The 57,671-nt window shown below is 56.6% G+C and carries 45 protein-coding genes (1 of these 45 only partly in view); 22 read left to right on the forward strand and 23 right to left on the reverse strand.

The genetic code is table 11. The features are described 5' to 3' along the window. Window positions 1-55: 55 nt before the first annotated feature. Window positions 56-268: a hypervirulence associated TUDOR domain-containing protein gene (locus HWX89_RS25910; protein ID WP_138791624.1), complete on the forward strand. Its 213-nt coding sequence runs from the start codon at window positions 56-58 to the stop codon at window positions 266-268. Window positions 269-1,054: 786 nt separating this feature from the next. On the opposite strand, the gene HWX89_RS25915 is transcribed toward HWX89_RS25910, so the two are convergent. Both HWX89_RS25915 and HWX89_RS25920 read right to left on the reverse strand, forming a co-directional pair. Continuing rightward, window positions 1,055-1,717: a ZinT family metal-binding protein gene (locus HWX89_RS25915; RefSeq protein ID WP_138791625.1), complete on the reverse strand. Its 663-nt coding sequence runs from the start codon at window positions 1,715-1,717 to the stop codon at window positions 1,055-1,057. Window positions 1,718-2,039: 322 nt separating this feature from the next. Beyond that, entirely contained in the window at window positions 2,040-2,381 is a 342-nt protein-coding gene (locus HWX89_RS25920) for a hypothetical protein (protein ID WP_138791626.1), read from the reverse strand. A gap of 479 nt (window positions 2,382-2,860) precedes the next feature. Here HWX89_RS25920 and HWX89_RS25925 point away from each other — a divergent pair, with 479 nt between their 5' ends. From HWX89_RS25925 to HWX89_RS25940, 4 genes are read left to right on the forward strand one after another with little or no spacing between them, the layout of a single operon-like run. Continuing rightward, the gene (locus HWX89_RS25925; protein ID WP_138791679.1) at window positions 2,861-4,456 is read left to right on the forward strand and encodes a peptide ABC transporter substrate-binding protein; all 1,596 of its coding nucleotides are present in this window, start codon (window positions 2,861-2,863) and stop codon (window positions 4,454-4,456) included. A gap of 55 nt (window positions 4,457-4,511) precedes the next feature. Then, the gene (gene oppB / locus HWX89_RS25930; RefSeq protein ID WP_138791627.1) at window positions 4,512-5,435 is read left to right on the forward strand and encodes an oligopeptide ABC transporter permease OppB; all 924 of its coding nucleotides are present in this window, start codon (window positions 4,512-4,514) and stop codon (window positions 5,433-5,435) included. Next, the gene (locus HWX89_RS25935; RefSeq protein WP_138791628.1) at window positions 5,428-6,558 is read left to right on the forward strand and encodes an ABC transporter permease; all 1,131 of its coding nucleotides are present in this window, start codon (window positions 5,428-5,430) and stop codon (window positions 6,556-6,558) included. Before oppB ends, HWX89_RS25935 begins: the two co-directional genes overlap by 8 nt. A gap of 1 nt (window position 6,559) precedes the next feature. Then, window positions 6,560-8,170, forward strand: a complete 1,611-nt coding sequence (locus HWX89_RS25940; protein WP_178340938.1) for an ABC transporter ATP-binding protein — start codon at window positions 6,560-6,562, stop codon at window positions 8,168-8,170. A gap of 55 nt (window positions 8,171-8,225) precedes the next feature. On the opposite strand, the gene HWX89_RS25945 is transcribed toward HWX89_RS25940, so the two are convergent. Further along, window positions 8,226-8,615, reverse strand: a complete 390-nt coding sequence (locus HWX89_RS25945; RefSeq protein WP_138791629.1) for a cupin domain-containing protein — start codon at window positions 8,613-8,615, stop codon at window positions 8,226-8,228. A gap of 285 nt (window positions 8,616-8,900) precedes the next feature. On the opposite strand from HWX89_RS25945, the gene HWX89_RS25950 reads away from it, so the two are divergent. From HWX89_RS25950 to HWX89_RS25975, 6 genes are all read left to right on the forward strand, one after another. Next, entirely contained in the window at window positions 8,901-10,079 is a 1,179-nt protein-coding gene (locus HWX89_RS25950; RefSeq protein ID WP_246705315.1) for a glucoamylase family protein, read from the forward strand. Window positions 10,080-10,705: 626 nt separating this feature from the next. Then, on the forward strand, window positions 10,706-12,529 hold the full coding sequence (locus HWX89_RS25955) for an ABC transporter ATP-binding protein (protein WP_138791630.1): 1,824 nt from the start codon (window positions 10,706-10,708) through the stop codon (window positions 12,527-12,529). A gap of 42 nt (window positions 12,530-12,571) precedes the next feature. Continuing rightward, on the forward strand, window positions 12,572-14,107 hold the full coding sequence (locus HWX89_RS25960; protein ID WP_138791631.1) for an ABC transporter substrate-binding protein: 1,536 nt from the start codon (window positions 12,572-12,574) through the stop codon (window positions 14,105-14,107). A gap of 75 nt (window positions 14,108-14,182) precedes the next feature. Continuing rightward, complete coding sequence (locus HWX89_RS25965) at window positions 14,183-15,106, forward strand: ABC transporter permease (protein ID WP_178340942.1); 924 nt, start codon at window positions 14,183-14,185, stop codon at window positions 15,104-15,106. A 6-nt stretch (window positions 15,107-15,112) separates the two neighbouring features. After that, entirely contained in the window at window positions 15,113-15,961 is an 849-nt protein-coding gene (locus tag HWX89_RS25970; protein ID WP_138791632.1) for an ABC transporter permease, read from the forward strand. A gap of 5 nt (window positions 15,962-15,966) precedes the next feature. Next, the gene (locus tag HWX89_RS25975) at window positions 15,967-17,700 is read left to right on the forward strand and encodes a M14 family metallopeptidase (protein ID WP_138791633.1); all 1,734 of its coding nucleotides are present in this window, start codon (window positions 15,967-15,969) and stop codon (window positions 17,698-17,700) included. A 133-nt stretch (window positions 17,701-17,833) separates the two neighbouring features. Here the strand turns inward: HWX89_RS25975 and HWX89_RS25980 are convergent, their stop codons facing one another. Further along, window positions 17,834-18,715: an MBL fold metallo-hydrolase gene (locus HWX89_RS25980; protein ID WP_138791634.1), complete on the reverse strand. Its 882-nt coding sequence runs from the start codon at window positions 18,713-18,715 to the stop codon at window positions 17,834-17,836. 323 nt (window positions 18,716-19,038) lie between these two features. On the opposite strand from HWX89_RS25980, the gene HWX89_RS25985 reads away from it, so the two are divergent. Beyond that, window positions 19,039-19,824, forward strand: a complete 786-nt coding sequence (locus HWX89_RS25985; RefSeq protein ID WP_138791635.1) for a phosphodiester glycosidase family protein — start codon at window positions 19,039-19,041, stop codon at window positions 19,822-19,824. A 107-nt stretch (window positions 19,825-19,931) separates the two neighbouring features. On the opposite strand, the gene fhuB (HWX89_RS25990) is transcribed toward HWX89_RS25985, so the two are convergent. The 15 genes from fhuB (HWX89_RS25990) to HWX89_RS26060 all read right to left on the reverse strand — a co-directional run bounded on the left by fhuB (HWX89_RS25990) (window position 19,932) and on the right by HWX89_RS26060 (window position 39,880). Beyond that, window positions 19,932-21,899, reverse strand: a complete 1,968-nt coding sequence (gene fhuB, locus HWX89_RS25990) for a Fe(3+)-hydroxamate ABC transporter permease FhuB (RefSeq protein ID WP_138791636.1) — start codon at window positions 21,897-21,899, stop codon at window positions 19,932-19,934. Then, on the reverse strand, window positions 21,896-22,777 hold the full coding sequence (locus tag HWX89_RS25995; protein ID WP_138791637.1) for an iron-siderophore ABC transporter substrate-binding protein: 882 nt from the start codon (window positions 22,775-22,777) through the stop codon (window positions 21,896-21,898). The genes fhuB (HWX89_RS25990) and HWX89_RS25995 overlap by 4 nt, the downstream gene beginning before the upstream one ends. Before the next feature lie 13 nt (window positions 22,778-22,790). Continuing rightward, the gene (locus HWX89_RS26000) at window positions 22,791-23,528 is read right to left on the reverse strand and encodes an ABC transporter ATP-binding protein (protein WP_502707623.1); all 738 of its coding nucleotides are present in this window, start codon (window positions 23,526-23,528) and stop codon (window positions 22,791-22,793) included. Window positions 23,529-23,630: 102 nt separating this feature from the next. Beyond that, on the reverse strand, window positions 23,631-24,521 hold the full coding sequence (locus HWX89_RS26005) for an alpha/beta hydrolase (protein ID WP_246705316.1): 891 nt from the start codon (window positions 24,519-24,521) through the stop codon (window positions 23,631-23,633). Window positions 24,522-24,566: 45 nt separating this feature from the next. Further along, window positions 24,567-26,624 carry a TonB-dependent siderophore receptor gene (locus tag HWX89_RS26010; protein WP_178340939.1) on the reverse strand — a complete coding sequence of 686 codons (2,058 nt, stop codon included), beginning with the start codon at window positions 26,622-26,624 and terminating at the stop codon, window positions 24,567-24,569. 538 nt (window positions 26,625-27,162) lie between these two features. Then, window positions 27,163-28,158, reverse strand: coding sequence for a Csu type fimbrial protein (locus HWX89_RS26015; protein WP_138791684.1), 996 nt, complete (start codon window positions 28,156-28,158; stop codon window positions 27,163-27,165). A 2-nt stretch (window positions 28,159-28,160) separates the two neighbouring features. Further along, entirely contained in the window at window positions 28,161-30,593 is a 2,433-nt protein-coding gene (locus HWX89_RS26020) for a fimbria/pilus outer membrane usher protein (RefSeq protein ID WP_138791640.1), read from the reverse strand. Continuing rightward, a complete protein-coding gene (locus HWX89_RS26025) occupies window positions 30,565-31,281 on the reverse strand; it encodes a fimbrial biogenesis chaperone (RefSeq protein ID WP_138791641.1) in 717 nt (238 codons plus the stop codon). The genes HWX89_RS26020 and HWX89_RS26025 overlap by 29 nt, the downstream gene beginning before the upstream one ends. Before the next feature lie 21 nt (window positions 31,282-31,302). Then, entirely contained in the window at window positions 31,303-31,803 is a 501-nt protein-coding gene (locus HWX89_RS26030) for a Csu type fimbrial protein (RefSeq protein WP_138791642.1), read from the reverse strand. Window positions 31,804-32,038: 235 nt separating this feature from the next. Beyond that, window positions 32,039-34,018: a Fe(3+)-hydroxamate ABC transporter permease FhuB gene (gene fhuB / locus HWX89_RS26035; RefSeq protein ID WP_138791643.1), complete on the reverse strand. Its 1,980-nt coding sequence runs from the start codon at window positions 34,016-34,018 to the stop codon at window positions 32,039-32,041. After that, entirely contained in the window at window positions 34,015-34,926 is a 912-nt protein-coding gene (locus tag HWX89_RS26040; RefSeq protein ID WP_246705318.1) for an ABC transporter substrate-binding protein, read from the reverse strand. Before HWX89_RS26040 ends, fhuB (HWX89_RS26035) begins: the two co-directional genes overlap by 4 nt. After that, window positions 34,901-37,369: a TonB-dependent siderophore receptor gene (locus tag HWX89_RS26045; protein WP_353505735.1), complete on the reverse strand. Its 2,469-nt coding sequence runs from the start codon at window positions 37,367-37,369 to the stop codon at window positions 34,901-34,903. The genes HWX89_RS26040 and HWX89_RS26045 overlap by 26 nt, the downstream gene beginning before the upstream one ends. 98 nt (window positions 37,370-37,467) lie before the next feature. Then, complete coding sequence (locus HWX89_RS26050; RefSeq protein WP_138791644.1) at window positions 37,468-38,409, reverse strand: FecR family protein; 942 nt, start codon at window positions 38,407-38,409, stop codon at window positions 37,468-37,470. Window positions 38,410-38,446: 37 nt separating this feature from the next. Then, on the reverse strand, window positions 38,447-38,959 hold the full coding sequence (locus tag HWX89_RS26055; protein WP_138791645.1) for an RNA polymerase sigma factor: 513 nt from the start codon (window positions 38,957-38,959) through the stop codon (window positions 38,447-38,449). Between the two features lie 90 nt (window positions 38,960-39,049). Continuing rightward, window positions 39,050-39,880, reverse strand: coding sequence for an oxidoreductase (locus tag HWX89_RS26060; protein WP_138791646.1), 831 nt, complete (start codon window positions 39,878-39,880; stop codon window positions 39,050-39,052). A 232-nt stretch (window positions 39,881-40,112) separates the two neighbouring features. Between HWX89_RS26060 and HWX89_RS26065 the strand changes: the two genes are divergently transcribed. Next, entirely contained in the window at window positions 40,113-41,012 is a 900-nt protein-coding gene (locus HWX89_RS26065) for an alpha/beta hydrolase (RefSeq protein WP_138791647.1), read from the forward strand. Between the two features lie 266 nt (window positions 41,013-41,278). Here HWX89_RS26065 and HWX89_RS26070 read toward each other — a convergent pair whose 3' ends face one another. Continuing rightward, window positions 41,279-41,482: a cold-shock protein gene (locus HWX89_RS26070; RefSeq protein WP_138791648.1), complete on the reverse strand. Its 204-nt coding sequence runs from the start codon at window positions 41,480-41,482 to the stop codon at window positions 41,279-41,281. A gap of 298 nt (window positions 41,483-41,780) precedes the next feature. Between HWX89_RS26070 and HWX89_RS26075 the strand changes: the two genes are divergently transcribed. Further along, window positions 41,781-42,026 carry a hypothetical protein gene (locus HWX89_RS26075; protein WP_138791649.1) on the forward strand — a complete coding sequence of 82 codons (246 nt, stop codon included), beginning with the start codon at window positions 41,781-41,783 and terminating at the stop codon, window positions 42,024-42,026. A 491-nt stretch (window positions 42,027-42,517) separates the two neighbouring features. On the opposite strand, the gene HWX89_RS26080 is transcribed toward HWX89_RS26075, so the two are convergent. Then, the gene (locus HWX89_RS26080; RefSeq protein WP_138791650.1) at window positions 42,518-43,555 is read right to left on the reverse strand and encodes an aldo/keto reductase; all 1,038 of its coding nucleotides are present in this window, start codon (window positions 43,553-43,555) and stop codon (window positions 42,518-42,520) included. A gap of 142 nt (window positions 43,556-43,697) precedes the next feature. Between HWX89_RS26080 and HWX89_RS26085 the strand changes: the two genes are divergently transcribed. Then, window positions 43,698-44,603: a LysR family transcriptional regulator gene (locus HWX89_RS26085; RefSeq protein ID WP_138791651.1), complete on the forward strand. Its 906-nt coding sequence runs from the start codon at window positions 43,698-43,700 to the stop codon at window positions 44,601-44,603. A gap of 36 nt (window positions 44,604-44,639) precedes the next feature. Here the strand turns inward: HWX89_RS26085 and rnk are convergent, their stop codons facing one another. After that, complete coding sequence (gene rnk, locus HWX89_RS26090) at window positions 44,640-45,041, reverse strand: nucleoside diphosphate kinase regulator (protein WP_353505736.1); 402 nt, start codon at window positions 45,039-45,041, stop codon at window positions 44,640-44,642. Between the two features lie 403 nt (window positions 45,042-45,444). Then, window positions 45,445-51,408, reverse strand: coding sequence for a beta strand repeat-containing protein (locus HWX89_RS26095; RefSeq protein ID WP_246705319.1), 5,964 nt, complete (start codon window positions 51,406-51,408; stop codon window positions 45,445-45,447). Between the two features lie 276 nt (window positions 51,409-51,684). Between HWX89_RS26095 and HWX89_RS26100 the strand changes: the two genes are divergently transcribed. The 7 genes from HWX89_RS26100 to HWX89_RS26130 form a co-directional block, all read left to right on the forward strand. Further along, complete coding sequence (locus HWX89_RS26100; RefSeq protein ID WP_138791653.1) at window positions 51,685-52,593, forward strand: alpha/beta fold hydrolase; 909 nt, start codon at window positions 51,685-51,687, stop codon at window positions 52,591-52,593. After that, the gene (locus HWX89_RS26105) at window positions 52,583-53,539 is read left to right on the forward strand and encodes a LysR family transcriptional regulator (protein WP_138791654.1); all 957 of its coding nucleotides are present in this window, start codon (window positions 52,583-52,585) and stop codon (window positions 53,537-53,539) included. The genes HWX89_RS26100 and HWX89_RS26105 overlap by 11 nt, the downstream gene beginning before the upstream one ends. A gap of 136 nt (window positions 53,540-53,675) precedes the next feature. Further along, complete coding sequence (locus HWX89_RS26110; RefSeq protein WP_138791655.1) at window positions 53,676-54,698, forward strand: ABC transporter substrate-binding protein; 1,023 nt, start codon at window positions 53,676-53,678, stop codon at window positions 54,696-54,698. 54 nt (window positions 54,699-54,752) lie between these two features. Further along, complete coding sequence (locus tag HWX89_RS26115) at window positions 54,753-55,520, forward strand: ABC transporter ATP-binding protein (RefSeq protein WP_138791656.1); 768 nt, start codon at window positions 54,753-54,755, stop codon at window positions 55,518-55,520. Beyond that, on the forward strand, window positions 55,513-56,367 hold the full coding sequence (locus HWX89_RS26120) for an ABC transporter permease (RefSeq protein ID WP_138791657.1): 855 nt from the start codon (window positions 55,513-55,515) through the stop codon (window positions 56,365-56,367). Before HWX89_RS26115 ends, HWX89_RS26120 begins: the two co-directional genes overlap by 8 nt. A gap of 40 nt (window positions 56,368-56,407) precedes the next feature. Then, on the forward strand, window positions 56,408-57,442 hold the full coding sequence (locus HWX89_RS26125) for a zinc-dependent alcohol dehydrogenase (RefSeq protein WP_138791658.1): 1,035 nt from the start codon (window positions 56,408-56,410) through the stop codon (window positions 57,440-57,442). After that, window positions 57,439-57,671: the start of a hypothetical protein gene (locus HWX89_RS26130; protein ID WP_138791659.1), read on the forward strand. 532 nt of this gene lie beyond the right edge of the window; the window shows 233 of its 765 coding nt (coding positions 1-233); the start codon lies at window positions 57,439-57,441; the stop codon falls past the right edge of the window. Before HWX89_RS26125 ends, HWX89_RS26130 begins: the two co-directional genes overlap by 4 nt.

The following is a 57,671-nucleotide window of genomic DNA, read 5'->3' on the forward strand; positions in this document are numbered from 1 at the left end:
GTTGCCGCCGAGCCCCTGATCGAGATGTATCCCGCCGTTTTTCTGGAGAAGGTTTATGCCAAAAGACCTCAGCAAGGGTGACAAGGTTGCCTGGAACACCAGTCAGGGTGAAACGACGGGCAAGGTCATCCGCAAGCAGACCTCTCCAACGAAAATCAAGGGACATGAGGTCAAGGCGACGAAGGATGAGCCGCAATACATTGTCGAAAGTGAAAAGTCGGGCAAACGCGCGGCCCATAAACCGGACCAGCTCAGAAAAACGCGATGATAGTGCCCGCTTTTGTAACGAGCCGGCCATTTGCCACAGTCTGTTACAATATTCGCCAGTCTCAACACATTGCAGCGACATAGCGCCAATATCACGCCTGCCGAACGTTATGCTTTAACACCGGAGGCGAATGCCATGCTCCATATGAGACGTATCCTCAACAGGTTTTGCTCAGAGAATGGGCTAAGGATCGAAGGCCAGGAAGCGATTCTGGCCGCTCGGTTTCTGATTGATCAGGATATTAAGGGAGTGGTGGATCACGTCACGCTTGAACGCGAACTTGACCAATGGTGGCACGATAAACGCAGGCATTGAGAACTTACGCTTTATGGCGGGCCACAAGATGGACTCCGGCAGGCCACTTTGGCCCAAGTTGAAACATATATAATCTGATGGGTCGATATTCGTTTACCGTAAACTGGAACGGCTGATTTCCTGCCGCCCAATTGTCATCTTTACGATTAGGTGTGCGCCGATAACAAGAAACGACGAGGTGACATGATGTCAATCAACTCGGGTCATGCCAGGCAATTCAAACGACCCAGACGAAATATTTCCAGTCCACTGGACCGAGCGATACTGCAACTCGATGATATGATCGACTCTCAAAGAAGGGACGCGTTCCCGGCTCCGTTTAATCTTTACAGAGCGAAACGGATTCTCGAGCGCTTCCGGTGCAATTACCGTTGAACAAAAAAAGCGGCCGCGCGAGCACTGCGCAGCAACTATGATCCGTCTCACCGTCTTTGTATAAGACGGTGAGACGAGCAAAGACTAGACGTTGCTTTAGTGAGCCAGCATCTCTCTTACGACCTGCTTGCCGTTCAACGCCCATGGGTAATAGGTGGGCCAGTTCGTGACTTCCTGAAGCAGCGCTTTGCGATCCTTGCCCCAGTAGAGGTGGAAATGGCCGGATTTTTCCGGAGTAATTCCGTGATCGCTGAATTGAACATATTCCGGTGCCGACGCATCGCCGTCTGCTTTTTTAAATATATACCGGACGCCTCGGTTACCTTTCGCGTAGGTCAGGATTTCAAACCCGTCGTTTAGATAGGTGCCGCGATAGGTCTTGTCTCCCTGGGTGAACGCCATGCTGTTGTCGGTAATTACAATCTTGGTCACATCAGTCTTGTAGCCGAGTTCATAATATTTCCGGTAATCTTCAAACGATTTCTCTCCCTGCTCAGCCTTGTGCTTGAATACGGGATCGAGGGTGCCGTCGAGGAGGTAGGGATAAACCGAATGCCATTTGCCAGCCCAGTCGGACAGTTCCCGTGTCTTGACTTGCTCAGTTTCGAAGTAACCCTGGTAGATTTTCGATTTGGCTTCATCTGAATGGACATGACTGTGCTTCGGCGCCGCTGAAGCTTTCCCCGGCGCATAAGCACAAAACGGTACGGCAAGAGAGCACAGCATCAGCAGTGTCGATATCTGAAAGCGTGTTTTCATAGCATTTCCTAAACGCGAAAGTAATTTTATGTTATATCATAACAAGCGCAGTAATAGCCTTTGAATTTTTGACGCGCAAGAGCCCAACATGGCGTTTATTCGCCGGAGGCTTATGCAACTCGAGTATCCGAGCGCGGTAGTTGTCTATGCAGAGTCGGAAAGACGTGAGTTGGCTTTGGCAGATGACCTAAACATCATTACATTTTGAGAGTTCTAGACACAGTGCCTACGTGCGGAAGGGAGGAGCACAATCCCCACCTCTGGAGACCATGCTCCCTCCGCAAGCCGCGTAAACGATATGACTATCTGCCAAATATCTTCGTCAGATTTCTGGGCAGCCACGTTCATTGGCGAAAGTAATGCGATCAGGCCCACGGCGGGTAAAGCCTTCGACGACGACGCGTCCAGGTGTGACGCGAACGACTTCTGGATCGCGCAGGCCTGCGTCGCGCGCTGCGGCGCGGGCTTCGCGCTCACTGCAGCCACGCATGGGCGGGCCACGGCGATCAATGTCCCTATCGCGGTCGCGGATGATCGGGCGTACGCCGTCTGGGCCGATCCTCAACTCCATGTCCTGCGCAGACGCTGGCATAGCGATGGAAGCCATGGCAACGAGCAGCGCCAAACCCGCAGTTCTGCCGGTGAATGTCTTAGAGTTAATCATTGTTCCTCCCTCAGCCGAAATCGGCAGAAGCTGTTTATCTCAAGAGGAAAAACGCGATCGCCAGACGTTGGTTCCTTTTTAACGCCGGATGCATGGGGCATATGCGACGTCCACATTTCCACCGGGTGATGGAACGATCCTAGGAATGATCATGTGGAGCAGCATGAGAACGCTTGTTGACGCGACAGGTTACGGATCTGAACAGTCTCAAAGGTAAAGCTGAAAGGGTGTGTTTGCCATCCACCGCGATCTGATGTTTCAACCGGGATAAGCCGGCCAGACAAGGGCTGGGCGTTACTCAAATGATTGCGCTAGCGGGCAATTCCACTCTGCTAAGCAGCAGATTTCCGACCTCTTCCGTGACATTGCCGTAGCCGGTAACGTCGCGGTTTCCGCATGAACTCACAATTTATTGTGGTTGCACTTTGCAGCAATATGTCCTTGTGTGCGTGCTCGCAATATTATGGGAACACAAAATGATGTCGATAAAAACAACAACGTGCGCCGCTCTGCTGGTAAGCTCGCTTCTAATTGGCGCCAGTTCTGCACTTGCAGAAACAGTCCTGCATCGCGGTAATTCGGGAGAGCCGCAGACACTCGACCAGGCACAGACCTCGATCAACATCGAAGCCTTCATCCTGAAGGACCTTTATGAAGGCCTCACCATCTACGATGCTGCCGGAAAAATCATTCCCGGTACGGCGGAAAGCTGGACGTTGTCTGAGGATGGCACCGTCTACACGTTCAAGCTGCGTGCGGATGCGAAGTGGTCGGATGGCACACCTGTTACGGCTGGGGATTTTGTTTTCTCCTACCAGCGCGTTGAAGATCCGAAGACCGCAGCGAAATACGCTAACATCCTTTATCCGATAAAGAATGCCGAAAAGATCAACAAGGGTGACGTGCCGGTTGATCAGCTCGGCGTGAAGGCCGTGGATGACAAGACGCTTGAGATCACGCTCGAGCGCGCGACACCGTTCTTCCTTGAGCTGCTTGCCCATCAGACGGCTCTGCCAATCTCGAAGGCCAGCTACGAAAAGAACGGCGCCGATTTCGTAAAACCCGGTGTCATGGTCTCGAACGGTGCCTTTCAGCTTCAGGCGCACGTTCCCAATGACAGCTTGACGGTGGTCAAGAACGCCAGTTTCTGGGACGCAGCCAATACCAAGATCGATAAGGTTATCTTCTACCCGATCGACGACCAGGCGGCATCCGTACGCCGTTTTGAAGCAAAGGAAATGGATCTCGCCTATAATTTCTCGGCAGACCAGATCGATCGACTGAAAAAGGCCTATGGCGAGCAGGTTCACGTTTCGCCGACGCTTGCGACCTATTATTACACCTTCGACACGCGCGAAGCGCCCTATAGCGATGTCCGTGTCCGTCAGGCTCTCTCAATGGCAGTCGACCGCGATTTTCTCGCCAAGGAAATCTATAGCGGCTCGCAGGTTCCGGCATATTCGATGGTCCCTCCGGGCATGGATTCCTACGGCGAACCGGCCAAGGCTGATTTCGCCACGCTGTCACAGCTGGATCGTGAAGATGAAGCTCTCAAGCTTATGAAGGAAGCTGGCTATGGTGACGGCGGCAAGCCGCTTTCCATCGAAATCCGCTATAACACCAACCCGAACCACGAACGCGTTGCAACGGCGATTGCCGATATGTGGAAGAACACATTCGGGGCAAATGTGTCGCTGGTGAACCTCGACGTCGCCTCGCATTATGGCTACTTGCAGGAAGGCGGCAAATACAACGTGGCGCGCGCCGGGTGGGTTGCCGACTATGCGGATGCCGAAAACTTCCTTGCGCTTTCGGTCTCCTCCAACAAGACCTTCAATTATTCCAAGTTCAACAACGCGGAATTTGATGCGCTGATGCAAAAGTCTTACGACGAGAAAGATCCTGCCGCACGCTCCAAGCTGCTTCATGAGGCAGAGACCATCCTGATGAAGGAACAGCCCGTTGCTCCGCTTCTGACGCAGGCCGATCTCTGGCTGGTGTCGAACCGCGTCAAGGGTTGGGTAGACAACGCTGCAAACGAACACCTCAGCCGCTTCCTGAGCGTTTCAGAATAAGCAGCACTGGCACGGTGGCTTAACACCACCGTGCCATGCCGGAGCCTGAAAAATCATGATTTCATTTGTTCTGCGCCGTTTGGCGAGCGCTGTGCCGACGCTCTTTATCGTCGTCACAATTTCGTTTTTCCTGATGCGGTTTGCACCGGGTGGTCCGTTCAATCTTGAACGCCCATTGCCGCCGCAGACGATGGAAAACCTGATGAGAACCTATCACCTGGATGAGCCATTGTGGCGCCAGTATCTCATCTATCTCGGCAATGCGGTCAGCGGTGACTTTGGTCCGAGTTATATCTACAAGGACAATACCGTCGCGCAGTTGATCGGCAAGGGGCTGCCCTATTCGCTTGAACTCGGTTGCTATGCGCTTTTGCTTGCGCTGGTGGGTGGCGTTCTGGCCGGCACGCTCGCGGCCCTCAGGCAAAACAGCGCGTTCGATTTTTCGATCATGTCCATTTCGACAGTTGGCGTCACCGTGCCGAACTTCGTTGTCGCACCTGTCCTCACGCTTGTGTTTGCCGTTTTGCTTGGGCTTCTGCCAGCAGGCAGCTGGGGCGATGGGTCGCTACGCTATCTGATCCTGCCGATGATCGCACTTGCACTGCCGCAGCTTGCGGTTATCGCGCGTCTTACACGCGGCGCCATGATCGAGGCTCTGCGCATGGACCATATCCGCACGGCCAAGGCTTATGGCCTTTCGGCGCGAAATGTCGTCGTGTTCCACGCGATGCGCGCGGCGATGCTGCCGGTGGTTTCCTATCTCGCTCCCTGTGCCGCCGCTCTCCTTACGGGCTCGGCGGTCATCGAGACGATCTTCACGATCCCAGGTGTGGGCCGCTATTTCGTCCTCGGCGCCATTAATCGTGACTATACACTCGTCATGGGAACTGTCGTTCTCGTCGCCATTTTCGTCATCGTGTTCAATCTCGTGGTCGATATTCTCTACGGCCTGCTCGATCCGAGGGTCAGACATGACTGATATCTCCGGCAATCTTGCCGCTCAATCGCTGGTGAAAAGCCGAAGCCTTTTCCAGCTCGCCGTCTTGCGTTTCAGACGAAACAAGGCCGCAATGGCCGGCTCCATCATGCTCGTGCTGATTACGCTCTTTTCATTTATCGGCCCGCATTTTCTGTCCCACACCTATGATCAGGTGTTTTCTTCCTACGTCTCGGTGGCGCCGAGCCTTGAGCCTCGCCCCGATGTGAACAACCTTCAGGGTGTGATGGAAGGGGTGGCCAGCAGGGCACGCGTGGAACTGAAGGAATTTGCGGTTGAGGGTCAGACCTTCACAGCAACTGTCACGTCCAGCGGCCAGATCGACCCGCGTACGACACGCTATTTCGACCGCGCCAACGAATTCGAGAACACGAAAATCGTTGCTACGGAAGATGACGGGAAAACCTTGAAGCTGGAAGGCGATGTCAACCGGGAATACTTTTTCTTCGGGACGGATTCGAACGGTCGCGACATGCTGGCGCGAGTCATGCTGGGCGGGCAAATCTCGATCGCCGTCGGTGTTCTGGCGAGTCTCGTTTCGCTGGGGATCGGCGTTGTCTACGGTGCGACAGCGGGCTACATCGGAGGGCGTGTCGACAATGTGATGATGCGTTTCGTCGAGATCCTCTATTCGCTTCCCTTCGTCTTCCTGGTCGTCGTTCTGGTGGTCTTCTTCGGGCGCAGTTTCATCCTGATCTTCCTTGTGATCGGCGCGGTGGAGTGGCTGGATATGGCGCGTATCGTGCGTGGCCAGACACTTGCCCTTAAGCGACGGGAATTTGTGGGGGCGGCTCAGGCTTTGGGTCTGACTGACTGGCAAATCATCCGCCGTCACATCATTCCAAATACGATCGGCCCGGTGGTCGTGTTCGTCACGGTTGTCGTACCCAAAGTCATCCTTCTGGAAAGCTTCCTCTCCTTCCTCGGCCTTGGTGTACAGGCGCCACTGACAAGTTGGGGTGCGCTGATCTCCGAAGGCGCCAACAACATCCAGTCGGCGCCATGGCTACTGATATTTCCGGCGATCTTCTTCGTGCTGACCCTGTTTTCGCTCAACTTCGTGGGCGACGGGTTGCGTGATGCACTCGATCCCAAGGATCGTTGACATGAATACACCATCTGAAACCATTCTCACCGTTCGTGATCTCAAAGTCGATTTTACCACGCCAGATGGCACGGTGAATGCCGTGAAAGGCATCGATCTTGACGTCAGAGCGGGTGAAACACTCGCCGTCGTCGGAGAATCGGGCTCAGGCAAAAGCCAGACGATGATGGGTATCATGGGTCTGCTTGCTTCGAACGGCGTCATCAAGGGGTCGGCAAAATACCGTGGACGTGAGCTCATCGGCCTGCCGGTCAATGAACTGAATGACATCCGCGGGGCGAAAATCACCATGATTTTCCAGGAGCCCATGACGTCGCTTGATCCTCTCTACAGGATCGGCGCTCAAATCGCCGAGCCTATCATTCACCATCGGGGCGGCAGCAAAAGAGAGGCGCGTGCACGCGTGCTCGAGCTCCTGAAGCTTGTGGGGATTCCCGAACCGGAGCGGCGTATCGACAGCTATCCGCACGAGCTTTCCGGTGGGCAGCGCCAGCGTGTGATGATTGCCATGGCGCTCGCCAACGAACCGGATATTCTGATCGCGGATGAGCCGACTACGGCACTCGACGTGACGATCCAGGCGCAAATCCTCGATCTTCTGAAGTCGTTGCAGCAACGTTTTGGCATGGCCGTGGTCTTGATCACACATGATCTTGGTGTGGTTCGCCATTTCGCCAACCGCGTCGCCGTGATGCGCCGCGGCGAGATCGTTGAAACCGGTACGACGGAAGATATCTTTGAACGGCCGGAGGCTGACTATACCAGGATGCTTCTCGATGCAGAGCCGAGCGGGCACAAAGCGGCGGTCGGTGAAGGCTCGCCCGTCGTTCTTTCCGGACAGAATGTGACGGTTGATTATGCAATCCCGGGCGGCTTCCTGTCGAAGGCAAGCGTTTTCCGGGCCGTGGACGGCGTCAATGTCAACCTTCGCCAGGGACAAACCATCGGCATCGTCGGTGAATCCGGATCGGGCAAGTCAACGCTCGGTCGCGCGCTTTTGCGTCTTGCGCCGGCAAAGGGCCGTATTTTCTTCGGCAAAACGGAAATCACTGGTCTTGAGAGAAAGGCGATGCGGCCGTTGCGGCGGCGGCTACAGCTCGTGTTCCAGGACCCCTATGGTTCTCTTTCACCAAGACAGACGGTCGGGGAGATTATCACCGAGGGTCTGTTTGTGCACGAGCAGCAGCTCAGCCGTGCTGAGCGGGACAAGCGGGCAGTTGAAGCATTGCAGGAAGTTGGTCTCGATCCTGCCGCCCGCAACCGCTACCCCCACGAGTTTTCAGGCGGGCAACGCCAACGTATCGCCATTGCCCGTGCGATCATCCTGAAACCGGATGTCGTCATTCTCGATGAGCCGACATCCGCCTTGGACAGGTCCGTGCAGGGGCAGGTGATCGACCTTTTGCGTGATTTGCAGAAGACACACAGCCTCTCCTATATCTTCATCAGCCATGACCTCTCCGTCATCAAGGCCATTTCGGACTATGTGATCGTCATGAGGAACGGCAAAATCGTGGAAGAGGGTGAAACGGACGCGATCTTTAACAGGCCCGCGGCTGAGTATACGAAAACGCTCATCAAATCCGCCTTTACCGCGGAGGTCGCATCATAGCGTAGGGCTCGGATGTGCCGGTCATGTCTATGGCGCTCAAAAAAATTAGCGTCATTTATTCAAGATCGGTCTGTATCCAGCGAGCTGAATGATGAATGTCGATCGTTTGCAGCCGCCCTGGACCGAGGTTCACAAACCGGTGCGGAATTCCCGCAGGCCCAAGAACAACCTCGCCCGCACCGGCTTCAAGCACTTGGTCGCCGACAAAGAACCGTGCTCGTCCGGCAACAATAACGAAGGTCTCATCATAGGGATGGACGTGAAGACGCGGCCCATCCCCTGGTGTATCGTTACCATATGCAAGGATAGTGGTTGATGCCCCTATTGTTTCTCCTGAAAGAGAGCCGCGCCAGGGCCCTTCATTTTCGATGGAGAACAGCTTGCCCTTGACCGGAGGACGCCCGTCCGGCCCGATTGTATCAGGATCAAAGTCCCTGCGTGCCATAGTCTTTCTCCTCCTCTATTTCTCCCCGTCCGAGTTTCACCAGTTTTGAATGCGTTACAATCATGATTCCGACATGATTGCGGAGATGCTGGAGCACTCCTGCCAATCGAGTCTTTCGGATCCACTTCCCCCGTGAATATTCAGTATAGGCCCAAAGTCAGCGGCGATGACCTTCATGTCCGGACGCCAGTCCCAGCGTCTTCCCGCCATTTCCCTGATGAACTGATTGCTCTTCAACGAAGCACGTTCGAGTATTTCTGGTCCGGGAGCCATCCAGAGAGCGGTTTGCCGAGGGATAGGCTGCAGTCTAATGGCGAGCCGGTCTTCGAGATTGCCTCTGTTGGCGGTGTCGGGTTCGCATTCCTCGCGCTTGTGGTCGGCGCGCACAATTCCTGGATCAACCGTCGTGAAGCGCTCGAACGGGCAAATCTGATGTTGGTCTCACTCGGGAGAGTGCGCCGTTTTCATGGGGCATTTCCGCACTTTGTGCATGCACAGACTGGCAAGGTCATCCCATTTGCGAAGTATGATGACGGCGGAGACCTAGTTGAGACCGCGTTGCTGATCCAGGGACTGATCTGCGCTCGCGAGTATTTCTCTGAGGCAACAGACGCCGAGTGCTTATTGCGTGCCGCCATCGATAAGATTGTCCAGGGCGTCGAATGGGACTGGTACACGAAGGGACAAAAAGGGCCATTGTGGTGGCACTGGAGTCCACGGCATGCGTGGACTGTGAACCTGCCGATCGTCGGGTGGAACGAGGCCCTGATCTGCTATGTGCTTGCCGCCGGTTCTGCAAAGCATGCCATTGATGTGGAAAGCTACCATTCTGGCTGGGCGCGTAACGGCGCAATCGCGAATGGCAATGAGTATATGGGGGTCAGACTGCCGCTCGGTGAACCCTTTGGCGGACCACTATTCCTGTCGCAATATTCCTTTTGCACGCTTGACCCACGAGGTCTCAGCGATTCCTATTGCGACGACTACAGGGAGCAGGTGCAGGCGCATACGTTGATCAACTACATGCATTGCCGCAAACATTACGCCGAGAAAGACGGATGGGGGCTTTCTGCATGTGATGGTACAAAAGGGTATTCAGTCAATTCCCCAACCAGCGACGGCGGTGTAATCGCCCCTACGGCCGCTTTGTCGAGCATGCCGTTCCTGCCAGTGCAGGCATCCGAGGCCGCCCGGCATTTCATGGCATGGAATGGCGGCGGGCTTGTTGGACGTTTTGGCCTGATGGACTCTTTCGAACCATCGAGTGGATGGGTTTCGAAAACACATCTTGCCATCGATCAGGGGCCGATCGTTGCCATGATGGAAAACCATCGCAGTGGTCTATTGTGGAAGCTGTTCATGAACGCGCCGGAAGTTCGCCTTGGGCTGAAGAGGCTCGGCTTTCAGACGGAAGCAGGCGACGCGCGCGCCGGGCACCCCATTTTTACGTCTGCTCTTGCCTGATCGCGATCGAGGCGTGACGAGTGCCGCGTCTGGCGTCGGTAACGGGGAATTAGTGATCGGAAAACGGACGCTTGCGGCTAGCGTCCGCCCCGCCTGACGCTCAGCGACCGAGTCTTGATCATATCCTTTGCTCGTGCCACAGGCGTAGAGGATAACAGCTCCCACGGCTCGCTCTTGGCTTTGACGGATATGCCCTTGTGCCGTGCATGTATGCATTTTCGTCTTCTAGAGTTCGCTCAGACTCTTTCCCTAAAGTCACCAAGGTTCAAACGATTAAAGCCCTGCTGGCGCTAAGTCATGGGTTTTGCTGAACTATTAAGCAATTGCCTTATTGTACGGCGATATTGAAATATTGTTCAACACTATGGACAGGATTGTTCTCGTTTGTTACTTGCAATAAAAAAACGGGGTGGATGTGTGAGCGAGATGAATAGCGACGGGTGTAGCAACAGACGCAATCAATATGGCGTTCTGGCTATGGATGTCTGTTTTGCTGTTTCCCGCATTGTGTGCCCCTCCAGTTCCAGCATGGGAACTCTGACCGGTAACGCTGCCCGCAGGCGTTTGACGGTGAGAAAATGTGGCGCCCCTCCAATGACCGAATATTTCAAGCCGGAGACACGAGCATGACCGAGACCGTCCACAGCACCCCGCTTCTTTCGGTCGAGGATTTGAGTGTAGAGTTCGGTGAAAGCCGCGTTGTTGATGGCCTGTCGTTTACGGTCGAGGCCGGCAAGACGACCGCGGTCGTCGGTGAGTCCGGCTCTGGCAAATCGGTGACATCGCTTTCCACCATGCGGCTGGCCGATATGATGGGCGCGAAATTTGCTTCTGGCCGTATCATGTTTGACGGCAAGGATCTGCTGAAGGCCTCGCAGAAGGAGATGCGCTCGATCCGCGGCAAGGAGATCGCCATGATCTTCCAGGAGCCGATGACGTCGCTCAACCCTGTCTTCACGATTGGCGATCAGCTCTGCGAAGTGCTGATGCTGCATGAGAAGCTGAGCAAGTCTGCTGCCATGGCGGAAGCTCAGCGACTGCTCGACATGGTCCGCCTGCCAGACAGTTCTGCTCTTCTGCACCGTTTTCCACATCAGCTTTCCGGAGGGATGCGCCAACGTGTGATGATCGCCATGGCACTTGCCTGCCGGCCAAAGCTCCTGATCGCCGACGAACCGACGACGGCGCTGGATGTCACCATTCAGGCGCAAATCCTCAACATCATGCGCGATCTGCAGAAGAAGCTTGGCATGGGCATGGTGTTCATCACCCATGATATGGGTGTGGTCGCAGAAATGGCCGACAATGTCGTCGTCATGTGGAAAGGCAAAAAAGTCGAAGAAGGTCCGGTTAGAGAAATCTTCGCGAACCCGCAGCATCCCTACACCCGTGCGCTTCTTTCTGCTGTTCCACGTCTCGGCAGCATGACTGGTGAAGAATTTCCCAAGCGCATGCCGTTGACCGTACTCCAGGATGGCGAGCCGGTCGTTGTCGGCGAAGAGCGCGTGCAGAACACCGCAAAATATGACGACAAGCCGCTGCTGTCCGTCCGCGACCTGTTTGTCCGTTTTGACGTCCGCAAGAACCTGTTCGGCAAGGCGACACACCGTTGCAGCGCCGTACAGAAGGTGAGTTTCGACATTCATGCCGGCGAAACATTGGCTCTGGTTGGTGAATCAGGTTCCGGAAAATCGACGATTGGTCGAACAATTCAGCAACTGCAAGCAGCGGTTTCCGGCGAGATATCCTTCAATGGCCGGAGCTTCTCGGCTATGTCCGCAGCAGAGCGGTTCCGCATGCGCCAGGAAGTCCAATATATCTTCCAGGATCCTTTCGCTTCGCTTGATCCGCGCAAGACCGTCGGCTTCTCGATTGCCGAGCCGATCAATACTCATGGCCTTATCAATGATCCGAAGGCAGTGCGCCGTCGTGTTGATGAGCTGCTGGAGCGGGTGGGCCTTGGTTCGGAACACGCCTCGCGTTATCCGCACGAGTTTTCCGGTGGTCAGCGCCAGCGTGTCTGTATCGCCCGCGCGCTTGCCTCCGATCCAAAACTGATCATTGCCGACGAGGCGCTGTCAGCACTCGATGTCTCCATTCAGGCGCAGATTATCAATCTGTTCATGGATCTGCAGGCCGAACGCGGCCTGGCCTACCTCTTCATCAGCCATGACATGGCGGTGGTGGAAAAGATGAGCCATCGCGTTGCTGTTCTCTATCTCGGCCAGATCATGGAAATGGGCAGCCGCCAGCAGGTATTTGAGACGCCGACCCATGATTATACCCGCCGGCTCCTGTCGGCCGTACCGGTTGCCGATCCAACCATCGAGCGCCAGGGCGCGATCATGGAGGGTGAAATACCCAACCCCGTTCGCCGTGTCGGCGACGAACCGGCCATTCTTGCCCATGAGGAAATCAATCCGGGCCACTTCATCGCGAAGAGTGCCTGAACAACCGCGAAGAATCGCAACCATCTGAAGAGGAACAGGTAGATGATAACAATCAAGAAGGGGATGACGGCAACGCTCGTCGCGCTTGCCCTGGCCGGAACAGCTTTGACGGCTGCACCAGCCCTTGCCGCCGGCAAAATGACCATTTCAAGCCCGCAGGACCCGGGTAGCTGGGATCCGATCGATACCTTCCTCGTGCAGTGGGCTGCCGTTGCGACCAACATCTTCGACGGCCTGACCTATCGCGGTCCCGATCTCAAGCTTCAGCCTGGCCTTGCTCAATCCTGGGAAGAGCTCGACGAAGGCAAGCGTATCCGTTTCAAACTGCGCCAGAACGTCAAGTTCCACAATGGCGAGCCCTTTAACGCAGCCGCTGTCAAGTTTACCTTTGAACGCCTGCTTGGCGACGAAGGTGCAAAGGGTCCGCAGCGCTCCAACTACGTTGCGATCGAGAGCATCGATGTCATCGATGACTATACCGTCGATATGAAGCTGAAGGCGCCGGACCCGGTCCTGCTCACCAAACTCGCCGGTTACGGTGCGATGATCGTCCCGCCGAAGTACATTCAGGAAAAGGGTGAAGACAACTTCAACCTCAACCCTGTCGGCACGGGCGCCTTTAAGTTCGTTTCCTATGCACCGAAGAACAATATCAAGCTCGAAGCCAACCCGGAATATTGGGGCGGTGCGCCAAAGCTTTCCGAACTGGAATATCGCTTTATCACCGAGCCCGCGACCGCCGTTGCCGAACTGCAGGCAGGCCGCGTTGATCTCGTGATCCCGCCGACCATTCCGATCGGCATGATCCCGGTTATCGAAGGCGACAGCAAGCTTGAGATCGTCAGCGTTCCCGGCCCGACGGTTGATGCGCTCCGCTTCAACACGCGTGACGGCATCACCGCCGATCCGAAGGTCCGCAAGGCGATCATCATGGCTGTCGATCGTGGCACGATCGTCAAGTCGATCCTTGCCGGCCAGGCTTCGGAGATCGCCAGCTTCCAGAGCGCGCTTTCCTTCGGATACGACGCCGATCTCAAACCGCTTCCTTATGACCCGGAAGGTGCAAAGAAGCTTCTGGCTGAAGCTGGCGTGAAGGCGGGAGCAGCGCTGCAGATCGATATTCGCGGCAATGATGCGACGATGAATGAGGTGGCGCAGGTAATTTCCAGCTACCTGTCGATGGTTGGTATTACAGCAACAATCAAGCCTTATGAGACCAACGTTCTCCTCAACGACATCATTCCGCAGGGCAAGACCGGCGCAATGTTCCAGCAGAAGTGGGGCGGCTGGACTTTCGACTACGACAACACGGCCTACTCGATGTACCATTCGGGTGAGAAGTGGAACCCTTACGACAAGGACGAGACGCTGGACAAGCTGCTGGAATCGCAGCGCCCGCTGACAGACCGTGCCGAGCGCGAAAAAATCCTCAAGCAGGTTGGCTCCTATACAGCTGAACGTGCATTGGAACTGCCGCTTTACAACACCAATGCGATCTACGGCATCAACAAGCGGGTCAAGGGTTTTGTCGCACCGCCCGACAACCGCCTGAAGCTGACCGAGGTTACCGTCGAGTAATCAGTTGATCTTTTGACAAGTCGCCTTGCCCGTGATCAAGCGGGCAAGGCCGGATTTCTCTCCAAGGTAAAGAACGTGGCCGGTTTCCTCATCAAGCGATTGCTGCAGGCGATTTTCGTCGTCATTGCCATCACCCTACTCGTTTCCTTCGCCATCCGTCTGACGGGCGATCCAGCAGTCACCATGTTCCAGGGCGGCGGAGCCATGACGGAAGACGATCTGGCGCGCATTCGTGCAGCGCTTGGGACCGATCGGCCATTCTTCGAGCAATATTTCAGCTTCCTCAAAGGTCTGGTGACGCTGGATTTCGGTCGTAGTTTCACCGGCAGTACACCGGTGTCACGGCTGATTGCGGATGCCTTGCCTGCGACCCTGCTCCTGGCCCTCATTTCGATGGCAGTTTCGATTGCATTGTCGATCCCGCTCGGTATCAAGGCCGCGACTTCACGTGGCAAGGCTGCCGATCAGGTGATCCGCATCTTCTCGCTGGTTGGGCTCTCCTTCCCCAACTTCTGGCTGGCCACGATGCTGGTTCTGCTCTTTTCCATTACGCTTGGCTGGTTGCCGCCAAGCGGTATGGGTGGTTTTGCAAGCTATGTCATGCCGGCTGTGACCATGGGTGTCATTCTGACAGCGACCAATGTCCGTCTGGTGCGCACAGCCATGCTTGACACGCTTCGTTCGCAATACGTCATGGTGGCGCGCGCCAAAGGGCTCAGCGAAACCAAGGTTCTCTACAAGCACGCATTGCGCAACTGCGCCATTCCGTTGATTACATATTTCGGTCTGCAGTTCGGTGGCCTTCTCGGCGGCATCGTTGTCATTGAACGTGTGTTCAACTGGCCGGGCCTCGGCACGCTCGCCTTTGATGCGGTCGGCGCACGCGATTACCCAGTGCTGCAGGCGGTCATCACCGTCCTGTCACTGATGATTGTCGGCATCAACCTTCTGGTCGATATCGCCTACGGGCTGGTCGATCCGCGTATCCGCACGGAGTAATTGACAATGGCTGCCAGAACCTCCCGCCTTTCGCGCTTTGCCAATCTTGAATTTATCCTCGGTGCGTCCTTGACCACCGTCATCTGCCTTGCCGTCGTATTCTCCGACGTCCTTTTTCCGGGCGGAGCTGACAAGATCGATCTGATGGCGCGCCTCGCCAAACCTTTTGCAAATGCCGCGCACCCCTTCGGCACCGATCCGCTCGGGCGCGATGTTCTTGCCCGTGTTGTGGCAGGTGGAAAGATCTCGCTGCTTGTCGGATTTACCTCCGTTATCGGTGCCGTGATTTTCGGTGTCGCTGTCGGACTGGTCGCCGGCTATTACCGCGGCTTCTGGGACATGCTGGTCATGCGCTTTGCAGATATCCAGCTTGCCATGCCGTTCATCCTGCTCGCGATCACCTTCATTGCGATTGTGGGCGGCAGCCTGACCAACACCATCATCTTGCTGATCGTGTCGCAATGGGTGCAGTACGCCCGTCTGGTGCGGGGATCTGTGCTGACACTGCGTGAACGGGAGTTCATTCTGTCTGCCCGCGCTATCGGCGTCAGGGACTGGCGCATCATCCTTCAGCATCTGTTGCCCAATCTCATCGGTCCCGTCATTGTTCTCATGACGCTGAACGTCGCCAACAATATCCTCCTTGAAAGCAGCCTTACCTTCCTTGGTCTTGGTGTCGATCCGACAATCCCAAGCTGGGGCGGAATGCTGGCCGATGGCCGTACCTATCTGCAGACGGCATGGTGGGTCAGCGTTTTCCCGGGGCTTGCGATCCTTCTGACCGTGCTTGGCCTTAACCTTCTTGGAGACTGGCTTCGCGACAGCCTTGATCCAACCGGCAGAACCTCGAGGTAAAAGTGATGAGCAAGATTTTCGAACAGTCCTTCGACCGCTGCCTCGATGAACTCGTCGCTCGCGCTGTCCCTGGCCAATCATTCGAGGCATGGACCTTCGATGATACGGCGAGCCGTCGCGCAGCCGAGAGCGAGTTGAAGGCGAAGGGCGTGAATGCGCGCATCCGCAGTGCCTACAAGCCGCTTCTCTTCACTTTTATCGAAGACATCGATCTCGAAGGTACAACCGCTATCGAAGTGTTCTACCCGGTGCATCAGAATGCGCCTGCCAACCGGTTCCGGCTTGAAGCCTATCCACTGGCAGCAATGGTGGGCACCGCAAGGATCGAGTTCATCGCCCGCGCCGATGGTGCCTTCCATTATGACGTCGTCCTCAAGCGTGGCGAGCATGAAGAAAAAATGACCGTGCTCGCGCCAAACCGCGTGCACACTGATGTCGTCGGCGAAACCAATCTGTCGCCGACGGGCTGGTACCGGGCTGAAGGCGACAAGGCAGGTGAGCGGCTGGAGACGGACTACGAGCGGCTTTTTGAAGCTGCTATCGGCGCTGTCGCCAACCATGACTGGGGCACGCACGAACCCTATTTCGAAGAGTTGAACATCCGCGTTTCGCATCCGGCTGGTGATCTGCCCCTTCCTGTCGGCGACGAGGTTGTCAGCCTGCGCGAGGCACTGCACGAGGATTTCTATTTCTCGCTTCTCGAGTTTTTCCAGAAGAAGTCCGGCAGGCCGCTTGGCGACCGGGGACTGAAGCCGGGGCAGATTGTGCCAGAGATTGTCAGGAGTGAGGGCGAGATTTCTGTTGCGATCGAGACCCGTGCGCTCAGCACTGGCTTCCTTGATGGTAAGGAGCAGGGGATTGACAACGCCGCTGAGCCGGTTGCGGCCGCCCAGATTGCGAAGTTGCTCGATGACGTTGGTGGCGAGGCGTTTGTCGCCGTTTCACGTTCCGGCCGGGCGGTGAACGCCCGCTACATCAAAGGCACCGATGCAGCCGTCATGATCAGCGGTGGCCAGCATCCAAATGAAACGACCGGCATTGTTGGCGCGATCCGTGCGGCCCTGAAGCTTCGCCAACAGAACGGCGCGCATTTCACCATCTCGCCGCTTGAAAACCCGGATGGCTATGCACTCCATCAGCGTCTTCGCGTCGACAACCCGCGTCACATGCACCATGCCGCTCGCTACACAGCGCTCGGTGATGACCTTGAGTATCGCACCGAGGAGAATTCAGGTCAGCATCTGAACGAAAAGGCAATCCGGTTCAAGGCACAGGACCTCAGCGGAGCTGACGTGCATGTGAACCTGCATGGTTATCCATCGCATGAGTGGACACGCCCGCTATCGGGTTACGTGCCTCGCAATTTCGCGATGTGGACATTGCCAAAAGGCTTTTTCCTGGTCATGCGTCATCACGCGGGCTGGACAGAGCAGGCAGAAGCGATGCTCGATCATGTGACACGTCACCTTGGCGCCATTCCGGGAATTCTCGACTACAACAACCGGCAAATCGCACTTTACGAAGCGCATGCCGGCGAAACGGGTTTCCGCATCATCAATGGCTTCCCGTGCCTATCAACGGTTGATGACAGGCACACTGTGCCCCTGACGTTGATCACTGAGTATCCGGATGAAACCATCTACGGCGATGATTTCATCATCGGCCATACGGCGCAGATGGAGACCGTGATCTCTGCATACGATGCTTGGCAGATCATCAGGGCGAAGGCGATCGCGTAGAGATCGACAACAATGGCGGAGCAATTCCAGCTCCGCCGATGCAGCCGTGGCATCGGTTCAGACCTTACCTTCCTTGCTTTGCCGTAAGCTGTCTAGAAAAGACTTTTGGCCGAAAACGGCGCCGTTGGCTGCCTCATGTCCGAGGTTCGAAACAGCCAAGCGGGATCTTTAGATAAGAACGCCCGTTTTCTTCCGGTTCTGGCAACCGTCCGCCGCGAAGGTTTACCTGCAGGGCCGCGAGCATTAGTTGTGGCAACGGCAGTGTTGCGTCGCGTGCTTCCCGGACCTTCACAAATTCGTCCTCGGTTGGCAGGCCGGCGAAATGCTTGTTGCCGACAATCTGGTCCTCAACGGTGGTTTCGCAAAGCGCTTCGCGCCCATCAGGTGCATAATCGTGGCCGACGAAAAGTCGGGTTTTGGGCGGAAGGTCGAGGATACGCCTGATGCTGCGATAAAGGTCACGGGCATTCCCCCCTGGAAAATCTGCCCTGCTCGAACCGCTGTCGGGCATCATCAGCGTGTCGTGAACGAAAGCCGCATCGCCGGCCACGTAGGTTATCGACGCCATCGTGTGACCGGGTGAGAAGAAAACGGTCACAGGGATGTTGCCGACCATGAAGGTCTCACCGTCCGCGAATAACCGATCCCAGTCGGAGCCGTCAGCGGAGATTGCCTCGCCCAGATTATAGATGTTGCGCCAGAGCGCCTGAATTTTTTTGACGTGTTCGCCGATTGCCGTGGGTGCTGCGAGCTTTCCTTTCAGATACTGCGCCGCCGAGAAGTGGTCTGCATGCGGATGAGTGTCGAGTATCCAGACGACCTCGATCCCGCTTTCAGAGATGTAATCGAGGATCTCGTCGGCACGCACTGTGTTCGTGGCAGCCGCTGCCGCATCATAACCAAGCACAGGATCGATGATCGCACCCTTCATGGTGGCCGGATCGTGAAACACATATTGCCAGCTTCCGGTCGGCTTGTCCCAGAAGGCTTTCACGACTGGCGCGACAATGCTCATGCAAATCTCCTGTCTATCCTGCGGCGTCAAAACGCCCGGTCGGTCATATGTTGCAAAAGGGCTGCGGAAGCATTGCTTCGATGTCAGACGTGATTGTTCTCTGGACTCATGGGATTTGTACACGGCTTCGTCGATGCGTAAAGCCATGCGATTTGGATCTGCTGATCGAGCGGTGCGTTCAAGTAATGCTGCCGAGGCTAAGACTGGCAAAACTCTGTCATCTGACTGAGTTCTTGGTGAGCGCGGTGATGATCATTTTTTGATGTGACTTCAGTCCAGCCCACGTGGCATTGCGGTATCGATGATTATTGGAGGCTCGATAAGTGAGATTGAAATACGCGCTGTTGGCAGCTTCTTTGACAACCTGCTTTCTCGGATACGGTCCAGCCCGTGCAACGACCCCTGAGCACGATCCGTGCGAGATTCATCGGTACAACGGAATGGACTTCGTTGTTTGTGCAGCCAGGCCCGGATCGACAAATTTGAAACTGGCGTGGGCTGATAAGGAGGGGAAACCCTATCGGAGCTTTTCGAGCCTTCGTCGCGCAATGACCGCCGAAGGCAAGCACATACGCTTCGCAATGAATGCAGGCATGTTTGATGAACAATACAGGCCGGTCGGGCTCTATGTTGAAGACGGCGCTGAGCTGAACGCGATTAACACCGGGACATCGGATAAGCAGCCTGCTCCGAACTTCTTCAAACAGCCGAATGGTGTGTTTTATCTCTCATCCGGAGGAGCAGGTATCCTTCCGACGAAGGAGTTCCGGGCCGCGGCGCCGAACGTTGATTTTGCTACCCAGTCTGGTCCCATGCTGGTCACAAACAATGAGATAAATCCTATTTTCATAACGGGCTCATCGGACAGGACGCGCAGAAGTGGGGTAGGGCTTTGCGCCGACGACATGCTTATTTTTGTTGCGAGTGAGAAGAACATCAATTTCTACGATTTCGCGACAGTGTTTCGAGACACGCTTAAATGCCAGAATGCACTTTTCCTCGATGGTGGCGATGGAGTTGGTTTTTTCAGTCCGACGTTGAAGCGAAATGATTGGTCATGGCACGGCGGTTATGGGCCCATGATCGTATTGTTTGCAGAAGATCCATAGTTCTCAGCGGTAACGTCTCGCAACGCTCAGCAGGTCTCCAAACTGGATGTCGGGCTTTGAGCGCTCCCAGTTTGGAGATCACCATCGGTTGGGCGGCGGTCACGGGCCTACGCTTTTTTCCGCATCATAAACATCAGAAACGGCGCGCCGATCATCGCCGAGACGAGGCCAGCCGGAATTTGATACGGAGACACAAGGGTACGCCCGAGGAAATCGGCAGCGACCATCAGCGCACCGCCAATAAATGCCGCTCCAATCATTTGAGGCAAGGCACGCGCTAGGCCTGCTTCGCGCGCAAGATGCGGCCCCATCAGTCCCACGAATGACAGGGGTCCCACAGTGAGAGTCGCCGCTCCGGTCATCAGACCCGCCAATGCGAAGAGAACAAATCTCGATCTTGCTAATGATATGCCGACAGCCGACGATGGTGATGGGCCTAGTGGAAGGATATCGAGCCACCGGCGCGTTGCAAAAGCAATAGATATCAGTACCGCGCCAATTCCGACCTCGGCCAACGCGCTTGAGCTGTCGACAAGGTAGGTTGAACCGCTCATCCACCGCATGAGCAAAGCTGCCCTAGGATCTCCTGTCGAACTCAATACACCGACAACCGCATCGACCATTGCGCTCAACGCGATGCCGGCCAGCAATACGCGTTCAGGTGAAAACCCAGATCGTCGCGAGCTCAGGAAAATGACCGCCAGCACAGCAATTGCACCGGCAATTGCGAAGGTGAACTGACCAAACAATCTCGGAGCAACTGCAAACAGGCCGATAGCAACGCCGAACGTTGCCCCCGCACTGATACCCAGAACTTCTGGGCTCGACATCTCATTTCCCGTGAGACGCTGCAAGATTGAACCTGCGACAGCAAGCATTGCACCGGCAGCCAGAGCGGCCAACACCTTTGGCATACGAATGGCAAGGAGCTCTGATGCGAGATCGCCTCGAAGGATCGAAAGATTGCCATCAATGCTGCGTCCAACCAGAATGCTGATGGCGAGAATCAGGCAAAGAGAAACTGCAGCGACCGTTATCGATGTCGTCACGCCAAAAGGTCGAGGCCTGTTCCATGCTGATGATTGCTGGATCCTGTGGCGTATCTTCAACCGTGGCAGCAGCGCCAGCAGAAGCGGTGATCCGAAGATTGCCGTGACAGCACCTGTGGGCAGGAAATCGCCAAGGCCACCCGCCACCAACTGAAGCACAGCGTCCGTGCAGAACAGAAGGCTTGCTCCAATGAGGGGAGACCAGAAGATCAGTTGCCCGGGACGCCGGGCGCCTGCCAGTCGCGAAAGCGTCGGCGCGACCAAGCCGATGAAACTGATAACTCCGACCGCGCTTGTCACGAATGCGGCAAGGGCCACGGCGCAGGCGATGGCGATAAAACGCAACCGGCCCGCTCTTACACCTAGGGCTGAAGAACTGTTGTCTCCAAGGTCGAGGATCGAAAGAGGCCTTGTGATCAATCCGCAGACGATCGCAACCGCGGCAATTTTCCATAGCAAAAAGACTGGGATGGCCCAACTTTGCTGCGACAGAGAGCCGCTTCCCCAGATGAACAGGCTCGCAAGATAACGCTGGTTGAGATAGGTCAGGATTGCGGATAGACCACCGCACCACAGGCCGAGCACCAGTCCCGAAAGGACGAGTGAATAGGGTGAAAAGCCGCGTCGCGCCCCGAGACTGACGACAATTGCTGCGGCAATCCCGCTTCCTGCCAGGGCCACGAGATCGCGATTGGCGCCGAGCAACCCCGGAAGAAAAAGTGAGGCCAACACAAGCGCGAGGTTCGCGCCTGCTGACACACCGAGTGTTGTCGGATCTGCAAGGGGATTGCGCAAGACTTGCTGGAACAAAGCGCCCGCCAATGCCAACGCCGCGCCCACAAGGACAGCTGTCGCAAGGCGGGGAAGGGTTGAGTAATAAAGCACGAGCCGCGTTGGATCGTAGTCTACATCAGAAGGAACCGACAACGACGGCGCGACAAGGAATGCCGATGCACACAAACCGGCGATAAGAAAGACTGCGACGACGAGCGCCGGACCATAGGTTTCTCGGCGAGCAAGGGTCATGGTTCGCGCTCCAGAAGTTCTGTCAGGAGACCCGCAAACCGAACCGCCTCGTTCACCATGCCAAACATCAGCGCGGCAGGGAGGATCGATAGATGGCCGGGACGTGCAAATGGAAGTTTCCTCCAGAGAGGGCTTTGCGCAAGTTTTGGCAAAACGTCCGGCGGAACTGGGTCAAAAGCCACGAGGCGCGCATCCTGGTCTTCGATCTTGGAAAGGTCTTCAATTCCGATGGTTTCGAAACCCCAGAAGTTGGACTGCCTGGTCCAGGCGTTCCTGACGCCGATCCGCTCAAGCACGTTGTGAAAAAGTCCGGGGCTTGAATAAATGCGCAGGTGGCGCGCATCCATGAAATTCACCAACGCAATCGAGGGCACGTTCTTGCCTGCCAATCGCTGGCGGCATTGGTCAAAGAATGCCTCGGATCGCTGTAGAAACGCCTCCGCCTCTTTTTCCCTGCCCAGTTCAACCGATAGCTTGCGTGTCGCGGCTATTGCGGACTGGAGAACAGGCCCACTGTCAGGTGTAAAGATTTCGAGGCGGACAATCTTCCCGTAGGGCTTCAGCCTTGGCAGCACCTCGTCGAGGTAAGGTGTTGTCAAAATGATATCGGGTTTCAGCTGGAGCAGGATTTCGACGTTCACCTCGAATGCACTGCCGATATCGACAACTGAATCTGGCATAACCGGCTCGACAACCCAGCGGCCCCAATCTGCGAGATCTGAAATGCCGACCGGTGATATCCCAAGCGACAGAAGCGTGGACGACAGACCGTAATCCAGGCTGACAATTCTTTGACCCGATGTTTGCGCCAGTGCTGGCGTAGAACTAGCGGCCATCGCTGCTGCAAATTGGAGAACGGTCCTTCGCGAGACGATCATCGAACCCTCAAACTCAGCAGACATAGGCAAGCGGGTGGTTGAGATTGGGCGCCGACGTAACGTCCATGTCGATCCCATAGATATCGCGCAACGTATCAGGGACGAGTATTGTGTGGGGCGTGCCACTTGCGACGATGCGACCTTTGTTCAGCGCATGGATACGGTCGCAGAAACGTGCCGCCATGTTGACATCATGAAGAACGATCACAACACTTCTGCCACCTTCATGCGCCAACGTTCTGATGAGTGAAAGCACCTCCATCTGGTGAGCAACATCAAGGGCTGCGGTCGGTTCGTCCAGTAAAAGACAGCGGGCATCCTGAGCAATCAACATTGCGATCCAGGCGCGTTGTCGTTCTCCGCCTGAGAGCGTCCCCACCACGCGATCAGCAAACATCTCGATATGCGTTGCAGTTAGCGCCGCTTCGACCTTTTGCTTGTCAACTTCGGAAAATCGGCCGAGTGCACCGTGCCATGGATAGCGCCCGCAACCCACGAGTTCGCGGATTGTCATCTCCGATCCTGTGCTCAAATCCTGTGGCAGGTATGCGACCGCTCGCGCAAAATCACGGTCACTATAGTGCGCAAGTTCGCGACCTCCAAAAGTCACAGCCCCTGCTGTGGGCGACAACTGGCGCGCCAGAATCTTCAGGAGACTGGATTTGCCCGATCCATTATGGCCCAGCAAAGCCACGACTTCGCCTGCTGGAAAATCAAGACTGACATTGGACAGGATTGTTCTGCCGTCGATCGAAAGACCTACTCCGGTGAGTTCAAAGGCTTTCGTCGCTTGAGAAATCTCTTGCTCTGGATTTGGCGGCGTCACGATATTTCCTTCAGGCTATGATAGTGGCTATCGAGTTTGCGTGGGCTCGCCATCGACAGACCAGCGTTCAAACGCGATTCCCACCGCACGGTTGACGGCCGGTCCGAGCACCGACATGTGGGTCTGTCCCGCAAAGAGCTCGAATTGCGTTCGAATACCGTTCGCAGGGTTGTTAAGCCGATCCGCCATTTCCTGCGCCAATGCCACCGTGCGTTCGGCTTTGCGCTTCTCGATGCGCGATGTGGCATCCTCGTTGTGGTACTGGAAAGGGGCAAGTTCATCCCCCTCATATTCACCTGCTGACAGGTGAAGGAAGACCGGAGGTCCTGAAATCGGCTGCCGGCCGGCCTCGTTATTCAGGATTTCGCTTGCCTCCCAATAGATCGTGGGACTGGCGGCAATCCAGTTGTTAAAAAGCCATGGGCGTTCGAAAAGGCCGTAAAGTGTGAAGAGCCCACCGAAAGAGTGGCCGAAGAGCGATCGACGTGTTGCATCGATCTTTGTCATCGCGTCAATCCGGGGCAAAAGCCGATGTTCGATAAAGTCGAGAAGCTGGGCGCTGCCTCCGATACAAACAGGAGGTCCTCCCTCAAAATAGGGCGGATAGGACTTGATTGGCGGTGGGCCGAGGTCCCAGGCTCTTCTAAACGCATCATAGGGTTCGTCGGACGGATAGCCGATTGCCGCCACGACCCCCCAGTCGACGTTAGTTCCGGTCGGATAGGGGGCCTGGGTCACGATGCTGGCGAAGGCAAAGGGAAACGTCGCGTTGCCATCGGTTGTCACCAGAAGTGGCCACCCTCCGGCAGGTGGCTCTCCTTTCGGTACGAAGAGAAAGATCCGGTAGGGATCGCCGCCATCCATCGGCTCCAGATCAAGTTGAAGCGCTCCTGGCAAGGCGTAAGGTTGCTCAGCCATGTTCATTCACTCGTCACCCTGATTGATCGGCATCTGTACGGCGGGTCACCACTTGAACTTCAGTGAACCCATGACCGTGCGACCACGGCCGGTATAGCAATAGCCATCTGTGCAGACCTGTTCGCGCCGATCGGCAAGATTGGTGGCGCTGATCGAAAGCGATAGCCCCTTCAGATCCGGAGAACTGACGCCAAAGTCATAGGACATTGCCGCATCGAAATAGGCGGCGCCGTTGTTCTTTGCAGAATTCGCGTCACTGGTGAAGGAATTGCTCGTTGCGCGAATACCGCCGCCGATGCTCAGGCCAGGGATCGCCGATGCCTCGGGCATCTCGTAATTCACCCACAAAGAGGCGACGTGACGCGGTACCGTCGACGGCACGTTTCCGATCAATGTCTCGTCGTTACTGCCAGTGATTTCTGCGTGGGCATAGGTATAGGCGGCAATCAGGCTGATGCCGTTGTCGAACTCGGTACGCCCTTCAAGCTCAAACCCCGTATAGGTGTTTTCCCCGGAATTCTGGGAGAACAGGAAGCTTGAGGCATATTGCGGCTTGCCGGTTTCGACCAGGCGATAGACGGCGCCGCTCAGGGAGTAATTTTCACCCTCGGGTTGGTATTTCACACCGGCTTCGATCTGGCGCCCCTTGGTCGGGTCCAGCACCGAGCCATCTGCCGAAAGCGCCGTCGACGGGACGAACGAGGTGCCGTAGCTGACATAAGGCGCGATGCCGTTATCGAAGAGGTAGAGCAGCCCCGCCTGTCCGGACAGGACGCCATCATCCTTCTCGTCGCTCGAACCGCCAGAGGCAGTTTCCTGGTGCGCCCAGTCGTAACGAAGACCCGCGACCGCACGCCAGTTACCAAATTCCATCTGATCCTGGGCGTAGATGCCGGTCTGGTTCAGGTCGCTGGCTGTGAACGAGGTGAGCTCAGGAATGGGAATGCTGCCACCGGGCGTATTCGCGGCGACGCTGTCACTGCCCATGGCGAAGTCGGATGATACCCGTGTGTAATCCAGCCCGACGAGCAGTGTGTGAGAGACATTTCCGGTCTCAAGCTTTGCTTCGAGCTGGTTGTCGATCTGATAGCTGCGCATATCCTCCGTAACTGCGGTGGTTGGCCAGCTGCCGTCTGTATTGACCAGGACCCGGTTGAGGTAGTGCGCCTTCAGATCCACGTCGCCCGCGCGGGCATTCTGGCGAAAGGTCAGGCCGTTTTCGAACTTGTGCTCCAGCTGATAGCCAAGCTGATACTGCTCGACCGTCTGACGGTTGAAATCTGGATCGGTGTAGAGGAAGACGTCGTCATCCTGCAGGTAGCTCCACGCACTCGCACCCGTCTCTGTCTTCTGCGCCAGACCGTAAACAGTGAGGGTTGTATCCTCGCTTGGTTTCCAGGTCAGTGACGGCTGCAGGAGATAGCGGTCATCCGCGATGTCGTAACTTCCTTCGCCTTCGCGAGCCAGCCCGACCAGACGGTAATTGATCTCGTCGTTGATGGGACCACCGATGTCGAATGCAGCTTGCTTGCGGCCGATCGTTCCGTATTGCAGCTCGATCTCGTGATGCGCTTCGTCAAGCGGCAACTTCGAGATTCTGTTGACGATGCCGGCCGCGCTCGCCGCGCCATACATCACGGATACGGGTCCCTTCAGGACTTCGATTCGATCCAGCGTATAGACTTCGGTCATGAACGAGCCGTAGTTCATGATCGGCTGGCGCAGGCCATCGCGGAAGTCACCGGTGGTCGTGGTCTCGATGCCCCGGATATAGATCTGGTCGAAGCGTGGATCGTAGCCGAAGGCCCCGGTCGTGACACCAGAGGCATAGCGAGCCGCCTGGATCATGTCGGTGACAGCGCGCTCTTCCATTTCTTCGCGGGTAACAACCGAAATGGCGCGTGGCGTCTCGACGAGGGGCGTATCGGTCTTGGTCGCCGATATCGTGCGCGTTGGCACGACCGTTGTGTTGTCCTCGCTGATGGATCGAGGGTTTGAACCTCCACCGGAGACGGTGATCGTCTCAAGTTGCGTGGTGCTGCCCTCTTGAGCCAAAGCCGCACTCGCATTCAGCGCAGTCGCAGCGACGATCCCAACGAGCATCGTGGAATTCAAAAGCGCGCGGCGAGTGCAAGTTTGTTTGAAAGAAAATGACATTGAGCAACCCTTCCCGGCGAGCTGGCGCGTCGGCGGAGAGCTGACGCACGATAAAATTTTGAGGGCAGCGTCTCTAACTGCCGGAAGGCGTGTCGCCCTCGGCCTGCATCAATAAAAACATTACTAAATGAGTCAAGATATCGTATTTGCTGTCACCGCATTCCTCGCTTTTGTCGCTCAAATGTCACAATCGCTTTGAGGGCTTGCTTTGCATGGGATCAGCGGCGGTGGCAAACCTTGCTGTATTGGAGGTCACGCTCTGTGAGGGACACATTGCGCGCCTCGATACCATCTCCAAACCGGTCCTGAACTTTCCAGCTCATGTCCAGACGTCCTTGTGGTCCTTCAAAAGAACACGGCGCGCTACTGACCGCAGGGTCAGACACAGCGTCAGCCCAACTTATGTGGCGGATGTTCCTGCTTCTACTGTTGCGGACGTATCCTTGCGCACCTTGTCATTGTTCAGTGAGTGCGCATTGCTTAGTCAGTAGCTGACCGTCACGACCACCGTATCGGCATAGTTTCCCGGGGGCGGGGTATTCTGTGCCGGGACGCGGCCGTAAACAGTCAGGCTTTGCGCGCTACCTGTTCCAGTCCCCGACGCTATCTGTCCGGCCGCGCTTCCCCAGACATTGGTGCGTCCAGCATCGCGATAGAGACCGTAGGTGATTGACGCTCCACCAAGGACCATCTGACGCGAAGCCGGAGGGCTGTTGCTCAGCCCACCATTGAGGGCGACGGTGTAAGCAAGGTTGGCCGTGCAGGTCAGAGTTATCGCGCCTGTCGCATCGACTGCGCTGTTGAGGACACCATGACTGCCGAAATTGATGTTCTGTGCCGAGACGAGGCATGCGGGCTGGACTGCCGCTGTAACGCTGAACGGTACCTGTGTCGGGTTTTGCGTGACATCTGCACAGCTTGGAGCGAGCAAGGTGAACGTCGTGTAGGTGAAATTTGTCTGGGCTCCGGCAAAACTGGAAAGATAGATGCCTCGCGTCGCAGCGGCCTGAGATGCGTTTATTCTGCCATAGACTGTACGGCTGGTGCTGTTGAACAGAAGCGGTAACGCCAGATCGATGGGGGGCGGCGCGCCGAGCGCCGTTTGCGATACCGATCCCCACGATGTCGTGCGCCCGGCGTTTTGATAAAGCTGATAATTCAGGATGTTTGTCCCCTGCAGCATGCGCCGGATGCCACCCGATTGGCCGCCGCTTCCAGCGTTGATATTCGGGCAGATGCGGACAGATAGCGCAAGCGAGAGAGGGTTTGAACAGGTCACGCTTAGCGTCGCGGTGCTGTCAACTGCAGTACCCGGCGCCAGATTGACGAACCCGAAGTTCATATCAGACATGCTGAAACTGCAGCTTTGTGCCAGTACCGGGGAGGAGACGAGACAGGCAGCGAGGGCAAGCCCTGCCCGAGAGAGGGAGCTTTTGCCGAGGATCAAAGACGATCTAACCAGGGGATTTCGTCCGCGCATTGTCATTGAGCGCTCCTGCAGATGGCATCGAGGGTTGTGCGTTGATCGGCGGAAGCACCGGCTATGATCTCTGCTTCGCAATTCCCCTTCGTGGGCTGCGTAATAAGAAGACGGTTCTTTTCGGCAATATTCTCAAGATAGGCCTGTCCATCGTAGCCAACCACGAAGTCATGCTTGCCATCGACCGTGCCGGTGGAACCGGTTTCGATAAAGTCGCCGTTTTCGTTTTTCAGGGTGACCAGAGCGACGCGGCCTCCGGTTTCGACCTTGAAGTCGACAACTGCCCCGCCCCCTTGGGCGGGAACAACGGTCTGCTTGGTCCGGTCTATCCTTGCATCGAGGGGAAGGTTGCCGGGATCGAGCGTGATCGTGTTGGCATCATAGGACCTGAGGTTGGGAAGCAGTATCTTACCCCGCCGGTTTGTCTGTCCGATCGGGCGGTTTTCGAGGGAAATCTCGACGCCCGGCGCCCCCGCATCCACGACAGCAAAGGCATCGTCGATCCGGTTTCCAACGAACACATCACCCCCCGCAATTGCGATCGATCCATCCACCTGCGCGTAGGCTTGCGTGCTGCCATTGAACTGATCAACGCCGGCCGCGACACGCGCAATGCTTCCACGATAGCTGCCGGATGCGGAGATGATTTCACTGCTTCCTCTAGAACCACGCAAACGCCAGCCGTAGCTTCCTTCGGTCTGCTGTTCTGATTTCGCCAGATCAGCTGTCACAGAGTAACCGTCGTCATCGGATGACAACCCGACCGAGCTTGAAACCCCGTTGCCGAATGTCCACGAAAGCCCGGCAAAGATGCCGTAGGAACCTTTGTCCTCAAGGTCCTTATAGGCGGTGACGAAAATGTTGCCGCTCTCGCCGAACGAACGGGTTGCTGAAAGTCCGAGCAACCGGGACTTTCGTTCGTCGAAGGTCTCAAGTTGCGTGTAGGAGAAATTCAGGCTGGTCTTGTCGAAGCCGAGTTGGGTTGAAACGGAGACCTGATCGAGGGCACGAGGCGCCCTAGCACTGATCGAGCCCCATTTGCTCTTCGACATGTCGGCGGAAACGGATGCGATGTCATGGTAGTCGCCAAACGTGCGTTGTGACCTCGCGGCAAACTGGACGCCAAGCAATTCGGCTTCGACACTTGCTGCGAGTAGGTAGCCGCTCTGTGTTCCAAACTGGCTGGTCGCACCGGAGACGGTCCCCAGTCCTGACGTGCCGAGCGTGAAAACGCCACCCAGACCGACATTGTAGAAGTCTTCGCCACCCTCGGCATGGGCTTCGAGGGTGAGCTTATCCGAGAGCCCGTAGCGAACAGTTGCAGACCCAAGCAATCTTTTATCATAGTCGAACGATGAGGTTCCGTAGTCATTGCGTGCAAAACCCAGCTCTGCGGAAAAATCGATCAGTCCCTTTGCGAGTAGGTCGGCCGAGGCAAAAAACGGCGTTTCCGATATGGTCTCGCGCCCCAGCGCATCGCGGACAACCAGGCGTGCATTGCCGGCACCACTCACGACGGGGAGATTGGTGATGGAGAACGGGCCTTCCGGAACGTCCTGCGATATGCGCCGGATATTATCGACATAGACGTCTACGGTGGAGGGTACGGCCGCAGAGCCAGAAAACTCCGGCATTGGCATCGTGACAATGTCTGGCCGCAGGTCGAAGTTCCGGCGTATCTGTATCCCGCCAAGTCGCGCCGGTCGTGTCCACACTAATCCGCCGATGATCAGGTCACCTGCCCGATAGGTTGTCAGGGTCTTCTGGTCGGAATAGGTCCAGCTCGTGTCGAGGCGTCTTGTATCGAACTGATCTAGCCTCGATGTGCTCAACACCTGCGAGGAAGACAGGACGCCAAGCGGACCGAACATCCGACCTTCCAGAAGGGCTGACACACCATTGAATTCGGCAAGGTCGGACCAGTTGGTGCCTCCGGATGATCCATAGATCGTGTAGTTCATCAGGCCCCCCCAATTGCGCACGGCCTCGCTTTCTGGCTCTTCATCGTCTTCAGGTGCGGGTTTCGCCGACGCATCGATGACCTTGCCGGCCCGAGCCGTCACAGGCACCGTGAAATAGATCGACTGGGTGCTTTCGTCGTAACGCGCGGTGACATCCGGAAGCTTCGAGATATCGATCCAGCCGTCCTCAGCCTTCGCGCTATCAACCGGTGTGATGCCGACGTTCTTCAACTGAACCGGTTCGATGAACAGTGAGCCGGTGCCGTTTTGACGAAATGTGGCGATCAGTTCTGTCGAGACGTCGTTAATATAAACCTCGAGCTGCAGTGGTATTGCCCCTTCTGCGGATAAAGAGGCTGGTGGTGCCGCAGGAGGTGAATCCTGCGCCACGGCAAAACCGCTCGATGAAATGATCGTTAAACCTGCAATCGTCAAAACGGCAAGGCTAACCGCCGTTGAGGCGCGCCGTCGCATTGACGGGGCCGCCTTCACTGTCAGCCGAGACCTTTAGCGTGCCTCCGGCTCTTTTCCCGACTGCTGGAATGAGCCAGCTTGCCCCCGATTTTCCAAGGACATAACCGACCAGTCCTTGCTGCTGCGCCACTGCCTGGCCATTGCCGCCGAGAAGCTTGAGATTGGCGATACGCAGTCGCTTCAGACCCTTGTTGGAGACTGTTACCTGATAACCGTTTGCTTTCGGTGTGACGGTCCAGACAGGCTCTGCGTCAGAGGCGGATGCATTCGAGAAGAAGACAGGTATGGAGTGGCGGACGACAAGGTTGACCGTGCCGGATGGAGCCTTGGTCTGAACCGGCAATTCATCCACCATGATGCGGTAACTCTCTTCAGCCTTTATGGGGGCTTTGGAGAGCCGAACGATCCGCACGAGGTTTTCAGCGCCTGGCTTTAATTGTGTCATTGGTGGACTGGCGACAACATCTTCTGCCGCCGTCAGGACGTCGCTGCCGTTCTGCTGGGTCCAGCGGAATATTCTGACCTGCACGTTGATCGGAATTTTTGCATCATTCCAGATGCGAAGACTGCTGGAGGCGGCTGGTGCCCTCAGATCGAGAATGACGGGCGAAACCCGTAGAGACGTTGCGTGTGAAGGTGAAACAGACAGTCCGGCAATGAACGCAGCCGCTAAGGTACAAATACGCATGCGCGATCCTCCCTCTGGCGATCAATAGGTGAGCGTTGCCCTCACAGTGTCGGTGTAGACGCCCGGTACGGGTGTCGTCTGAGCAGTTACGCGCCCGTAAACGGTAAAGGTCTGGGCAGCACCCGTTCCCGTTCCCGTTTGTCTGTCCAACCCGACTGTATCTCCCCACACCTGGGAGTGGCCGGTATCCTGGAAAAGGGAATAGGAAATGGTTGCTCCGCTTGTTCCCGTCATCAGTCGGTTGGCTACAGTGGCGCCGCTCCCGGCCCCCGCGCTCAGGCCAAGTGTATAGGGCGTCGTTGATGTGCATTGAACGACGATCTGGCTTGTCGCATCCACGATTCCGGCAATGAAGCCGCTGTTGCCGAAGTTGAGCAACCCGGCAGAGTTGATCTGGCACGCCGCCTGAATGGTAATCTGGACGGTAAAGTCTGACGTCGTGGAAACTTGCGCAGTGCTTGATGCTGGCACCAACATTAACGCTGCAAGCGTTGCGATGGCCCCTGATATCGCGAACTTCATGCTCTTCCCCCCGTGCTGTCACACCGCTGCTTTGCCGACGATGCGAAACAACCGATCACTCGAATAGCGAGTAATAAGAATATGCTAATACTCGTATCGATTGGGTTAATGAAATCTTAACACGGCAAACCGAAAACTATCGGGCGAAAATGCAGTATGCGAAACAACCAATTGGCCGCGGCGTCAAAACACGAGATTGACCGCTTGCGCGAGATCCAACGGCAGACCTCGCTCATCAAGCTCTGGACGGAGCTTTACCTCGTGAGCTGATCACAAAAAGGAAATATGGCCCTCCAATGAATGCGGCGATTACACCTGCCGGGATTTCGTAAGGGAAGTCGGCAGTGCGCCCAAACCAGTCGGCACAAATCATGATCGCTGCACCGGTTACACCAGCAGTCAGAAGCGTGCGTATCTGACTACGCGCACCAGTCATGCGCGCCAAATGAGGTGCCATCATCCCGACGAAACTCAACGGGCCGACGATCATTGTTGCGATGCCGGTCAGAAAGGCAGCAAACACTAACAGCAGGAGACGGGACCGAGACGGGTTCACACCAAGTGAGCGCGCCGTACTATCGCCGAGCGGCAATATCTCTAATGCGCGGCGAAAGAGCGGCGAGAGCGAAAGACCGATCAACACGAGGGCGGTTGCAATGATTGCGACGATGCTGGTGGCGCGGAATGTCGGGCCCATCGTCCAGGCCAGTATGTAGCTCGCGCGTGGATCACCGCTCGCGACGATCAGCGATATCAGTGCGGTTGCCAGAGCACTTATCGCAATGCCAGAAAGCAGAACCGGCCCTGGCGCGTAGCTTTTGCCTCTTGCGACGATCAGCACGATCGTAAAGGCGACCATAGCGCCTGCCACTCCTCCGGCAAGAGGAAGCAATGGTGAGGCCATGCCGCCAGCGAAGAATGCAAGGATGATCCCCAATCCAGCTCCGCCACTGACACCAAGCCCTTCGGGACTGGCAATGGGGTTGCGGGTCATGGCTTGGGTAACTGCGCCGGCTATGCCCAGCATGGCGCCAGCGCTGGCCGAAGTCAGGACACGCGGCCATCGGCCTGCAAAAAGGACCGATGGCTCGACGTTTCCTGTGAAAAAACGCTCCGTCAGGGAAAACGCTGTGAGCAGTGCAAGAATAGCCACAGAGACGAAAACCACGAGCAGAGCAGACTTGCCCCGCAACGCCGGCGCAAAGTCGTTGTGATACGACTGGTCGTTTGTGTGCGGAACGTATTTGACAAGCAGTAACATCAGAACAGCGCCTGTGATCGCAGTAATCGTACCCGTTGGCACCTCACCGATAACCGGAGCGGCGACCAGCACAAGGCTGTCCGCGAGCATGAGAAGGGCTGCGCCGAGCAGTGTTCCCCAGACAAGTCTTTGCCGAAGTGTACGGGCGCCGGATAGTCGGACGATGTTGGTCGCTGCAAGGCCGATAAAGGCGATCACTCCGACACGTGCGACAACGCAAGCTGACAACACGGTGGCAAGGAATAAAACAGCAATGCGAAGACTGGAGGGGGATAGTCCGAGCCCGCGTGCCTGTGTCTCGTCAAGGCCTATAATCGCCAAAGGCCGAGAGAACAACAACAGTGCAGGGATCAGAATAACAAGGCGTGACGCTAGTGCTTGTGCGTTGGTGTAGTCATTCTGGATGAGCGAACCGCTGCCCCAGATGAAGACACCTCGCAGGTACTCGTGATGGAAAAGTGCCAGGATAACGGACGCCGAACCTGCAGAGAAGCTAATCACCATACCGCAGAGCAGAAGTGTCATCGGCGAGAAGTCAGATCTCCTTGCCAGTCCCGCGACGATGAAAACTGCCGCAATTCCGCCGGCAAGCCCCGCGATCTCCCGGTCGTGAGCGCTCACTGTGGCGACGGAAAGAGACAGGAGCGTGATAGCGAGCTGCGCGCCGGATAGGATGCCGAGCGTGGATGGTTCTGCCAAAGGGTTACGCAGGATCTGCTGAAATATCGTACCTGCAAAAGCGAGCGCGCCGCCTGCCAGTATCGCGACCACGATGCGGGGTAGCAAGGAGAAACGAACATAGATCTGATCGAAGGATGCCGGATCGGGTTGCATCAGCATGTGTGGCACATCCGGGAGCGAAACACGGCCCGCAATTGCAGAAGCGTAAAGCGCTACGGCAATAACGGCGGTAACGACACAAAGGCGCGACGGTTTGACGAGACGTAAAATCATGAAAACCCAAGGCCTTGGCGAAGTACCTCTGCGAAGCGCATCGCGGATGGAAAGGCCCCGAAGACCCAGGTTGGTGGTATCATGCAAACCCGTCCTTCCCGGACCATTGGCAAAGCCTGCCAGAGTGAGCTTTGCAGGAAGGAGCTGGGCGGTGCCGGTTCGATAATGACGAGCCTGGCGTCCGGGAAGCGGGCGATTGCGTCGAGCCCGGCGGTTGCAAAACCCCAATTGTTGGTCGAACCATCCCAGGCGTTGGCAATTCCCATCCGTTTCAGGACATCGTCAAACAGGCCTCCGGCGCCATAAACGTCAATGAGCCTGTCGTCGGTGAACTTGATGATGAGGAGGGGATGCCCGTCATAGGTCGTGAAGTCTCGCGCTATGGCGTCTAACCGACTATTGGACCTGTCGAGGTAGCGATCTGCGACATCGCTCTTTCCCATGCGGGAAGCGATTTCTTTGAGCGCATTTTCCGCGGCCTGGAGCGGTTGTCTTGCCGAACTGTAAAGCGGAAGTGCCAGCGTCGGAGCGATCTCATTGAGACGGTCTGCAGAAATGCCGTATCCTGCTTGGGAAAGGATCAGATCAGGCTTGAGGGCTCGCAGAAGTTCCATGTTCGGCCAAGACCTCAAACCAAGGTCGATCGTGCCGTCTGGCAGAGTAGGGGTCACAACTCGATCTTGATAAAGCGGTGCTTCTGCAACGGCGAGCGGTTTGATGCCAAGAGCAAGAAGGCTTTCGGCCCAACCCCAGTCCAGGACTGCGACCTTCGGAGGCTCTGATCCTGCGTTTGCCAATGTCGGGAGCAACACGCAGGTCAACGCGGCAGCAAATTGCCGCCGCGTCAGCCGATCTTTAGAGTTGGGCAGGGAAACCATCGAGCTACCAGCTGTACTTGAGCGTCGCATAAACGCTCCGACCCTCTCCCCAATAGCACCCGGTTGCTGCGATGCAGGTCGAGACATATTTCTTGTCGAAAATGTTGCTGACGTTAAGCGATGCCTTCAGCCCTTCAAGCTTGGGATTGGCTTTGCCAAAGTCGTAGCGGACAGCCGCATCGAAAACCGTGTAGGACGGGACATCAAACTGATTGGCATTGTCGCCAAAGGTTTGCCCCGTGTATCGCGCACCGCCACCGAAGCTCAGTCCATCCCATGCATCGGACGATTGCACCGCGTAGTCGAGCCAGAGAGATGCCTGTTGGCGCGGGACAAAAGCAAATCGATTTCCCTCATTGCTGATGCCTGCGGCGTTGGGGTTGGCTTTGGTGATTTCGCTGTCCGTATAGGCATAGGATGCGAGCACGGAGAATGCGTCGGTGATCTCTGCTTTTCCTTCCAGCTCGATACCGCGCATTCTGACCTGGCCGGTCTGGACACTGAAGCTCCTGTTTACGGGGTCAGGAGAAAGAACATTGTCCTGAGTGAGGTCATAGGCCGAGAGGGTGATGAAGCTGTTGCTGCCATTCGGCTGATATTTAACGCCGACCTCGAACTGTTCGCCAGTGGTCGGGTTGAAAGCATTGCCGAGGCGGTCCGTGCCACTCGCGGGATTGAACGAGGTGGAGTAGCCCGCATAAGGGGAGATGCCGTTGTCGAAATTGTAGACTAGGCCGGCACGCCAGGTAAAGCGGCCATCGCGTTGGTCAACCTCTCGATCGGACGTGCTCGTGCGGGTTCTTGTGTCGGTATTAGCCCAGTCGTAACGACCACCAAGCGAGAAGACGAAATTATCCCACTCGACCTGATCCTGGGCATAGAGACCGACCTGACTGCGGTCCTGGTCAATCCGCGTTGCGGTCGGCGGTCTTTTGATCGTTGTTGCGCCGTAGACAGGATTTATGCCGTTGAACGGCGTCAAAATTGGGGACAGCGAGGATTCCTCGTAGCGGCTGCTCTCATAGGAATAGTCGAGGCCGAAGAGCGCAGTATGCGCCAAATCTCCCGTCGAGAAATGGCCAACCGCCTGATTGTCGATCGTTACGCCTCTGGCGCTTTCAGGGAATGCCCATGCGTAGCGATAAAAGGCCGTTGGATTGCACGCCGCAGGGCAATAGGGCTGAACGCGCTGGCTATCGGTGCTGATGTAGGAATAACGGAGATTTTGACGCACGGTCCAGGTGTCGCTGAACTCGTGTTCGAACTCGTAACCTATAGCCGCCTGGTCGCTGGTGTAGTGATCGTATCCTGGCTCGCCGGGAAACGCGCTGCGCGGCAATTCCGGATAGTTGCTGGTATAAAGCGTTCCGTTTGCAGGAAGCGCAGGCGCGCCGCCGCCTCCGGGAGAATCGATCCGCTGGTAGCTGCCGTACACGGTCAACGATGTTGCCTCATCCGGTTTGACCGTGAAAGAAGGTGCAATGTAGCCCTTCTTTTCGCGCACGAAATCATATTGTGTGTCGGTCAGGCGACCGAGACCTACGATGCGGTAAAGGAAACTGTCATCGCCGTTGACCGAGCCGCCAACGTCGAATGCGGTCTGAATGCGGCTATCCGAGCCGAACTGCATCTCCACCTCATTTGGTGCAGTTGCACTCGGGCGCTTCGACACCATGTTGATCAGGCCGCCTGGCTCGCCCTGACCATAAAGCACCGACGATGGACCTTTAAGAACTTCGGCACGCTCCAGGCTGAATGGCTCGACGCGGGGCTGAGCGTATCCACGCGATCCGAATGGCAAGCGAAGGCCATCCAGATATCGTCCCGGCCGGAAGCCGCGGATCGTGAACCAGTCATAACGGGCGTCGTCACCGTACTGGCTGATGACACCGGGCGTGTAGCGCAGTGCCTGCGTCAGCGTCGCAGATCCCTGCGCGGCCATCTGGTCCTTCGTAACGACGTTCACCGCCTGAGGTGTGTCTTTCAGCGATGAATCGGTCTTCGTTCCCGTCGCGCTCTGCGTCGCGACAAATCCTTCGACCGGACCGCGTGCCCGCTCTCCCTGCAGCGTAATTGGCTGGAGTGTCGTCGTTCCATCCGTCCCAACTGTCGCAGAGGCGGCCTTCGGATTGACAAGCAATACCGTCGTGGGCGTGGTGAAGCGGTAGGTCAGGCCGGTACCAGCCAGGAGGCTCGACAATGCGCCTTCTGCCGTGGCATTTCCACGCAGACCTTTTGTCCGCAAGTTCGGCGGAAGAGGGCCGTCGAAGCCGACATCGATGCCAGTCGCCGATGAAAAGCGCACCAGCGCGGACGAAAGAGTTTGGCCGGAGATGGCAAACTCATAGCTTTTTGCGTCTTGTGCAGTCGCGATAGATGAAATCGCAACCGGCGTAAAACTGACGCACGCGGCCAGCAACATCCTGCGAAATAGCCGAACTTGATTGGCTCCGACCTGACTTTTCCTAGTCACTTGTTTTGCCCCCTGCAAACACTTGGCCCGACTATTTTCGGGCGTTTCAACAAGGGGACGTACGAGGCTGGGAAAAACCTCGGTCGATTTTGAACTTTTTATTTCGGATAGATCAAGGTCAGCAAAGGCGAGTAGCTGGCAATGCGAATTGGCAGGCCATTCTCAAGATTATCCAATATCGAGCCTGCCCGACGCACGTCGACGATGATGCTGACAGGCCGGCGTGCAAGGGCATTGTCCATGACAATCATCTTGCCACGCCGCCAATTGGAGAGAGTGGCGACGATATCCTCGAATGGCGTCGAGATGAAAACGAGTTTGCCGTCGCGCCATGAAAGCTGGGTCTCGACATCCGCAGATTGAGGCAGGGACAGACGATCATTTGCGAACAGGACCGACTGGCCCTCGTGGACATCCTGTTCCTGGTCGGGCGCCGATACGCGGACTGAATGTTCAACCACAGAAACGGTGACACCATTTTCACGCATGGCGACGGAGAATTTCGTTCCAAGCGCGGTGCTGTTCAAAACGCCGGAACTGACGACGAAGGGTCTGCCTGGATCTGGGGCAACGGTAAAAAATCCCTCTCCTTGGTGCAAAATGATGTGTCGCCCGTCCGCAGTGAAATTGACTGAGATGGCACTTGCAGTCGACAGTTCAACGACCGAGCCGTCGGGAAGCGCATAAAGGGCAGTCTCCCCGACACCTGTGCGATAGTCCGCGTCTGCCTGGAGGTAGGCGCGGGTCCCCAACCCAGCTCCTGCCAAAATTAACAGCGCTCCTCCCGACTTGAGGACTGTTCTGCGCGTCAGGGACGATGTGGGCGAGATCTCGGGGAGCGCCGAAGCGCCGAGCCACAGGCGCTCAAGTTCCGCATATGCCTTCGCATGGGAAGGGCTCTGTTCAAGCCATGCTCGGAAATTGGCGCGATCGGTAGGGCTTGCACCATCATCAAGCAACAAGGCAAACCACTCGGCCGCCTGGCGCGCGATGTCCGGCTGGTCGTCGCGACAGTGTTCCCGTAGAGAATGGTTCTGCATTGCGGCCTCTCTTGTCACCGTTTGAGCGTGAGAGTGGTCAGCGCTCTGCATTCATCTGTGCACGCAATCGCTCAAGCGCGACTACCATATGACCGAAAACCGTCTTTGGCGATATTCCGAGACGTTCGCCAATCTCGACATATGTCAGGCCTTCGATCCGGGATAGCAGGAACACTTCCCGTGCCCGAGGAGGCATGTGCTCGAGCGCTGCCTGAACGCGCAGGAGTTCCTGGCGGCTGATGGTGGCCGCTTCGGCCGAGGGTGTCGGGTCCGAGATGGATTCGAGGCCGTCGATCCCGTCTATAAAGGGGGCAATCTTTTTACGGCGTTCGTGGTCAAGCGCGAGGTTGCGTCCCGTGATCACGAAGTATCCAGCCAGATCAACGACATCGCGCAGGAGGCCCGGACGTTCCCAGAAGCGTATAAAAGTATCCTGCATGAGATCAGCAGTGGTCGCCGGGCAGTGAACGCGACGGTAGATGACGCGTGTCAAACGAGCGCGCACGTCCAAAAATGTCTTGAGAATTTCGGACTGTTCGACGCTTTCCATGGAATGCTGCTATCATCCTTGCACACAAAAAATCAAGAGAAAGATGACGGGAATAGTCATGTTTTTATTTGTAGTGAGATGAGGCGGCGGTCATCCTTCAAAGTCGGTGGAACTGCTGAGGGACGCCCATTTTTCAAGTTCTGCGCGCCGGGACGTATTCGCGTTACGGATCGCGGCTAAGGCGTCACTACCCAACGCCAAGCGAGACGGTGGATTTTCCATCTGGGCAATTTTTAAGATGACCTGAGCGGCCTTGGCCGGATCGCCTGGCTGGCGTCCATTGTAGTCACGTTGAAAACGTGCGGCAGCACCCACCACCGCATCATATTCTGGTCGGCCTTCGCGCAGTTCAGTTGAGCTTCCCGCGAAATCGGTTCTGAAGCCACCGGGCTCGATAATTGTTACCTTCACACCGACAAGTGCCATCTCCTGTGCCAGAACTTCTGAAAATCCTTCCACACCCCACTTGGCTGTGGAGTAACTCGCACGTCCCGTGGAACCCAGACGGCCACCGACCGAAGAGACATTTATGATGTGTCCGTGACGCTGTTCACGCATCAGCGCGATGACAGCCTTGGTGACAATTATGGTACCAAACAGGTTTGTCTCGATCTCGCGTCTCATTTCTTCGATATGAGTGTCTTCGATTGCACTGACGTTGCCGTAACCCGCATTGTTGACGACCACATCGAGGCCACCAAAGGATGACTTTGCAAATTGTACAGCATCGTCCGCAGCTATTGGATCGCTGACATCAAGCGGGAACAGCACAACTCTAGTGGCATGTTTTTCAACCAATGGCTTGAGCGCGTCCACGTTTCGGGCAGTCGCGACAACTTGGTCGCCACTTTCAAGTGCCGCTTCCACCAAGGCTCTTCCGAGGCCCCTGGAGCTTCCCGTAACCAGCCACCTTTTAACCATCGCCTTATCCCTTAATCCTGTTGCACTGGCGATGATATTTCAGCCCAAGTGTATCTCGGCTGTGTCGGCTTTTGCCGCGTTTGCAAGTCTGTGTAGCAAACGCTCCTATCTAAACACTCTGGTACACTTCAGCACCAACCCCAACACATCGGAGACACAAGAGCCCCCGACGATAGCGTCTGCTCCGGACAGATGAGTGCCGGAGACGATCAATTGTCTAGGAAGCTTCGAGATGCGCAAATCGGTAACGTTCAAAAGTTCAGGCTTAAAGATCGCAGGGAATCTGTTCACATCGGATAAACCCAATGGCCGTACGATCGTCATTGGCCATCCTGGTACCGCGGTTAAAGAGCAGTCCCCCGCTCTATATGCACAGAAATTGTCAGAACAGGGCTTCACGCTGCTCACATTCGACGCTGCCTATCAAGGCGAGAGCGAAGGCTTGCCACGAGATTTGGAAAACCCGGCTCAGCGGATTGAAGATTTCAAGGCAGCTGTTTCTTTTCTCAGTGTGCAATCGGACATTGATCCCGCCCGGATAGGGATCCTTGGTATATGTGCGTCTGGTGGCTACGCAATTCCAGCTTCCGTAGGCGACCCTAGAGTAAAGGCAGTTGCTACAGTTGCAGCTGTCGATGTTGGGCTGCAGATACGTGCCGGGGCAGACGGAAATCAGGATCCAGCTGTCCTCATCAATCTACTCGAAGCGGCCGCTGAAGCACGTACTCGTGTCGCGGCTGGCGAAGAGATGGGGCGGTTTCCTGTCTTCCCCGCCGGTCAGGAAGAGGCGCGAGCGGGTGGCCTTCATGTCTTCGAAGGGTGGGAATACTACTGCACTGAACGGTGCAGCCATCCGCGTTCTGCCAGATCTCTTACCTGGGATAGCGTCGATCGGATGGCCACATTCGATGCATTTCGCTTTATAGAAATGATCTCTCCTCGCCCTCTCCTGATGATCACAGCAGAAAATGCTGTAACCGCATGGATGACGTTGGATGCCTTCGAGCGCGCTAAGGAGCCTAAGATGCTCTATGTGGTCGACAACGCAACCCATGTCGATCTTTATGATCGCGAAGCGTCCGTCAATGACGCTTTATCCAGGTTGGTTGATTTCTTTTCAGAAGCACTCTGACGTTTCAAGCAGGAGGAAGAACTGCCGGTTACGCTCCCGGCCTTCGCCGATCAGAAGAGCCACCCAGCTCCATGACGCTTTGGTCTCAATGACGAGAATAAATCTCGCTCGTCGCATCATCTGAAGTTTAACGTCTATCTTCAGGCGCTATGAGAGATTTGTCCTAAGCTGATTGTTTGAATTTAGGTCAATAAATTTTGGTTGCGCCGCCACGTAACAACGCGGCGACGCACCATTGCACGCAGGTGCGTGCGAAAGCAGATCAATCAGACAGAAGTGACGTTTTCCGCCTTGGACTTTCCGGTTTTCCGGTCCTGGCCAAGCTCGTAGCTCACTTTTTCGCCGTCACGAAGCGGGGCCGAACCCTGGACTGCCGAAATGTGGACGAAGACGTCAGCGCCGCCGTTATCCGGCGTAATAAAGCCGAAGCCCTTGTCCTGATTGAAAAATTTTACTGTGCCAGTGGCCATGTATATCCCCGTAAATGATCGGCGGCTTGTTTGCCGCTGCGGGAGAATAGGTATCGATGCCGTGAACGGCAATCCTGTTTTTACTAAAAAACCGTGCGAGGCCGCTTTACTGGTAAGAATCATTCGCTTTGATGATGGCCGATGAATGAACGAATTCCGAAATCCTGCCGCTTAAATCACCTTCGGTAAAGCACAGCCGGTTTGGGCGAAGAGACACCAACGCGCCTCAGAAAAAGAACGCGGACTTTGCCGATCCGCCGAAACAGCAAAGTCGGATTGAAGAAGGAACTTTTAAACGATGACTCTAGGAGAGCTCATACGCGCCTACCGTCCGCACCTGGACGATGCCTCAGTGGGTGTCCGGCGCAGTTGGGAGGAGACCTTCAGGTATACGCTCAGACATTATCCGGAGAGAACCCAACTGGAAGATTTCGATCTGGATGTCCTGGGTGAACGAATGGCGGCGGCGGGTATCCAGAAGCAGTTCGTGGATGGTTATGTCAATCGCTGGCGTGAGCTGTTGAAACTCGCAAGCCAGCTTTGAAGCGTCTGGATTTGCCCTGACCGAATCCACCCTGAATTAGGGCAGAAGGGCGCCTCGAATATGGACATTGAACCTGATCATCCCCATCTCTGTTCTGAGATCAACAAGGGAGGTTGCGATGTCGCGTCCTGCCGTTCCGGCTGTCCAAAATCAGGTTGTTCAGGTTCTTGCGCCGGCACGATTGTCGCGTCGGGCCACAGTACTCTGCGAGTGCTGTCGGGAACGCAAATCCGCGCGCGATTTCGACATGGATGGATGCGGGATCTGCAACAGTTGCCTCGAGTGTGACACGCTCCTCGTTCAGCTGGATTCTGATGACGAAAGCCCTGGAGCCTATACCATAACCGTTGACCGAAACGGCTGATTGGTGCTCGGTTCTGCCCAAGCTTCAGTTTCTCGAACCGTGCAACCCGAGCTGTATTTGGAACCCAGCGAAGCCGGGTGGATGGAAATACCGAGTGGGCGTTACGATCCACCCCGATTCTTGTAGATTATCCAGCAATCGGTGGGTTAAGGCGCGCAAACCCTTCCTGACGGTAGTAGGGTGAGTGCGGGTAGGGAGGCGTTACAGCGCTTGCTTCGTCGAGTGTTCGCAGTTGAGCGGGGTTCAGGGTCCAGCCGATTGCACCGAGGTTCTGTCGCAGTTGATCCGCATTGCGCGCGCCGATGATGACTGAGGACACGGTCGGGCGTTGCAGAAGCCAGTTGAGCGCGATCTGCGACACTGTCTTTCCGGTCTCCTCGGCTATTGCGTCAAGAGTGTCAACAACGCGATAAAGCAGTTCATCGTCAACCGGTGGCCCAAAGCTCGCAGTTTCATGCAGCCGGCTTTTTTCCGGAAGCGGAACGCCGCGCCGGATTTTCCCAGTCAATCGTCCCCAGCCAAGCGGCGACCAGACCATTGCACCAAGGCCCTGATCCTCGCCAAGAGGCATGAGATCCCACTCATAATCACGCCCGATAAGGGAATAGTAGACCTGGTTCGCTACATAACGCGGCCAGCCGTGTCGCTCGGCAACAGCAAGTGATTTCATGATCTGCCAGCCGGAGAAGTTCGACACCCCGACATAACGGATTTTTCCGGCGCGAACGAGCATATCGAGCGTCGACAGGACTTCCTCGACTGGCGTAGCCGCATCGAAGGCATGAAGCTGGAAGATATCGATATGATCGGTGGAGAGACGGCGCAGCGCATTTTCGACGGCCTTTACCAGATGAAGGCGTGAGGAACCCGCATCGTTCGGCCCATCACTGGTTGGGAGTGTCGCTTTGGTCGAAATCAGAACCGCATCGCGTCGCCCCCTGATTGCCTGACCAAGCAGCTCTTCCGACGCACCATTGGAGTAGACGTCAGCAGTGTCGAACAGATTGACGCCAGCCTCCAGGCAAATGTCCACGAAGCGACTTGCCTCCGTTGCATCAGAGGTGCCCCAGTTGCTGAACAGTGGGCCTGTTCCACCAAAAGTTCCTGTTCCGAAGGAGAGAACTGGGACCTTGAGTCCCGACCTTCCGAGATAGCGATATTCCATGACACCAACCTTTGCCTGATGATGAGCGATCAGAACCCTGCGGCCAGATCTTCGGCTTGCGTGACCGTGAAATTAAGATAGGCGACGGAACGTCATTGAAATAGACTGAGTTAAATAACATCACTTGTGAGATAGATTCATCATGGCGAGACCTGAGGTAAACCGGTTTGGTGAGATGGAGGTCTTTGTGCGGGTAGTCGAACTCGGTGGCTTCTCACAGGCGGCCAGGGCGGCGCATCTCACACCGTCAGCGGTCAGCAAACTCATAGCCCGACTGGAGTCGCGCCTCGGCGCAAGGCTGCTTAACCGATCAACACGGCAGTTGAAGCTCACGGCAGAGGGCTGCGTTTTTTATGAACGCGCAACCCGCCTGCTTGCCGACCTCGAGGACGCGGAGCGCACGGCAGGCCTCGGTGAGCAGGCGGTGGGGCGTGTTCGCGTGAACACGAGTGCCTCCTATTTCAATCACATCCTCGCACCGGTCTTGCCGGAATTTCTTGCGCGTCACGCTGGCGTGACGGTCGATTTCATGCAGACCGATACCGTTGTTGATCTCGTGACGGACAGGACAGATGTTGCGATCCGGGCCGGGCCCTTGAAAAGTTCCAGCCTGTTGGCACGCAAGCTTGGCCAAACGCCGCTCATGATCGTAGCCGCGCCCTCGTACCTGGAACGGTATGGTGAACCCCGGGCGATTGAAGACCTCGAGGCGCATAATCGCCTCGGCTTCGGATATACAAGATCCGTTGAAGGATGGCTGCTTCACGACGGCGTCAAAACGGTCAACATTCCGGTCACCGGTCGGGTTCAGGTCAGTGACGGTGAAGGCATGCGCCATCTTTGCCTTGCAGGCGTCGGCATCGCCCGACTTGCAGCCTTCACGGTGAGAAAGGACATTGCCGCTGGCCGGCTCGTGGCACTGCTTGACCATCTCGACCCGGGACAGGAGGAGGAATTCCATGCTGTCTATATCGGCCAGGGCGGCCCGGTACCGTCTCGCGTCCGTGCACTGTTGGACTTCCTGGCCGAAAGAGCAAGGGTGAACTAGGCGAATATCACCCTTTTTGCTTCTGGTTCGCTCAGATCACTTTATCTGAATGGGCGCCTTCACCGTCTCGACTGTCAGCCTGTGTATGCGGTTGTCTCGCGCGGTCCAGTCGATCGACTGTCCGGACGACAAGCCAATCAATGCGGCGCCAATCGGTGTCATGATCGAGATTTTTCCTTCGGCAATATCGGCCTCACCGGGATAGACGAGCGTAACCTGGCGGTCTTCACCAAGATCGCTGGTATAACGGAGAGACGATCCCATTCTGACAACCCCCTCTGGCAGTTCCAGATCGTCGACAATGCGGGCGCGTTCCAGTTCGGTCAGGAGCGCATCCGAGACCTCAGGGTTTTGCAATGCCTGACTGTCGGCGAGCCTTGTGAGGCGTTCGTATTCCGAACGGGCGATGGTGATGGAAGGCTTGCTCTTGTGTGCCACGTCAATACTCTTGAATATTCGCGGCTGCAGTCACTGCGCCACGTGATGATTTCAGGAAATTTCAGGATCGCTGTCGCCTTGATTGTTGGCGGACGGTAAAGCCAACACTTGCGCCCCTCGACCGGGCGCGACACGACCGGGCCGGGGGTCAGATTCCCGCGATGACAAAAACCCGCTTCAAAACGGTATCGAGACACATGATCAGCATGAGCTGAACATGGCTCTCTCACCTCTTTCAGTCAACCCAGATGGCCGTAGCGTGGGACAAAAGAAGTTAGGCGGTCGGCTGATTGTTTCCGAGATAGAAACACGCTGGCTAGCTTTGGGCTGAAGCTGCAAAGGTATCTCAGCCTTCCGAAGGAAATGTGAGCAGAGTTCCGATGCTCTGCTCACGAGGCCGGCGTCAAACGTCCTGATAAGACGAAATCGCCGCAGTGACGTCAGATGGTTCCTGTGCCTCTGCTTCCGTCTCAGATTGCGTGGCGGAGTTGGACGGAGCGGCATCCTGAGTGGCGCTGCCTGCCTCCGCTTCATTCTTCAATGCAGCAACCTGTGCAGACGTCATGGCGGCGATCTGGCCCGGTGTGAAGGCTGTCGCCTGCGAGGCAGTCAGGGCCGCAAGCGTGCCGGTCCTCAATCCGGTGATCGCGCTTGAAGTCAGGCTGATGAGTTGTTCTGCCGAGAACGCTGCCAGATCATCGCCCGCGAGTGCCGCCGCCTGCGTTAAGGTGAGGGCGCCGACCTGCGATATCGACAGTGCCCCGATTTGAGCAGGACCCATTGCTGCGACCTGACTGTAGCTGAGAGCAGCAACTTGGTTTGTCGACAGGGCGGCAATCTCACCGGTCGTCAGGGCCGCGACAATGGCCGTTGACAGTCCCCTGATCGCAGTCGAGCTGATTGCCGCCAGCTTCTCCGTCGAAAATGTTGTCAGGTCCTCTGTCGTCAATCCCTGAAGCCCACCAGAACTCAATGCTGCGATCTGGCTCGTCGTAAGGATATCGATCTGGCCCTTGCTGAGAGCTCCAACCTGATCGCTCGTCAGCCCGGAAATGCCGGATGTGCTCAAGGCGGCGACCTCGGCAGAAGAAAGAGCGGCAATGAAGTCGGTCGGAAGCCCTTTTATTGCGCTTGCACCGATAGCAGCGAGTTCTTCGGGCGAGAAGGTCTCCAGCTTTTCGGGCGATAGTGCCTTGATCGCATCCGAACTCAGCGATGCGATTTGCCGGCTGGACAGGGCCTCGATCTGCTCGACACTCATTGCACCTGCCTGGGCGCTGCTCAGCCCGGCTATAGCTTTGGCATCGAGTGCAGCGATTTTTTCGCTCGAAAGCGAAGCGATGCCGGATGGGCTCAACGCCGCGGTCTGTTTCGAGGAAAGGGCGCCGATCTGGCTATTCGTCATGGCATTGAGCTGATCCGTGCTCATTGCGGTGATTTGCTCGGTGGTCAGACCAGCTATCGCTGCTGTTGAGAGAGCGGCTACCTGTGTCGTCGTCAACGCTGCAATCATTGCGCTCGACAGGCCCGAAACTGCGGATGAACTGATGGCACCCAACTCCGCAGTGGTGAAGGTATCGAGATCGTCCGCACCAAGTGCGGCAATCTGTTTTGCGCTCATCGCGCTGATCTGGGCACTGGTGAAGCCCTCGATCTGGGCGGCGCTTAAAGCGGTGATCTGATCGGTCGTCAGGCCTACTATTCCGGCGGTGCTGAAGGCTGCGATCTTGTCCGCCGAGAGGGAGGCGACGCTGGTCGCGGTAAGGGCGGCGGTCTGTCTGGAGGCAAGAGCGCCGATTTGAGACGTCGTCAAGGCATCGAGCTGATCGATGTTCAGTGCCGCGAGCTGGCCAGTGGTCAAGCCTGAGATTGCGGCCGTACTCAGCGCGTTAATCTGGACCGATGTCAGCGTCATAACGGTTGCCGCCGACAGGCCAGAGATGGCATTCGAGCCGATTGCTGCAAGATCGGCAGTCGAAAACATAGCCAGACCTTCTGCGCTCAGCGAAGCAATCTGCTTCGAACTCAGTGCGCCAACCTGGGTGCTGGTCAACGCCTCAACCTGATCGGTTTTGAGCACTGCAATCTGATCTGAAGTCAGTCCGGCTATGCCGGAAGGTGCAAGCGCGGCAATCTGATCGACGGAAAGCGAGGCTATGTCAGCGGTTTCAAGTGCTGCGATCTGTTTTGAGGTGAGAGCTCCAATCTGAGCGGTTGTCAGGGCGCTCAACTGTTCGGTATTCAGGGCCTCGATCTGCACCGTAGTAAGCCCTGAAACAGATGTGGCGCTCAATGCAGCGATCTGGGCTGTCGTCAACGATGCAATCGTTGTCGTTGAGAGGCCCGAAATCGCGTTCGAACCGATTGCTGCAAGCTCTGCTGTGGTGAACGTGTTTATACCCTCCGCACTCAGAGCGCCGATCTGTTTCGAGCTGAGGGCGCTGATCAGGGCACTGGTCAGGGCTTCGACCTGCCCGGTGCTAAGGGCGCCAATCTGATCCGTGCTCAGGCCTGCTATGCCCGCCGTGCTCAATGCGGCAAGCTGTGATGTCGAAAGCGACGCAACATCGGCGGCTCGCAATGCGGCAATCTGTTTGGAGGTGACTGCACCGATCTGAGAAGTCGTCAAAGCCTTGATCTGGTCGGTGGTGAACGCGGCAACCTGAGCGGTGCTGAGTGCTCCTATCCCTGCTGTCGAAAGTGCAGCGATCTGCGCCGTCGTGAGCGATGCAACGGTCTGCGGCGACAGGCCGGTGATTGCGCTTGAGGCGATCGCGGCAAAATCCCTGGTGGAGAACATGCTGATTGCGTCTGCGCTCAGCGCGGCAATCTGTTTGGAGTTCAACGCACCGACCTGAGCGCTGGTCAGCGCCTCGACCTGATTGAATGCAAGCGCCGTAATCTGTGCCGTACTCAGCATGCTGACGCTCAGCGAGTTGAGAGCGGTGATCTGCGATTCGCTCATCTGGACCAGGATTTCTGTCGACAACCCCGAGATCGCGCTTGAACTGATTGCGGCAATGTCCTTGGTCGTAAAGGTTGCAATGCCTTCAACGCCCAGGGCGGTGATCTGCCTGGAGGTTAGCGCGCTGACCTGCACGCTCGTGAAGGCCTCGACCTGCGCCGTGCTCAAGGCGGCGATCTGCGCGGTGCTTAGGGCGCCGACGCTCTGTGAACTGAAGGCGGCGATCTGAGCTGTCGTCAGGGAGGTAAGGGCGTCCGTCGACAATCCCGCGATTGCGTCTGCACCGATAGCAGCAATATCCTTTGTCGAGAATTGCGCTACGCCTTCGGCCCCAAGCTCGGCAATCTGCGCGGAGCCGAGATTGCGGATCTGCAAACTCGTGAGGGCTTCTGCCTGACTGGTCGTAAACGATGCCAGTTGCTGGGTGGTGAGCCCTGTTATGCCCGACGAACTCAAGGCCGCAATCTGAGCCGTTGAAAGAGCGATCATATCGTCCGGGCTCAAGGCCGAAACCTGCGCCGAATTCAACGTCGCAATCTGTTTGGTCGAAAGCCGTGCAATCTGATCGGTGCTGAGAACCGCAATCTGGCTTGTCGACAGCCCCGTCGTCCCATCCGTGCTCAACGCAGCAATCTGGCTTGCAGAAAGCGAAGCAATATCGTCGGTAGCCAACGCCGAGATCTGAGCAGAACCGAGTGCCGCAATTTGTGCGGTCGTGAAAGCCGAGATCAGTTCTGCGCTCAGCGCCGATATCTGATCAGCCGTCAAGCCTTTGACCCCAGACGCGCTCAACATGGCGATCTGGCTCGACGACAACATTGCGATATCATCGTCCAGTGCCGCGACCTGGGCGGCGTTCAATGCCTTGAGTTGCAGGTTGGAGAGCAGGCTGACTTGGTTACCGCTCAGAGATTCAATCTGGGTTGCTGTCAGTCCAGAAACGGCACTGGTGCTCAGAGCTGCGATCTGATCTTGCGTAAGTGCTGCAATGACATCGATGCTCAATCCGGCAATCGCCTTACTGCCAATGCCTGCGATCTCGGCAGTCGAAAACGTTGCGAGATCCTCTGGTCCAAACGCTGCGAGCTGAGCTGAACTCAAGGATTTAACCTGTGCCAGCGAAAGAGCTTCAACCTGCGAGGTGTTCAGAGCCTCGAGCTGATCTGCGGTCAATCCTGTAACCGTACTGGTGTTGATGGCGGCAATCTGGGCAGTTGTGAGTGCTGCAATCGCTTCTGCGCTCAATCCCGCTATGGCCCTGGCGGTAATCGCTGCAACATCGGCAGTCGAAAACGTCGCGAGATCCGCCGGGCTGAGCGCCGCAAGTTGCGTTGAGCCGAGTGCCTTGACCTGCGTCGGCGAAAGGGCCTCGATCTGCTGGGTGCTGAACGCCTCTATCTGCTCGGCCGTCAGGCTAGAAACGGCACCGGTGCTGAGTGCGGCGACCTGAGCTGTCGACAGCGCCTCGATCTGATCAGCCTGCAGGGCCTGAAATTGTGCTGCCTTGAGCGCGGCGAGCTGCACGGTCATTAATGCCGCAATCTGATCTTTCGTCAGGGAGGCGATCGCTTCTGAGCCCAATCCCGGCATGGCCTTGGCCGCAATCGCTGCGATATCTGCGGTGGAGAAGGTTGAAATGTTGTCGGCACTCAAGGCAGCAAGTTGCGTTGAGTTTAGTGATTTTACCTGTGCAGGAGATAGGGCTTCCGCCTGACCTGTTGTCAGGTTCGTGAGCTGAGTAGCCTTGAGCGCCGCAATCTGCGCGGTCGTCAACGCGGTAATCTGCTCCGGACTGAGAGCTCCGATCTGATCGGATGTAAAACTTGCAATCACGCTCGAATTGAGTGCCGCGACCTGCTCCGTGGTCAGCGCTGCAATCACGTCTGTGGTCAGTCCTGGCATCGCTCTGCTCGAAATCGCCGCCATGTCGGCAGTCGAGAAGGTCGCGATCGCCGCGGCGCTCAACGCGGAGAGTTGGGTCGAGCTCAACACCTTGACCTGGGTTGGCTTCAAAGCCTCAACCTGCTCAGAGCTCAAGGAAGCAATCTGGCTGGTCGTCAACGCGGCTATGGCGCTGGCGCTGAGCACGGCGATCTTGTCCGGCGAGAGTTCGGTGATCGCTTCCGTGTTCAAACCGGACACGGCGCTCCCCGAGATGGCTGCGATATCTGCTAGTGAGAAGGTGGCGATGTCATCGGCGCTCATCGCAGCAAGCTGCGTCGCGCTGAGCGACTTTACCTGAGCCGGCGAAAGGGCTTCCACCTGGCTCGTGGTCAAGGCTTCAATCTGGAGCGTCGTCAGGCCCGTGATTGCCGAAGCACTCAGAGCGACGATTTGTGCGGTCGAGAGGGACCCGACGAGATCGGCATTCAAGGCCTGGAGTTGCGATGCCTTGAAGCTGGAGAGTTGGGCGGCGGTCAGGACGGTGACCTGCTCTGTCGTGAGGTTGGCAATCGCACCGGTGCCCAAGCCTGCCATCGCCTTGGCCGAGATCGCGGCGATATCGGCCGTCGAAAATGTTGCAATCGCCTCTGCACTCAAGGTCGAAAGTTGTGCCGAGGTCAGCGACTTCACCTGTGTCGACGTTAAGGCTTCGACCTGCTCTGTGGTCAATGCGGCGACCTGTGACGTTTTCAGAGCGGCAATCTGTGCGCCCGTCAATGCGCTGACCTGGTCTGTCGTGAGGGAGGCAACCACTTCGGTACTCAACCCAAGCATGGCTTTGCTCGAAATCGCAGCGATGTCGTCAGTCGAAAAAGTTGCGATCCCTTCAGCGCTCAGGAGGGAGAGTTGCATCGAGTTGAACGCCTTGACCTGCGCCGGTTTCAGCGCCTCGATCTGGTCCGTGCTCAAAACCGCGATCTGGCCACTGGTCAGGCTTGCAATGGCACTGGTGCTCAAGGCGGCGATTTGATCGGTGGTGAGCGCCGCGATTGCCTCGGTACTAAGCCCTAAAATTGCTTTACCGGCGATCGCCGCGATGTCGGCTGTCGAAAACGTCGCAATGTCGTCTGCGCTGAGTGCGGCAAGCTGCGTTGCCTTGAGCGCACCCACCTGAGCGGACGTCAAGGCTTCCGCCTGTTCGGTCGTGAAAGCATGAAGCTGCGTGGTGGTGAATGCGGAAACCTGGACGGACGTCAGGCTTTCAATGGCGTATTTGTCGAGGATGCTGAGTTGATCGAGCGTCAAACCGACAACCGCGCTCTGTGAAATCGCGCTCAACTGTTGCGAGTTGAGAACTTTGACATTTTCAGTCGCCAGCGCTGAGACCTGTGCTGACGAAAGAACTTTGATTTGTGCTTTGGAAAGTGACGCGACATCCTCTGTCGTCCAAGCTGCGATCGCCTCTGTCGAAAGATATTTAATCTGATTGGCGTTCAGGGACGGAATAATCGATGTCATGTCTCAAAAAATCCTGAAGTCGGCAAATGACGCCTGTCGAAGACAGGAAACGAATCTGTCGCTTGAAACCACAATTTTGCTAACTCTGGGTACGCGATAGGGCTTGTCTGAACCTGAAGTTGCTGGCGCCGATCGTCCCTTCAGACTTGATATTTCAGGTTGAAATCAAACGAGGACATGCCTGTCGCGATTGGACGGCTGGTGCGGCTCATTGAAAATTGACGGCTTGCAATCGGCCCAAGGCGCGGTACGAAACGGATCGGGAGGAGATTCTTTATGGAGCGCTTGGCGAACTCGCTATTTCCTGGATTTGAAGAAAAGCATGTCGTCACTGCCGGGACGGACTTTGATATCCTGACCAGTGGTTCGGGACCGGCAGTCCTTCTGCTGCATGGCTACCCTGAAACACGTACGGCGTGGCACCGGATTGCGCCGCTTCTGGCCGCGTCATACACCGTCGTGATCCCTGATCTGCCTGGTTATGGTCGAAGCCGTGTTCTTGGCAAATCGGAAAGAAGCGGTACAAAGCGCTGGATGGGCGAGCAACTGCACGCCATGATGGGGGCATTAGGCCACAGCCAGTATGTGTTGATCGGCCATGACCGCGGTGCGCGCGTCGGTTACCGAATGGCGCTTGATTATCCGCAAGCCGTATCGGCATACGTCTCGGTCACCGTCGTGCCGACGCCGGAGATGTGGGAAGGTGCAAGCAAGGCGTTTGGCATGGGCGCATGGCACTGGTTTGCGCTGGCTCAGCCCGAGCCACTGCCGGAAACGCTGCTGTCTGCCAATCCGCGCATGTTCATCGACAACAGTCTGGATAAGATGGCGCATGGGCTTGATCGTCTGCACCCGTTGGCGATCGAGGACTATCGTATCGCTTTTGATGATGCAGCCGTGCGCCATGCGATCTGCAACGACTACCGGGCCGGCGCCACGGTGGATGAGGCAGACGATCTGGCTGACCGCTCCAACGGGCGAAGGATAGATGTGCCTGTTCTGGTCTTTTGGGAGGCCGGTCGCCGTTACGGCGGTGGGCGCGAGCCGCTGGATATCTGGGCGGACTGGGCGAAAGACGTCTCAGGTCGGGGTCTCGAAGGTGGCCACATGCTGCCCGAGACGGCTTCCGGCGCCATCCTCGACATGCTTGTTCCATTCCTCGAGCGAGTATCCAATGGCAGGTGATCTGGATCCTCTCGACACGGACGCTACCAAGAAGGGGGCCGATTCACTCCTTAGCCTCAGGCAGATCGAGATTTTTCATACGGTCATGCAAACCCGTTCGATAACCGCGGCGTCGAAGGTGCTGGCGGTGTCGCAACCGTCTCTCAGCCGCACCATCCGCCGGATCGAGGACCTGTTGGGCATTGCGCTTTTTGCCAGGGATCGCAACCGCCTTGTCCCTACGTCGGAGGCTCTCGAAATCTACGCCGAAATCGATCCGCTGATCCGTCAGATTTCCGGGATTGGCGCGCAGATCGGGCGTATTGCCCGCGGTGAAACCGCTGTTTTTCGGGTCGGCTCGACCGCGAGTGTTGCCAGGGCACTCGTGCCGCAAGCCCTCAGGCAACTGTCGATCGAGGTAAAGGGAATCGAGCTCTTTTTCGACGTTCTCTCGGTCAATCAAATTGAAGACTATCTTCTGAGCGGTCGCGGTGAAGGCGTCGTTACCATCACTGCACCCAATCATCCGCTGGTGATGATGGAGCAGGTGGGGCAAGTCGATCTCGTTGCGGCCGTCCCGAGGAGCCATCCGCTTGCCTCACGCGATATTATCCGGGCCAGTGACCTCGAGGGCGCCGACTTCATCTCCTTCGAACCGGGCGGTGCGCACCAAACGGTGGTGGACCGCTTCCTGTCGCGCGCACGGGTCAATGTGCAGATCAGAGCTGTCGCACGGTTTTCCGATACGGCTCTGGCGCTTGCAAACGAGGAAATGGGGATTGTTCTGGTTGATTATCTCACAACGCTTGGGCCGATCGGCCACAACCTTGTGATCCTGCCGATCGAGCATGCGCCCCGCTTCGAGGTTTCTGTTTTCTGGAACCGGCAGCGTCCACACTCAGCAAACCTCAGAAAACTCGTCGAGATTCTCACCAGTAAGCTGGCCAGCCTCTCCAAGCTCGCCTGATCGCCATACCGCTTGTGGGTCGCGTCATGCCTTCAGGGCATGAGAAGCATAACTATTGTTCGTTGTCTTCCTGCCACGTGGATGGCAAACAGGTCCTGTGACGCCGGAGGAGGCGTTGAGGATTGGAGACAACCAGATGAATTTTTCTTTGACGCGCCGTCAGGCGCTAATCGGCATGGGCGCAACATGCGCGACCGCAGCGTTTGGACTACCCGCCCGCGCCAGCACGCGCAACCTAGCCGTCCTTCATCTCGCCAGCCATGCGCCGAGCTTTATTGCCTTTGAGCGAGGATACTTCAAGGAAGCGGGCCTCGATATCGAGCTCAAGTTCTTCGAAGCGGCTCAGCCGATGTCGGTTGCCATCGCGTCCGGCGACGCGGATTTCGGTGTGACATCCATTACTGGCGGTCTTGTCAGCCTCGCACAGAAGGGGGCCATCAAGGTCATCGGTGGTGCGCTGACGGAAGAGAAGGGCACAGTTGGCGCGATCATTCTTGCATCCAACAAGGCTTATGACGCAGGCCTGACGGAAGCATCCAAGCTTGCGGGCAAGACTTTTGGGATCACAACGGCCGGTTCGTCGTTCCACTTCATGGCCTACAAGATTGCCAAGGCCAACAACATCCCGATGTCCGACATCCAGTTGCGCCCGCTGCAGAAGCTTGGCGCCATTGTGGGTGCGATCTCGACAGGCCAGATCGATGCCTGGGCGATCCAGCCCAACGTTGCCAAGAAGTTGATCCGCGATGGTGCAGCCAAGCAGATCGGTCTCGTTTCCGACTATGCACCGAATTACCAGGTCACCACGGCCTTCACCTCGACCAAGAATGCCACGGATGAGCGTGCTGTGACGGAAGCCTTCGTCAAGGCCTATTCCCGTGCCATTGCCGATTACAATGCAGCCTTTGTCGACAAGACCACCGATGATGCTGTGCGCGAAGATCTGGCCCGCATCGTTCATAAATATGTCGAAAGCGATAGCCCCTTCGAAGAGGCAAGGCGCAACCTGATTGATGGTGCGATGCGCATCAACAAGGATCTTGCGCTCTCAGTCGAAAGCTGCAGCGAACAGGTTGCGTGGATGAAGGCGGAAGGCATGGTCAAGGATGCCGTCACGAACGAACAACTGTTCGATACGTCCTACGTCAAGACGATCTGATCGATCGCCAATCATCGTACGGAGGCTGAAGAGGCCTCCCTCCGGAGGGCTCTCATGGACCTGAAAATCGAAAACATCAGCCATTATTACGGTGCCGTCGAGGTCCTGAAGGACATTTCTCTCGATATCCCGCAAGGCCAGATCATCTGTCTTATCGGTCCGTCGGGCTGTGGGAAATCGACGCTCCTTCGCTTCCTTGGCGGACTGGAGCGGCCGACCTCCGGCCAGGTCCTGCAGGTCGGCAAGCCTCCGGCAGGCTCGCTAAACCCGCTGACCTATGTTTTTCAGCATTTCGCCTTGCTGCCCTGGCGGACCGTTGAAGGCAACATCAAGCTGGTGCTGGAAGACCATGGCCTCAGCAGCGGCGAAATGAATGATATCGTCACCAATGTGCTGGAGCGGACACGCCTTTCCGAGTTTCGAAAGGCACTCCCCAAGCAACTATCCGGCGGCATGCGCCAGCGCGTTGCCATCAGCCGGGCGCTTGCCGTGCGTCCAGCGGTGATGCTGATGGACGAGCCCTTGTCAGCGCTTGACAGCCAGACGCGTGAACTCCTGATGGACGATCTCGTGTCGCTCTGGACGCGGCAACCCTTCACCTCTGTCTATGTGACGCACAACCTCAATGAGGCCGTGCGCCTCGGGCACCGTGTCGTTGTTCTATCACGTCGTCCCGGCCGCATTCGTGAGATCGTCGATATCGACATTCCGCTGAGTGAACGACAGCTCGGCGATCCGTTGCTTGAAGAAAAGCAGAAGCAACTTTGGGCGCTCATGCGCGAAGAAGCGATGGCCGCCGACAAGGAGTTGGTCAATGTCTGATGTAGCCTCAATCTCGAATTCAATTCCGATCCAGGATAAGATCGCCAATCCTTCGGAGAAGGAGGTGCGTGCCGTTCAGTTCCGCGGCGGCGGTTTTGCACCAACACCGGTCCGCGGCATCGCGATCCTTGTTTTTGTCGTCCTTATTGCCCTTGCCGAAATCGGCACAAGGACGGGGATCATTTCAAGCCTGACATTGCCGCGGCCGTCCGCCGTTGTGGACACATTCATCCAGCTCTGGAATACAGGGCTTTTGTGGAAGCACCTGCTGCCTTCGCTGCAGCGCCTGTTTGTTGGTGCTTGCCTTGGGATTTCCTTCGGCGTCATGGTTGGCGTCATGATCGGCCTGTTCAGTCACGTTCGCGCCGGCCTCGTGCCCTTGGTTGCTGCGCTCTTTCCAATCCCGAAAATTGCCCTTTTGCCGCTTTTCGTCATCTGGTTCGGCATTGATGAAATGTCGAAATACATGCTGATCGCCTTCGGGACCTTTACGCCGACCGTTGTTGCAACCTACGGCGCGGTCGACAATGTCGATCGTTCGTTGATCCGCATGGGGCAAAGCTTTGGTTTGTCGTGGTGGTCAATTGTCCGAAAGATCGTATTGCCCGGTGCATTTCCCGCGATCCTCTCAGGTTTGCGGGTCTCGATCTCGATTGCCATTATCCTCCTCGTTGCGGCGGAAATGCTCGGTGCCCAATACGGTGTGGGTTCTTACATTCTCGAAGCCGGTTCGCTCTACGACCTGGAAAAGCTCTTTGCAGGCGTGACCATTCTGTCGGTGATGGGGCTTATCGTGAGCTATGTGATCGGACTGATCGAACGGCGCTTTCTTGGATGGCGCGGCTAATGCCGCGCACTCTTACCCAAATAACGCTGGAGACATGACAATGCTGGCATTGCAGAAGGTTCGTCCTGAAGCGGGTCTGGAGTTTCGCGATGTTGAGATCCCATCGGTACCTCCAGAAGGTGAGGTGTTGATCAGGGTGGAAACTGCCGGGATTTGCGGTACGGATCTGCATATTGCCGAATGGACGCCCGGTTATGAAAGCATGCAGAGCGCCATGCCCGTGACGCTCGGTCATGAGTTTTCCGGCTTTATCAACGAGGTCGGCGCGAATGTGGCTCGCGGCCTGATTGGCCAACGTGTCACTGTTCGACCGTCTACCACCTGCGGCCATTGTGCTGCTTGCCTTGCCGGCCACGACGACGATTGCAGCAACCGCAAAGGGATCGGGATTGGCCGTAGCGGAGCGTTCACCAGCTTCGTCTGTGCACCGGCCAGGAATTGCCATTTTTTGCCCGACAGTCTCGACATGGAGATCGCGGCACTGACAGAGCCGATGACGGTTTGCCTGGAGGCCGTGAATACTGCAGAGGTACGTGAGGGCCAGACCATTCTTGTGCTTGGCCCGGGCTTTATCGGCCAAGGTATCGCTATTCTGGCACGCAGCCGAGGTGCAAAGGTCGTGATTGCAGGGCGGGACGATCGCCCAAGGCTCGAGCTTCTGCGTAGCCTCGGTTTCGATTTTCTGATTGACGGAAAAGAAACGCCTCTTGACCGCGCGCTTTCGGAATATCAGCCCTTTGACGCGATCATCGAGGCGGCCGGTGTGCCTGCACTGGTCAATGCCACGCTGCCCTTTCTCAAAAAGCGCGGAATCTTCACGGTTGTCGGTATCCATCCTCGACCAGCCGAAATCAACCTCACACAGCTTGTAAGGATGCATCAGCAGATCCGTGGTTCTTATCGCGCCAGTCAGCAAGATTGGGATGCCACGATTGCATTTTTGAATGACCATCAGGATGTCATGCGAAAGCTGATATCGCACCGCTTCTCACTTGGTTCAGCCCTTGAGGGCTTCAGCGTCTCGCATCAGCGTCTTGCCTCGAAGGTCATGCTTCAGATCAGGGAGCCTTCATGAGCGCTGCTTTCCTAGCCCTCTGGAACGATTATCCGGCAACACTAACTGAGGAATATGAGGTTTGGCACACCTTCGAGCACGTGCCCGAACGCCTGACAACGCCAGGCATGTTATGGGCGCGTCGTTATGCCGATTTCTCAAAACCGGATAATCGTTATTTCACGCTCTATGCGCTCGATAATCTTGAGGTGCTGGAACAGCCTGCCTATCTCGAGCTCGTCCGGCAGCC

Origin of the sequence: Rhizobium sp. RM (assembly GCF_013390595.1) — a bacterium.
Classification (GTDB): domain Bacteria; phylum Pseudomonadota; class Alphaproteobacteria; order Rhizobiales; family Rhizobiaceae; genus Agrobacterium.

Excerpts from the sequence above, each read along its gene's own strand:
- HWX89_RS25910 (WP_138791624.1), top strand. The coding sequence starts at position 56 with ATGCCAAAAGACCTCAGCAAGGGTGACAAGGTTGCCTGGAACACCAGT.
- HWX89_RS25915 (WP_138791625.1), bottom strand. The coding sequence starts at position 1,717 with ATGAAAACACGCTTTCAGATATCGACACTGCTGATGCTGTGCTCTCTT.
- HWX89_RS25920 (WP_138791626.1), bottom strand. The coding sequence starts at position 2,381 with ATGATTAACTCTAAGACATTCACCGGCAGAACTGCGGGTTTGGCGCTG.
- HWX89_RS25925 (WP_138791679.1), top strand. The coding sequence starts at position 2,861 with ATGTCGATAAAAACAACAACGTGCGCCGCTCTGCTGGTAAGCTCGCTT.
- oppB (WP_138791627.1), top strand. The coding sequence starts at position 4,512 with ATGATTTCATTTGTTCTGCGCCGTTTGGCGAGCGCTGTGCCGACGCTC.
- HWX89_RS25935 (WP_138791628.1), top strand. The coding sequence starts at position 5,428 with ATGACTGATATCTCCGGCAATCTTGCCGCTCAATCGCTGGTGAAAAGC.
- HWX89_RS25940 (WP_178340938.1), top strand. The coding sequence starts at position 6,560 with ATGAATACACCATCTGAAACCATTCTCACCGTTCGTGATCTCAAAGTC.
- HWX89_RS25945 (WP_138791629.1), bottom strand. The coding sequence starts at position 8,615 with ATGGCACGCAGGGACTTTGATCCTGATACAATCGGGCCGGACGGGCGT.
- HWX89_RS25955 (WP_138791630.1), top strand. The coding sequence starts at position 10,706 with ATGACCGAGACCGTCCACAGCACCCCGCTTCTTTCGGTCGAGGATTTG.
- HWX89_RS25960 (WP_138791631.1), top strand. The coding sequence starts at position 12,572 with ATGATAACAATCAAGAAGGGGATGACGGCAACGCTCGTCGCGCTTGCC.
- HWX89_RS25970 (WP_138791632.1), top strand. The coding sequence starts at position 15,113 with ATGGCTGCCAGAACCTCCCGCCTTTCGCGCTTTGCCAATCTTGAATTT.
- HWX89_RS25975 (WP_138791633.1), top strand. The coding sequence starts at position 15,967 with ATGAGCAAGATTTTCGAACAGTCCTTCGACCGCTGCCTCGATGAACTC.
- HWX89_RS25980 (WP_138791634.1), bottom strand. The coding sequence starts at position 18,715 with ATGAGCATTGTCGCGCCAGTCGTGAAAGCCTTCTGGGACAAGCCGACC.
- fhuB (WP_138791636.1), bottom strand. The coding sequence starts at position 21,899 with ATGACCCTTGCTCGCCGAGAAACCTATGGTCCGGCGCTCGTCGTCGCA.
- HWX89_RS25995 (WP_138791637.1), bottom strand. The coding sequence starts at position 22,777 with ATGATCGTCTCGCGAAGGACCGTTCTCCAATTTGCAGCAGCGATGGCC.
- HWX89_RS26005 (WP_246705316.1), bottom strand. The coding sequence starts at position 24,521 with ATGGCTGAGCAACCTTACGCCTTGCCAGGAGCGCTTCAACTTGATCTG.
- HWX89_RS26010 (WP_178340939.1), bottom strand. The coding sequence starts at position 26,624 with ATGCTCGTTGGGATCGTCGCTGCGACTGCGCTGAATGCGAGTGCGGCT.
- HWX89_RS26015 (WP_138791684.1), bottom strand. The coding sequence starts at position 28,158 with ATGCGCGGACGAAATCCCCTGGTTAGATCGTCTTTGATCCTCGGCAAA.
- HWX89_RS26020 (WP_138791640.1), bottom strand. The coding sequence starts at position 30,593 with ATGCGACGGCGCGCCTCAACGGCGGTTAGCCTTGCCGTTTTGACGATT.
- HWX89_RS26025 (WP_138791641.1), bottom strand. The coding sequence starts at position 31,281 with ATGCGTATTTGTACCTTAGCGGCTGCGTTCATTGCCGGACTGTCTGTT.
- HWX89_RS26030 (WP_138791642.1), bottom strand. The coding sequence starts at position 31,803 with ATGAAGTTCGCGATATCAGGGGCCATCGCAACGCTTGCAGCGTTAATG.
- fhuB (WP_138791643.1), bottom strand. The coding sequence starts at position 34,018 with ATGATTTTACGTCTCGTCAAACCGTCGCGCCTTTGTGTCGTTACCGCC.
- HWX89_RS26040 (WP_246705318.1), bottom strand. The coding sequence starts at position 34,926 with ATGCGACGCTCAAGTACAGCTGGTAGCTCGATGGTTTCCCTGCCCAAC.
- HWX89_RS26050 (WP_138791644.1), bottom strand. The coding sequence starts at position 38,409 with ATGCAGAACCATTCTCTACGGGAACACTGTCGCGACGACCAGCCGGAC.
- HWX89_RS26055 (WP_138791645.1), bottom strand. The coding sequence starts at position 38,959 with ATGGAAAGCGTCGAACAGTCCGAAATTCTCAAGACATTTTTGGACGTG.
- HWX89_RS26060 (WP_138791646.1), bottom strand. The coding sequence starts at position 39,880 with ATGGTTAAAAGGTGGCTGGTTACGGGAAGCTCCAGGGGCCTCGGAAGA.
- HWX89_RS26065 (WP_138791647.1), top strand. The coding sequence starts at position 40,113 with ATGCGCAAATCGGTAACGTTCAAAAGTTCAGGCTTAAAGATCGCAGGG.
- HWX89_RS26070 (WP_138791648.1), bottom strand. The coding sequence starts at position 41,482 with ATGGCCACTGGCACAGTAAAATTTTTCAATCAGGACAAGGGCTTCGGC.
- HWX89_RS26075 (WP_138791649.1), top strand. The coding sequence starts at position 41,781 with ATGACTCTAGGAGAGCTCATACGCGCCTACCGTCCGCACCTGGACGAT.
- HWX89_RS26080 (WP_138791650.1), bottom strand. The coding sequence starts at position 43,555 with ATGGAATATCGCTATCTCGGAAGGTCGGGACTCAAGGTCCCAGTTCTC.
- HWX89_RS26085 (WP_138791651.1), top strand. The coding sequence starts at position 43,698 with ATGGCGAGACCTGAGGTAAACCGGTTTGGTGAGATGGAGGTCTTTGTG.
- HWX89_RS26095 (WP_246705319.1), bottom strand. The coding sequence starts at position 51,408 with ATGACATCGATTATTCCGTCCCTGAACGCCAATCAGATTAAATATCTT.
- HWX89_RS26100 (WP_138791653.1), top strand. The coding sequence starts at position 51,685 with ATGGAGCGCTTGGCGAACTCGCTATTTCCTGGATTTGAAGAAAAGCAT.
- HWX89_RS26105 (WP_138791654.1), top strand. The coding sequence starts at position 52,583 with ATGGCAGGTGATCTGGATCCTCTCGACACGGACGCTACCAAGAAGGGG.
- HWX89_RS26110 (WP_138791655.1), top strand. The coding sequence starts at position 53,676 with ATGAATTTTTCTTTGACGCGCCGTCAGGCGCTAATCGGCATGGGCGCA.
- HWX89_RS26115 (WP_138791656.1), top strand. The coding sequence starts at position 54,753 with ATGGACCTGAAAATCGAAAACATCAGCCATTATTACGGTGCCGTCGAG.
- HWX89_RS26120 (WP_138791657.1), top strand. The coding sequence starts at position 55,513 with ATGTCTGATGTAGCCTCAATCTCGAATTCAATTCCGATCCAGGATAAG.
- HWX89_RS26125 (WP_138791658.1), top strand. The coding sequence starts at position 56,408 with ATGCTGGCATTGCAGAAGGTTCGTCCTGAAGCGGGTCTGGAGTTTCGC.